The sequence below is a fragment of the Sphingomonas colocasiae genome (assembly GCF_019880585.1).
Taxonomy (GTDB): domain Bacteria; phylum Pseudomonadota; class Alphaproteobacteria; order Sphingomonadales; family Sphingomonadaceae; genus Sphingobium_A; species Sphingobium_A colocasiae.
The window spans coordinates 678,126-733,365 of sequence record NZ_JAINVV010000004.1; the positions used below are offsets into that span (position 1 = coordinate 678,126).

Sequence of the window (55,240 nt, forward strand, 5' to 3'; positions counted from 1 at the left end):
GGCGAGGGCCGAAATAACGGATCTCCTGCCATATCTCGTAACGCGTCGCGCCCGATCGTTTGTCGATCACCGCGCGAAGATAGGCGTCGTTGCCGATCAGGCCCTTCATCGCCTTTTCGCGGCGATGGCCGCGTTCGGTGGAGATAATGGTCTCGAATTCGAGCGGATCGTCGATCGTGGAGGCGGCAACACGGAAACGCTCGGGCGTCATGGCCGCCAGACGCTTGTCGGCACCGGCATGCGCAACGCCAGGGAGTATCGCCATGATTGCGGCGATGGCAGCAAGCCGCTGGAGCGATAGGGACGAATTCGGCATATAAGGTGGAGCCAGCTCCGCGAGGGTTCGGATCGATGCCGACCTAGGGCTGCGAAATTTCATTTCTGTGCCGCAGTCGTAAAAAAATATTGCCACGTGCCTTCATCGTTTCCTTATGATGACAAAATGTTGCTGGCCGGGAAGGAGATCGATTGGCCGGGGCCGGGCGGTTGACCTTGCCCAGACCGCTATCTACTTCGCGCACCGATGAGTTTTTCCTGGTATCAGTGTCTCCAGCCATGACCGCACCATCGATCGTCATCGTCGAGGATGATCCTCCCCTGCGCATGCTGACCGCGCGCGCGCTGCAGGAACATGGCTATATCGTGCGCCCCGCATCGTCGGCGGCGGAAATGTGGGTCGCATTCGAGGGTGGCCCCGTCGATCTGGTCCTGCTCGATATCATGCTGCCCGGAACCGACGGCATCGATCTCTGTCGCCAGATCCGTCGCAAGAGCGAAGTGCCCATCATCTTCATCAGTGCGCGCGGCAGCGAGGCCGATCGGGTGATCGGTCTGGAACTGGGCGCCGACGATTATCTCGCCAAGCCGTTCGGCACGCGCGAACTGATCGCCCGCATCCGCGCGGTGCTTCGCCGCGTCGGCAGCGAGCGTCAGCCCGGCGACTTCCGCGAGAGCGAAGCGCATTTCGACGGCTGGTCGGTCAATTTCCCGCGGCGTGAGCTGCGGTCGCCCAGCGGTGCGGTGGTCGAACTGACCGGCGCCGAATTCGATCTGCTCGGCAGCTTTCTCAGCCATCCGCAGCGCGTGATCGCGCGCGAGCGACTGATCGAACTGTCGCGTACCCGGCTTGGAGATTCTTCCGATCGCAGCGTCGATGTGCTGGTCAGCCGATTGCGCCGCAAGCTCTCGACCGGCACCAGGCCGGCGCCGATCACCACCGTGCGCGGCATCGGCTATATGTTCAATGCCGAGGTCAGTCGCGCCTGATGCGCCATTTCCAGGGTTCGCTCGGCCTGGTTGGGCGGATCTTCGCGATCCTGCTGATGGCACTGACCATCGAGTTCGCCGTCGGAACCTTCCTGTATGAGCGCGCCAGTCACCTGTCGCTGCAGGAGGATGAAGCGCGGCGCCTGGCCGAACATCTGATCATCTCCCGCAAGCTTGTCGTCGAACGCCCCTGGCATGAACGGGAGGCGATGGCGGAACAGCTCACCACCGATCGTTACGACGTCCAGTGGAGTCCGGCGCCGCCACCGCCGCAACGCCTGTCGCCGGAGCTCGAGCGGATGCGCAACCAGATCGTTGCCTGGGAGCCGTCGCTCGAAAAGACCAATCTGCACATCCGGCTGGTTTCGCTGGGGCGTCAATCGACCGTGACCGGCGGCCTGAAGATGCCCGATGGCAGCTGGCTCTATTTCAGCATGAAGGATGCCCCGGTCGGATGGGCGCTGACCGCCGGACGGATGGGATTGGCGCTGATCCCGGCGATCGCGTTGCTGATCGTCAGCGGCTTGCTGATCCGCCGCACGCTGACGCCGTTGCGGCGGCTCGCCAAGGTCACCGAGCGGGTCGGGCTGGGCGAGAGGATCGAACTCGAAGAAGCCGGCACCGTCGAGGTCCGCAACCTGATCCGCGCGTTCAACGAAATGCAGCGGCGGATCCATCGCCTGATCGATGATCGCACCGAAACGCTCGCGGCGGTCGGCCATGATCTGCGCACGCCGATCGCGCGGCTGCAACTGCGGCTTGATGCGATCGACGACGACGATCTGCGCGAGTCGATTTCCGGCGATGTGGCGGAAATGGGAGCGATGGTCACCTCGCTGCTCGCCTATCTGGGTGGCGAGAAGGATCCCGAAAGCGTCGTGCCCATCGATATCGCGGTGATGGCGGCGACGATCGTCGACGAGATGGTCGATCAGGGGTTCGATGCACGGTATGCGGGGCCGGGGCACCTGGAATGGACGCTGCGGCCGGTGGCGATGCGGCGCGCGATTTCGAACCTCGTCGAGAATGCGCTGCATTATGGCAAGAGTGCGACGCTCTTCATGGAGCATCAGCAAGGCACGTTGCTGATCCGCGTCGATGATGAGGGGCCGGGCATTCCCGAGGATCGGGTTCAGGATGTCCTGAAGCCATTTGTTCGGCTCGACGCGGCGCGCCGTCGCAACACGCGCGGGTTGGGACTGGGGCTTGCAATCGTCGCGCGCGCGGTGGAACGGGAGCAGGGTGCGTTGGCGCTCATCAATCGTCCGAGTGGCGGGTTGCGCGTCGAGATCCGCTTGCCCGGCGCACCCCTGGCCGGCTGAACTCGGATTCGCTGGCCGGCGCCGCTGCGCCGCCAGGCGGTTCGCCCCTGCCCCGAAATCGCTCCAGCCGCATTTCCTTACAAAACAGACAATGGCTGCAAATAATCGGTGCTTAGCGTGCAGGGCTCCGGCGCGACACCATTCCGCGCCCGCCCGCCGAGAGATGGTGCGCGCCGGACGCAGGAAGGCTTGACCATCCTGACCCTGATCGCTTCCGTCTCGCCGCGTCCTACCCCTGTGGCGACACTCCCCGAAGCGGTCAGGGTCGAAGGTTGCTCATATCGGGCTGCAAGGATGCTGGCGTATTCGCACCGTGGAATGCGCAAGCTCTGCTCGTATCAGTAATAATCCTCGAGCGTGATGGAATGATCGCCGCCTTCGGCCGTCAGCAGCTTGACGACGGTGCCGGCGGGCCTGCGGCCGATGGGAATGGCGCCGGGCGGATAGGCCTTGGGCACGCCCACCCCGTTGATCGCCACGATGCGGTCGTTGGCGCGCATGCCCGCGCGCTCGGCCGGGCTGCCGCGCGCGACGTGCAGCACGCGCAGATGCCGGTCCTCGCGGGAGGTGCTGAGCCCGGAACGATCGCGGGCAAAGGGCTCGCGATGGGTGTCGCCATCGGGAGTCAGCCGGATATGCCCCGCCGCCGCATCGATCTGCACCCGGAACCGGGCGAGGACGGGCAGGCCGATCACGCCGCTGGTCTGCTGGCTCCAGCGTTCGGGAATCGCGACCGGCACGTTTCTGAACTCGACGCCGGCCAGGTTGAAGCTGCGCAACGTCGACAGGAGGCTGAGGTCGAGTCCTTCCATGCCGGCGGTCATGCCGGTGGAGACTTTCTTGCCCTCCAGAAGCTTTGTTTCCAGCGCGTAACTGGGTGAAAGATAGACCGACACGGTGCTGCCGAGATCGAGCAGGAAATCGACATCGCCCCTGCCTTCGACTGCCGCGGTCACGCTGTACATGCCGTCCTTGTTGCGGAGCGGCAGGACGATCGCGCGGCCATCGCCTGGGCGGCAATCGCGGTTGAGGAAGCGGATCCGCTCTTTCCGGAAATCGATATCGACAATGCCCTGTTCGAAGATCTCACGGCCGAGCACGACATCGATCGGGCGTGACGAAGCCGTTGAAAGCGCGCCGAGATCGAGCACGCCCATCGACAGGGAGAGGGCGATATCGCCGATCCGCACGGTCGCGGCTTCCCCGATCGCGCCTTCGACATCGTCGGTCAGGCCCCGCGCGGTATAACCGGCCTGGGCGGTCAGGCCCAGCCGGTCGGCGATCCTGCGGTCGATCACGCTGCGCGTGGCGCCGCTGTCGAGCACGGCGGAGAAGGGGATGCCCGCGATCGTCACGGGCACGCGAATATGACGGTCGCGATCGACATCGAAATCATGCCAGTCGGCGGGCGCGCAACCCGTCTTTCCGGCAATGGCCTGCGATGGCGGGAACAGGCCGGCGATCAATCCAGCCGCGATGATGGCGCTCAGGCAACGAGAGGCGTTTCGTCTGGGGGATGAGCGCGGCACGGCGATAACCCTGGATCTTGTCCAGCCGGTATCGGCGCGCAGCGTGTCGCGATCCGATCATGCTTGTAATGATTTGTTGCTTGCCGGCCTTTGGTTTGCCGCGATTTCCGCGCCGGCCGATGATTTCATCGAACCGCAGATCGCTCTGGATGTCGTGATCGCCTCGGTCTTGCGGAAACCCGGTTCTACCCGTGCTTTCGCAAGGGCATGCTTTTCGGCAAGACGCTCTAGCGACGCAGGCCGATGAGCGGCCTGAGCCAGGCGATGCGACCAGCGATACCGTAGAAGAGGACGCAACTGAGCGCCGTGCCCGCGATGATGATCGCGGCTTCGGCCAGGGGCGGCAGCGCCAGCGGCAGCAGCCACCAGGCGATCATCACGATCGCGGTCTGGTGGATGATATAGAAGGGGAAGACCGCTTCGCTCAGCCGCGCACGCCACGGATGGTCGCGGTTGAGCAGCACGGTCGCGGCATGGATCATCACCAGCGCCATGCTCCACATCATGCAGGCGAGCGCGGCGCGATTGAGCGCCATCGTGCCGTGCGGCGGCGTCATCGTGCCGGGATAGGCGCTTTCGACCGCGACGAGAATGACGAAGCTCGCCAGCGCCAGCACAAGCGCCGGCCGCCACACGCGCGCGAAGGCGGGCCATACCGCGCGCGAGCCGGCCAGTCCAAAGCCGAACAGGAAGGCGGGGAAATGGATGACATCGGTCAGCCAGTCGTCGAACAGCCCGTGCGATTCGCCGGTGGTGAAGGTGACGGCGACACGCACCGGCACGAAATAGACGAGCGGCAGCCACAGCAGCCGCGATCCGGTGCCGAGCGTTTCGAACATGCCGGCCAGCTTCGCCTTTGTTTCCTCGCCGATCAGCAACAGGCCCGCCGCCAGCAGCATGGTGAACAGCCAGAGATAGAAGACGAACCAGAGATGCTCCCAGCCCGGCAGGGTCACATGGTCATATTGCCCGAACATCAGCCAGTCATGCGCCATGAAATGGCCGAAATCCTGGGTGTAGCCGTGATTGAAGCGCAGATTCACCCAGCTTTGCGGCGGTATGATCACCGCCATCGCGAACAGCAGCGGGATGATCAGCCGGGTCGTGCGCTCGCGCGCGAAGCGTTTCGTGCCCCGGAGCTTCACGAGCAGCGCGCGCGACGCATAGCCGGAGACGATGAACAGCACGGTCAGCCGCCATGGCGTGATGAACAGCATCGGATAGGAGAGCCACTGGATCGGGTGCGCGGTCTTCACGATCCAGTTGCCGGTCACGAAGACCATGCCGGCATGGTAGAGCATCAGCAGCAGGAAGGCGCCGATGCGCAACCAGTCCAGTCCATAATGCCGGGGCACGGTAACGCTTGGCTGCACAGGAACTTCACTACCGATCGTCATTCAAGCGCGCTATAGGGCATTGCTTGCTAACAGAAGAGTAAAACATGTCGGTCCGCCCCTGGCGCGATATCGCGCGCCGCCAATCCCGCCAGATCATGGTGGGCAATGTTCCCGTCGGCGGCGATGCGCCCGTCACCGTGCAGACGATGACGAACACGCTGACCAGCGATGCGAAGGCGACGATCGACCAGATCCGCCGCTGCGAGGAGGCGGGCGCCGATATCATCCGCGTTTCGTGCCCCGATGTGGAATCGACCGCGGCGCTCAAGCAGATCGTGCGCGCCGCGCGCGTGCCGATCGTCGCGGACATCCATTTCCATTACAAGCGCGCGCTGGAGGCCGCGGATGCGGGCGCCGCGTGCCTGCGCATCAATCCGGGCAATATCGGCAGCGCGGACCGCGTGAACGAAGTCGTCAATGCCGCGCGCGCCAATGGCTGCGCGATCCGCATCGGCGTGAATGCCGGCAGCCTGGAGCGCGACCTGCTCGAAAAATATGGCGAGCCCTGTCCGGAGGCGCTCGTCGAAAGCGCGCTCGATCATATCAAGCTGCTCCAGGATCGCGACTTTCACGAATTCAAGGTTGCGGTGAAGGCGTCGGACGTATTCCTGGCGGTTTCCGCCTATATGGGGCTTGCCGAAGCGGTGGATTGCCCGCTGCACCTGGGCATCACCGAGGCCGGCGGGTTGATCGGCGGCACCGTCAAATCGGCGATCGGCATCGGCAATCTGCTCTGGGCCGGCATCGGCGACACGATTCGGGTTTCGCTCTCCGCCGAACCCGAAGAGGAAGTGCGCGTCGGTTACGAGATCCTGAAATCGCTCGGCATTCGCACGCGCGGGGTGCGGGTCGTTTCGTGCCCGAGCTGCGCGCGGCAGGGCTTCGATGTGATCCGCACCGTCCAGGCGCTCGAGGACCGGCTGAAGCATATCAACACGCCGCTGTCGCTGTCGGTGCTCGGTTGCGTGGTCAATGGGCCGGGCGAAGCGCGCGAAACCGATATCGGCATCACCGGTGGCGGCAATGGCAAGCACATGGTCTATCTGTCGGGCGTCACCGACCATCACGTCCAGGATGCCGAGATGATCGACCATATCGTCAAGCTGGTCGAGGCGAAGGCCGCCGAGATCGAGGCAGCGAGCATCGACACGCCGGTGGCCGCGGAATGACGCTCGCGATACGCACCGCCCGCCCGGGCGACGAGGCCGAGATCCTGCGATTGGTCCACGCGCTCGCGGTGTACGAGCGCGAGCCCGGCGCGGTGAAGGCGACGGAGGCGTCGCTCGGCGCCACATTGTTCGGCGATGTCCCGCGCGTCTGGGCGCATCTGGCGGAAATCGACGGCAAGGTCGTCGGGCTGGCCCTGTGGTTCCTCACCTATTCGACCTGGACGGGCAAGCCGACGCTCTATCTCGAGGATCTGTTCGTCGACGAGGTCGCGCGCGGTTCGGGCGCGGGCATCGCGCTGTTTCGCGCGCTCGCGGCGGAGGCCAAGGCGCGCGATTGCGGGCGGATGGACTGGGCGGTGCTCGACTGGAACGAGAACGCCAGGCGCTTCTACACCCATATCGGCGGCCATCGCACCAGCGGCTGGGAGATCTGGCGGGTCGAGGGCGAAGCGCTCGAACGGCTCGCCCAGGAATGAAGCCCGCAGGCGGTGCCGCCGCCTTCGCCGTCGCAGCACTCGGAATCGCCGTCTTCTCCGCGATGGATGCGCTGATGAAGGGGCTGTCGATCGAAATGGGCGCCTATAGCGCGATGCTGTGGCGCTCGATCTTCGGGTTGATCATCGGTGGAGTCCTGTTCGTTGCCGGGCGCAGGCGCTGGCCGGGCAGGCCGGTGCTGGTCCTGCATTTCTGGCGCGGGCTGACCGCGGGTCTGTCGGTGCTGCTTTTCTTCTGGGGGCTGGCCCGCATGCCGATCGCGCAGGGTGTGGCGCTCAGCTTCATCGCGCCGCTGATCGCGTTGTATCTGGCGGCGGTGATGCTCAAGGAACGCGTGGACCGCACCGCGATCGCCGCCTCGGCGCTCGCCTTTCTGGGCGTGCTCGTCATCCTCATCGGGCAGGCGCGGGCGGATATGGGGCCGGAGGCGTTTCGCGGCGCGATCGCCGTCCTGATCGGCGCGGTGCTTTACGCCTTCAGCCTGATCGTCGCGCGGCGCCAGTCGCAGGTCGCCGATCCGTTCGAAGTCGCTTTGTTCTTCAACATCGTCGCGCTCGGAATCTATATGCCGGCGGCCCCCTGGTGGGCGGTGGCGCCGGATGCGACGCAGGTGCCGCGCCTGATGGTCTGCGCCATCTTCGCCTTCGTCTCGATCATGCTTCTGTCCTGGGCCTATGCGCGGGCGGAGGCGAGTTATCTCCTGCCCGTGGAATATACCGCCTTCATCTGGGCGTCGCTGCTCGGCTGGTGGGTGTTCGGCGAGAGCGTGTCGATGATGACCATCGCCGGGGCGCTGCTGATCGTGGCCGGCTGCCTGTGGGCTGCACGGCGCAAGCCGGGCGTTCCGCCCGCGACCGAGGCGGCGCTGTAGGAGTCTGTTTGGAAAATGCGCCTTTGGCGCATTGCCGTACCTCCCTCCACAGGCATTCCAACGATGCTTCGCATCGCCGGAACCTTGGCCTGTTCCGCCCGCTCCCCCACCCGGCCTCCCAACGGCAGTATCTTATGGGAGGCCGGGTGGGGGAGCGGGCTGGTGCGGCTCTGGAAATGTGCTCTTCCGCACATTTCCAAACAGACTCTAAGATCAATCGGCATTCGGCGTGGCGAGGGGCGTTCCCCGATCCGGTGACGCGCGCTATGACATGCCGGAAGCTATCCGTTTTCCCGTGGAGTATCCGATGTTCCGAAGGCTCGATGACGCGATCGCCGTGTCGCCCCAGATTTCCGTCGACCAGGTCGCGGCCGCCGCCGCGCAGGGTGTGACGATGATCATCAACAATCGTCCCGAGGGCGAGGAGGAAGGGCAGCCGACCGGCGACGAGATCGCGGCGGCGTGCGCGGCGGCGGGGCTGGCCTATCGTGCGATTCCCGTCACCCATGCCGGCTTTTCGGCCAACCAGCTCGATGAGATGAACGCCGCGCTCGACGCGGCGGGCGGACCGGTGCTGGCCTATTGCCGATCGGGCACGCGTTCCACCTATCTCTGGGCGCTTGCCTCGGCGCAGCGCGGCGGTTCGCCCGATGCGCTCAGCGAAACCGCGGCGGGTGCGGGTTATGATCTCGGGGCGATCCGCCCGATGCTGGACGCGCTTTCGGCGCGCGCATGAACTGGCTGCTGCTCGGCGGCTCGCTGGTCGGGGTGCTCGGCCTGGGGCTCGCCGCGCAGCTTCTCGGATTGGGCGCGGACGTCCGCATCGCCGATGCGGCGCACGCACGGATGCTGGCCGACGAGGCGCATTGCGGCTTCGATCCCGTCGATGTCGTGGTGGACCGCGCGGGCCATGCCGCATTGCTCAAGGATGCCGAAGGGCGGCACATGCTGATCCGCGTGCACGGCAATCATTTCGCATCACGGCTTCTGGAACCCCCCTTTTTCGGGCGGCTCGATCGCCGGATGCTCACCATCGCGACGACGGACCGGATGTTCGGGCAGGTGACGCTCGATCTGGGTGATCAGGCCGCGCGCTGGGCAAGCGGCCTCAGGCATACGCACCATGGTTGAGCTGCCCGATCCCGTCAATATCGCGGTTCCCGGCTTCATCGCGCTGGTGCTGGTCGAGATGCTCGTCGCGCGCCGATGCGACCGGACCCGCTATAATGTGCGCGACACGATGACCTCGCTGGGATTGGGACTGGGCAGCACGATCGCAGCCATACTGTGCGCGGGAGCGGTGGGCGCATCGGCGGTCTGGCTCTGGAATCACCGCCTGCTCGACATCGGCTATGGCTGGTGGGCCTGGCCGCTCTGCTTCGTCCTCGACGATCTTGCCTATTATGTGTTCCACCGCAGCGCGCACCGGGTCCGCTGGTTCTGGGCGAGCCATGTCATTCACCACAGCAGCCAGCATTATAATCTCTCGACCGCGCTCAGGCAGACCTGGACCGGCTTCATCAGCCTGTCCTTCGTCTTTCGCCTGCCGCTGTTCCTGATCGGTTTCCCGCCGGCGATGGTGTTCTTCTGCGCCGGGCTCAACCTGATCTACCAGTTCTGGATCCACACCGAGATGATCGGCCGGATGCCGCGCTGGTTCGAGGCGGTGATGAATACGCCGTCGCACCACCGCGTCCACCACGCCACCAATCCGCGCTATCTCGATCGCAACTATGCCGGCGTGTTCATCATATGGGATCGGATGTTCGGCACTTATGCTCCCGAGCTCGACGAGGAGCGCCCGCGCTATGGGATCGTGAAGCAGCTGGGCAGCTTCAACCTGCTCTGGGCAGCCTTCCACGAATGGATCGGCATGGCGCGGGACGTGTGGCGCGCGCCGGGCATCCGCAACAAGATCGGCTATCTTGTCGCTCCGCCGGGCTGGAGCCATGACGGATCGCGCGACTCGAGCGAGACGATCAGGGCGCGCTGGCAGGCGAGGCAGGAGCGGGGGCAGGACGCGGTGATCACGGACCATGGCTGAGGTGATCCGCCTCGACGGACGCGGCTGGGCCGATGTGGAGAGCTTCTACGATGCATTCCTGGCGGCGATCGACGCGCCGTCATGGCATGGCCATTCGATCGACGCGCTGGCCGATTCCCTGATCGGCGGCGGCATCAACGGCGTGGAGCCGCCCTTCGCGGTAGAGATATTGTGCCCGGCGCGGCCTGTGCCTGCGCTGACCGCCTTGTTCGATGCGCTCGTCGGGATCGCCGACGACGCCCGCGCGCTCAACCGACCGATCACGCTCAGCTTCGTCCATATTTGATCGCTTGCCCGTATCTGAAATGACGTTAACGTAAACGCGAGATCACTTTCAGGTGACCGAGCGGGAGCGGGTGGATGGACGAGGTCGACATCGTCGTGGTGGGCGGCGGATCGGGCGGTGCCGCAGTGGCGGGCCGGCTTGCGGCGGACAAGGGACTCCGCGTCGCGCTGATCGAGGCCGGGGGCGCCAATACCGACTGGCGCATCCGTGCCCCAGGCATGATGCCCTTCATTCCCGATGCGTCGAACTGGCGGTTCGAGACGGTGCCGCAGGCCGGTCTCAACGGGCGACGCGGCTATCAGCCGCGCGGGCGTGGACTTGGCGGATCAAGCGCGATCAATGCGATGCTCTACATCCGTGGCAGCGCCTGGGATTACGACAATTGGGCGGCGATGGGCTGCCATGGCTGGTCCTATGCCGATGTGCTGCCGGTGTTTCGCCGCGCGGAGGACAATGCGCGCGGAGAGGATCGTTTCCACGGTGTCGGCGGCCCGCTGGCGGTGTCCGACCAGCACAGTGCCAATCCGGGCAGCCTCGCCTTTGTCGAGGCGGCGGCGTCGCTGCAATTGGCGCGAAATCCCGATTTCAACGGCGCCCAGCTCGACGGCGTCGGCGTCTATCAGGTGACGCAGAAGGGCGGGGAACGCTGGAGCGCCGCGCGCGCCTATGTCGAGCCGCGTCGCGATCGCATCGACATCCGCACGGGCGCGCTGGTCGAGCGCATCCTGATCGAGGACGGACGTGCCGCCGGCGTCCAGTTCGCCCAGGGCGGCGCCCGGCGCACCATCCGCGCACGCGGTGCGGTGATCGTCGCGGGCGGGGCGTTCGGATCGCCGCAGACGCTGATGCTTTCGGGCATCGGTCCGGCGGGGCATCTGCGCGACCATGGCATCGCGGTGGTACGCGATCGGCAGGCGGTCGGCGGCGCGTTGCAGGATCATATCGACTATGTCGCCGGCTATGAGACGGCGGGCGCGCCCTTTATCGGCCAGACCTTGCGCGGCACGCTCAGCACGCTGGGCGCCATGTTCCAATGGTTCCGGTCGCGCAGCGGCCCGTTCACGACGCCTTATGCGGAAAGCGGCGGTTTCGCGCGAACGCGCCCCGATCTGCCCGCGCCCGATGTCCAGTTTCATTTCGTGCCGGCGCTGCTGGAGGATCATGGCCGTACCAAGGTGAAGGGACACGGCTTTTCCTGCCATGTCTGCGTGTTGCGGCCGCACAGCCGCGGCACGGTGCGTCTCGCGTCGTCCGACGCCGCCGCCGCGCCGCTGATCGATCCGGCTTTCCTGTCCGACGCGCGCGACGTCGAAACGCTGTTGGCGGGCGTGAAGCTGATGCGCCGCATCCTGGAGGCGCGGCCGCTCGCCGATTATGGCGGGCGTGACCGGCATATGGCTGGGGTGCACGACGATGCCGCGATGGTCGAGATCATCCGGGACCGCGCGGATACCGTCTATCACCCGGTCGGCACCTGCCGGATGGGGGCCGATCCGGATTCGGTGGTCGATCCACGGCTGAGGGTACGCGAGGTCGAGGGGCTGTATGTCGCGGACGCCTCGATCATGCCCGCGCTTGTTTCCGGCAACACCAACGCACCGACGATCATGATCGGCGAGCGCTGTGCGGACTTCGTAAAGGCTGATCTGGCGCAACGTTAAAGGAAAATCCCCTCCCGTTCACGGGAGGGGATTGGGGTGGGTGCGAGAGACTTATGTCTCGAGCTGCGATCCCGGACCACATGCCGATCCCCACGAATGATCGAGAGACCCTGGCGTTCGCCGGGGCTGCGCATGTCGCGCCAACGGCGCGCCCACATAAAAAACGGGCCGGCATGTTGCCATGCCGACCCAGGTCGTTCGCAGGAGGAACCCCTTGGGGAAGGCGGCTTCTGCCGGCCGCCTTCCGATCCTGTCAGTAGTTGTAGGCGCGCTCGCCATGCTCGCCGAGGTCGAGACCCTCGCGCTCCACTTCGGGAGAGACGCGCAGGCCGGTGACCGCCTTGGCGATGTAGAAGGCGATGGCCGAACCGATGGCGGCCCAGATGATCGCGACACCGACGGCCATGATCTGGGTCACCAGCTGGCTGCCCAGGTCATAGTCCGGCTTCGCGGGGCCGCCGAGCGAGGGCAGCATGGTGAAGGCGGTACCGATCGAGCCGATAATGCCGCCCACACCGTGGATGCCGAACGCGTCCAGCGAGTCGTCGAAACCCAGCTTGGCCTTGATCTTCATCACGAAGATGCAGCAGACGACCGCCGCGATCGCGCCGAGCAGGATCGCGCCGAACGGACCCGAATTGCCGGCGGCCGGGGTGACGGCGACCAGGCCGGCGATCGCGCCGGAACAGGCGCCGAGCAGCGAACCGTTATGGCCGAGCGCCTTTTCGGTGAGCATCCAGAAGAGCACGCCGGCGGCGGTGGCGGTGAAGGTGTTGATGAGCGCGAGGCCGGCCGAACCATTGGCTTCGAGCGCGGAGCCGGCGTTGAAGCCGAACCAGCCAACCCAGAGCAGGCCGGTGCCGACCAATGTCAGCGTCAGCGAGTGCGGTGCGATGATTTCCTTCTGATAGCCGATGCGCTTGCCCAGGATGATCGCGCCGACCAGCGCGGAAACGCCCGCGTTGATGTGCACCACGGTGCCGCCCGCGAAGTCCAGCGCCCCCCAGCCGAAGATCAGGCCCGTCGCGTCGTCCGAACCGCCCAGATACCAGACCATGTGCGCGATCGGATAATAGACGATGGTGAGCCAGACGAGCGCGAAGACCATCAGCGCCGAGAACTTCATGCGCTCGACAAGGCCGCCGACGACCAGCGCGACCGTGATCGCGGAGAAGGTCATCTGGAAGGCGATGAAGACGAATTCGGGGATGTTCACGCCCGCGGTGAAGGTCGCGACCGTGGAATCGGCGTTCACGCCCGCAAGGAACCATTTGCCGGCGGAAACGAACTGGTTGGAGTCGCCGCCGAAGGCGAGGCCATAGCCGAACATGACCCACATGATCATGGCGAGGCTGGCGACCGCGATGATCTGCGTCAGCACGGACAGCATGTTCTTCGAACGGACAAGGCCGCCATAGAACAGCGCCAGGCCCGGCACGATCATCGTCATGACGAGGATGGTTGCGACCATCATCCAGGCGGTGTCGCCCTTGTCGACGGTGGCCTCGACCGCGGCGGGCGCCGCTTCGGTCACCGCAGCTGCGGCGGTGTTGGCGGCTTCCGCGACATTGGCGGCCGCGACATTGGCCCAGGCGGGCATGGCGGCGAACAGCGAAGCGCCGATCGCTCCCGCACCCGCCGCGATTTTCTTGGAAATCGTCATTGTTCCCCCTTTCCCTTTGGAGCGATTTGGAGTTCGACGGAACGTCGAACGGCTCGAAAATCGCGTCAAAACAAAATCTTAGGGCAGATGATCCGGTGGAAGTGGATCACCTGCCCTAGAGCGCGGTTTCGTCGGTTTCGCCGGTGCGGATGCGCACGGCCTGGCCGACATCCAGCACGAAGATCTTGCCGTCGCCGATCGCGCCGGTGTTGGCCGATGCCTGGATCGCCTCGACCACCCGGTCCGCCAGCGCGGAGGCGCAGGCGACCTCGATCTTGATCTTGGGGACCATGTTCGTGCTGTATTCTGCGCCGCGGTAGATTTCGGTCTGGCCCTTCTGGCGCCCGAACCCCTTGACCTCGGTCACCGTCATCCCGGCGACACCAAGCTCCGAAAGTGCTTCGCGCACCTCATCGAGCTTGAAGGGTTTGATGATTGCTATGACGAGTTTCATTCGGCCCCCATCTGCTTTTTGTGCGGAGCAGAAGACAGCAAGGGGTGTGCCAGATTCGAAAATGACGCAGATTTGGCCGCGCGCGCATCATCCTGTGCGCATGCCGGCGATCAGGGACGCTAAATTATTGTGCAGGTGCGAAGTGGTGCCCGTTTTTTAGGCAGATTCGATCAGGTCGCGTGCGCGGTCCGCGTCATCCTCATGCACCATCAGGCGGACGGGTGTCATGAAACCCAGGCCGAGGTCCGCCATGCCGCCATCGAACAACACGGCTTCTATGCCGTTCGCGGCCAGCCCGATGCGCGCGACATCGGCCGCGATCCGGTCCGGATATTCGGCGATCGGAACCAGCGTCACAGGATCGTGCGCCTGAGCCTGGTGGTCGGCGCTACCAGTTGGCGCCTTCCTTCGCGGCTGCTTCCTCGCCGGGGCGCATGGCGCGGCCGAGTACGGCGTTGCGATGCGGAAACCGGCCGAAGCGCGCGATCACGTCATGATGTTTGTGCGCGTAATCGAGCGAATTCTGGTTGCCGAGCGCGGTGAACAGCAGCAGCGCGCGATCCTGATCGTCCAGATCCTCGCTGTGCATGAACGGCATGTACAGGAAGGAGCGCTCGTCCTGGCTGAGCGCATCGTCCAGTCTCCGGTCGACGGCGCCCCGGGCGATGGCGAGCGCGAGCGGGTCGGTCGAGAAGGCGTCGGCGCTGCCGCGGAAGATGTTGCGGGGGAATTGATCGAACAGGATCACGCCGGCCAGCGCGTCGCGCGCCGAACCCAGAAAGCTCTCCGCCGTGCGGGATCGCCATGCCTGCCAGAGCGGCTCGAACCGGTCCCTGATCGTTTCGTCGGTCTGGTCGGACCGCGTCCACCAGCGATCGGGGCCGAGCTCGTCGAACCAATAGGCTAGGATATCGTCGATCTCCGCACTCATGCCGCGGTTCCGCCGACGGTGAGCCCCTCGATCAGCAAGGTCGGCTGGCCGACGCCCGCCGGAACCGACTGGCCCGCCTTGCCGCACATGCCGACGCCTTCGTCGAGCGCGAAATCATTACCGATGCCGAGCACCTTGGTCAGCACGGTCGGGCCATCGCCGATCAGCGTCGCGCCCTTGATCGGCGCGCCCAGCCTGCCATTTTCGACGCGATAGGCCTCGGTGCACGAAAAGACGAACTTGCCGGAGACGATATCGACCTGACCGCCGCCGAAGCTCTTGGCGAAGATCCCCGATTTCATTCGTGACAACAGTTCGGCCGGATCGTCGTTGCCGCCCTTCATGAAGGTGTTGGTCATGCGCGGCATGGGCGCATGGGCATAGGATTGGCGGCGGCCATTGCCCGTCGGTTCCACGCCCATCAGCCGGGCGTTGAGCCGATCGTGGATATAGCCCTTCAATATGCCGTCCTCGATCAGGATATTCTCCTGGGTCGGCGTGCCTTCGTCGTCGATCGAGAGCGATCCACGGCGTTCGCCGATCGATCCGTCGTCGATCACGGTCACGCCCGGCGCGCCGACGCGCTCGCCGATCCGTCCGGAAAAGGCGCTGGTGCCCTTGCGGTTGAAATCGCCTTCCAGGCCGTGCCCGATCGCTTCGTGGAGCAGTACGCCGGGCCAGCCGGGGCCCAGCAGCACCTGCATTTCGCCGGCTGGCGCGGGCACCGAGTCGAGATTGACCAGCGCCTGTTTGAGCGCTTCGTCGATCGCGCGATCGATCAGCGCGGGATCGAGCAGCCGATCGTAGAGATAGCGGCCGCCGACGCCGAAGCTGCCGGTTTCGCGGCGGCCATTCAATTCGGTCACGATACTGACGTTCAGCCTGACCAGCGGGCGCACGTCCATTGCGGTGAAGCCGTCGGGGCGGACGATGTCGACCACCGACCAGGAGCCTGACAGCGAAACCGAGACCTGCGCGACGCGCGGATCGCGCGCGCGCGCCATCGCGTCGATCGATTCGCACAGCGCCACCTTGTCGGCGAACGAGACCAGGCCGAGCGGATTGTCCGCCGTATAGAGATGCCGATTGTTGCCGCGCGGGGGCGGGGCGGGGGCGCCCTTCGCCGGATCGAGCAACGTCATCGTCTCCGCCGCGCGCCGGATCGCCGCTTCGCTCAGCTCGTTGGCATGCGCGAAGGCGGTCGTCTCTCCGCTGACGCCGCGCAGGCCGAAACCCGATTCGGTCGAATAATCGGCGGTCTTCAACCGCCCGTCGTCGAAACCGAAGCTTTCGGTCGCGCTATATTGCAGGAACAGCTCGCCATCGTCGCAGCGTTGCAGCGCTTCGGCGGTCAGGCGCTTGGCCGAATCTGGATCGAGCCCGTCGGGGCGGTAGAGATAGGAGCGGGGATCGGTGGTCATGCCACCGATATAGGCCTGTCCCGAGCGCAGTCGAGGGGCAAGCCCCCGAGCAAACTCGGAAAAGACCGTCAGGCCGCCTGGGTAGCCTCTTCGCCGCCTTGATCGGCGGGGCCGCCGATCAGCACGAACCGACGGTCGCAATAACCGCATTCGACGAAGCCGGTTTCGTCGATCTCCAGCCACACGCGCGGATGGCCGAGCGCGGCGCCGGCAGGAATGTCGCTGGCGCCGTCGCAAGCGACGCGGCTGGTCTTCACGCGGAGGGTTTCGGGTGCGGAGCTCATGGACGTGCGCTTAGCAAGGCGCGGGGCGGCTTGCCAGTGGGATTTGGGATCGGAGCTGCTTCGAAAAAGCCGGTGCCTGCCCGTTCCCCCGCCCAACCTTCCGACAGGATGATACTGGATCGGGAGGTTGGGCGGGGGCGCGGGCTGGTGCCGTCCTTTGAAAGCGCTCTTCCGCGCTTTCTCAGAAAAGCGCCGGCGCGCCGACCAAGGCGAGCAGCATCGCCGATCGCAGCGCCAAGCCGGCCAGGTCCTCGATCCAATGGGGCTTCAGCATCGTCATCGGCACATCATCGCGCGCGCGGGTTAAGGAAGGCTTGCGTGCCGCGCTGCTTGGCGTATGCGCGGTTCGCATGGTTCAGGCAGCGATCGAGATCGAAGGGCTCGAAAAAGTCTATGCGGGCGGCAAGCGCGCGCTGGACGGAGTCAGCTTCGAAGTACCGCGTGGGCAGATCTTCGGTCTGCTCGGTCCCAATGGCGCCGGCAAGTCGACGCTGATCAACATCCTGGCGGGCCTGGTCAACAAGACCGGTGGGCGCGCCGCGATCTGGGGCTTCGATATCGACCGGAATCCGCGCAACGCGAAATTCTCGATCGGTATCGTCAATCAGGAGATATTGTTCGATCCCTTCTTCACGCCGCGCGAGGCGCTGGAGATCCAGGCCGGGCTGTACGGCGTGCCCAAGGCCGAGCGCCGGACGATGGAGCTGCTGCGCGCCGTCCGCCTCGACGACAAGGCGGAGGCCTATGCCCGCACGCTTTCGGGCGGCATGAAGCGCCGGCTGATGGTCGCCAAGGCGCTGGTCCATGCACCGCCGGTGCTGGTGCTCGACGAGCCGACGGCAGGCGTCGATATCGAGCTGCGTCAGCAGCTCTGGGCCTATGTCCGCGAATTGAACGCCCAGGGTGTGACGGTGGTGCTCACCACGCACTATCTGGAAGAAGCCGAGGAGCTTTGCGACCGGATCGCGATCATCAACCATGGCCGGCTGATCGCCAACGAGCCGACGCGCACCTTGGTTGGCATGGCGCAGGAAAAGCTGGTTGAGGTGACTGTCGATCGCGACGTCGCGGCGGTGCCTGACAATGCCTGCTTCCAGAAGATCGAGCTCAAAGGCGAACGCGTGCTCGCCATCACCTATGCCAAGGACAAGGTGAACGCTGGCGAAGTCCTCGCGGCGGTGCAGAAGGATGGATACGGCATCGTCGACGTGGTGACGCGCGAAGCCGACCTGGAGGATGTGTTCCTGAACCTGACGAGGGCGAGCAATACTTAAGTTAAGCCCATCCCCTTGAGGGGAGGGGTTGGGGTGGGGAAGGATGCCAAGGCTAGACCCGAAGCTTGCCGAACATGCGCGGAGAATGCGCTGCGAACCCACCGAACCCGACAAGCGTCTTTGGCGCCGCTTATCCAACTCTCAACTTGGTGGCTGGAAATTTCGTCGCCAGGCAGTGATTGGTAGGCGGATCGTCGATTTCTTCTACCCGGCCATCGGCCCGGTGATTGAAGTTTATGGCGACACGCACGACTTTGCGCGGGATCGGGAGAAGGATCGGGCTTTCGAGGTCCATGGTTTGTGCGTACTTCGTTTTACGAATGCGGACGTTACACATAATATGGAGGGTGTTCTGGAAGCCATTTTGCTGAAGGCACGGTCTTTACCGTCAAGATCATCCTGGCGACTGCCCCACCCCAACCCCTCCCCTGAAGGGGAGGGGCGTTAAGATGCACAATTACGACGTCCTGGTCATCGGCTCCGGCGCGGCAGGGCTCACCGCTGCACTCAATCTCGCGCAGCGCTTCAAGGTCGCGGTGATCGCGAAGGGTGCGCTGTCAGACGGATCGACGGCATGGGCGCAGGGCGGCATCGCCGCCGTGCTCGAACCCGGCGACACCTTTGAAAGCCATATCGAGGATACGATGGTCGCGGGCGCGGGGCTCAACAACCGCGCCACCGTCGAATTCGTCGTCGAGAATGCACCGGCGGCGATCGAGCGGCTCGCGGCGATCGGCGTTCCCTTCAATACCGAGGCAGGCGCGCTGCATCTGACGCGGGAGGGCGGGCACAGCCATCGCCGCATCGTCCATGTCGACGACGCGACCGGCTGGGCGGTGCAGCAGGCGCTCGAAAAGGCGGCCGGCGACAATCCCAATATCACGCTGATCCCGGACATGGTGGCGATCGACCTCGTCACCGGGCGGCATGGCGAGCGCTATTCGGGCGACGGCCATGTCTGGGGGCTTTACGCGGTCAATCGGCGGACCGGCCATGTCGAACTGTTCACCGCCCGCGCGACGGTGCTGGCGAGCGGCGGGGCGGGGCGGACCTATCTCTATTCGACCGCGCCGCGCGGCGCGACCGGCGACGGCATCGCGATGGCGTGGCGCGCGGGATGCCGTGTCTCCAACATGGAATTCATGCAGTTCCACCCGACCTGCCTCTACAATCTGGAGGTCAAGAATTTCCTGATCACCGAGGCGGTGCGCGGCGAGGGCGGCGTGCTCAAGCTGCCGCCGGGCGTGCAGGGTGGCGGCGAACGCTTCATGCCGCGCTTCGATCCGCGCGAGGAACTGGCGCCGCGCGATGTGGTCGCCCGCGCGATCGATCATGAGATCAAGCGGCTCGGCCTCGACTATGTCCATCTCGATATCAGCCACAAACCGGCCGATTTCGTGAAGGGGCATTTCCCCAACATCTACAACCGCCTGATCGAACTGGGCATCGACATCACCCGCGATCCCATCCCGGTGGTGCCGGCGCAGCATTATACGTGTGGCGGCGTGATGATCGATCTCGACGGGCGCACCGATCTGCCAGGGCTCTATGCGGCCGGCGAAGTGACGCAATCGGGCCTGCACGGCGCCAATCGTCTCGCGTCCAACTCGCTGCTCGAATGCTTCGTCTTCGGCGAGGCCGCGGCCCGGCATATCGCCGCGCATTGGGATGAATTCCCAGCCCCACCGCCGATACGGCCATGGGACGAAAGCCGCGTCACCGATTCGGACGAGGAAGTGATCGTCCAGCATAACTGGCGCGAGATCCGCCGCTTCATGTGGGATTATGTCGGCATCGTCCGCACCACCAAGCGCCTCGAACGCGCCGCCCACCGCGTCGCGCTGCTGCGCAAGGAAGTGGAGGATTATTACGGCCATTTCCGCGTGACGCCCGATCTGATCGAGCTGCGCAACCTGGTCGAGGTGGCGGACCTCATCGTTCGTTCGGCGCTTCACCGCAAGGAAAGCCGGGGGTTGCACTACACCACCGACTATCCGGAGATGCTGCCCGCCGCGGTCGATACGATCCTTGCGCCCTGATCGGCGGGGACAGGGATCAACGCCGCACGCAGGGGCAGGGTCTCGGGCGTGCGGACATTCCATGCCAGCCCGGCCCGCTCGAGCAGGCGGATGAAGACGAAGCCCCAGTCGCTTTGACCCGGATAGAGGCCGATGCGCGCCGAGCCCGGAAAGGCGTGGTGATTATTGTGCCAGGCCTCGCCCATGGTGGGAATGGCGGCCCAGGGCACGTCGTGCGCCTGCACGCCGGCGCCCTCGACCAGCCAGCTTTGCGGGCCGCGACGATGGGCGAGATGGCCGATGAACCAATGCCCAGTCACTGATGCGCTGATGCGTGCGCAGACGCCCCAGATCACCCAGCCCCACCCGCCGATCAGGAAGAGCAGCGCGGCGATGGGAAGCTGCTGTGCCATCCAGGTCCGCTCCAGGAACCGGTAGAAGCGGTCACGGCCGATCCGGCCCAGATCGAAGGCCGGTGGCCTGTCGAGCACCAGCCGGCAATGGATCTGCCACCAGGCATCGACGATCATCGGCTGCCGATGCGCGAGATAGTCGTGGCAATCGGGGTGGCGCTGTGCCCAGTCGCGCAGGTCGTGGGTGCGGATCATCCAGAACGGGCCGCTCATCCCGACAATGGTTCCGAACCAGACAAGCACATGTTCCAGCCATAAAGGCGCACGAAAGCTGCCATGGATCACCAGGCGGTGAAAGCCGACGCTGTGGCCGAGCAAGAGACCTGCCCCGGTCATGATGAGGAACAGCAGGAAAGCACCCCAACTGAACAGCAACGGCCCCAGGGAGAGCGTGAGAAGGAGCATCGTACCGTTCCAGAGCGAATGAACCGGATCCCATCGCACCGCACCTTCGACCGGGCTGCAGCCCGGCGTCTCGACCAGGGAATGCACCGCATAGGGATCGGGAGACTCGCTCATGATAAGCTCCTAGGTATTTAATTTATTTCTTAAATACTGAGGCGCTTGTCAAGCAGTTAGCTTAATCCTTAAATAGGGGGCCTATGCAGCGTGTCTTCGAAGCCCTTGCCTCCGCCCCTCGCCGGAAAATCCTGGCCTATCTGGCGCATGCCGAACTCAATGCCGGGGAGATCGCCGCGCGTTTCGAGATATCGAAACCCGCAGTATCGCAGCACCTGTCCGTCCTCGAAAATGCCGGGCTGATCGTCAGCGAGAAGCGTGGGCAATATGTCTATTATCGGCTCGTGCCGGAGAGTCTGGCCAACACGCTCAACAGCTATGTCCAGGAAGTCTGCCCGGTTTCGCGCCCGCTCAAGGCCGAAAGCGCGGCGATCGCGCAGCGCAAGGTAGATACCGGGTCTCGATGAGTCTGGCTCGTCGAGACCCGGCATCAGCCCGCGCTGCGCTCGAGCGAACCGATCGAGGATGCGTCAGCATCTTCGAGGCCGCATATGAGGGCGGCCAGGTTCGATAGAAGCCGGCGTCACTCCCGTGGCGTCGGAGGCCGGACATCGCCATTGGCGGTTTCGCCGAAATCGATGACGCACATCCAGCGATAGTTGCGATGCGGGCCGCAGGCTGCGCCCGCATGGCGCCAGCGCGTGTCGAACAGCATCTTGCGGTGACCGCGCATCGGCACGCCGTCGTCGATGATCAACTGGCGCACCGCGTCCTCGGCATTGTCCGGGCCATAGGTGATCGATTCGCCGACATAGATCTTCCCGCCGCGCCGCTGCACGCGCATGCCGGGCGTCGATCGGCCCGATCCGACATGGCCGGTGGCGCCGCGATCGCCTTGGTCGCGGACATGATCGGCGGCGGCGCCCGCGAAGATCTCGCTGGGCAGCAGCGGCGGCAAGGGGGGCTGGCGTTCAAGGAAGCGGATCGCCTCATCCACCGCCGCGACGCCCTCCTGCGTCATCAACCGGTCGTCACGGTCAGGCAAGGTCACGATCCTGCCTTCATAGCCGTCGCGATAGTCGCGGAGCGATCTGGCATAGCCGCGCGGGTCGCCGCGCACGCGATTCATCTCCTCGACGATCGCGTCTCCATCGTCATCGCGCGGCTGTGCCGCCGCCGGCGAAACGGCGAGCGCGGCCAGCAAAGGCGCGATGAGCAGGTCAGCGCGCGGCAAGGAAGGTCCGAACCGCCGCGTTGAAACGGGCTGGCTGGTCGAGCATGATCATATGGCCGCTGTCCGCGATCGGCGTGAGCAGCGCCTGTTTCGCGCCGCGATAGGCGGATGCATAGGTCTGGCGGATCTCGGCGGGGGTGATCGCCGTGCCGGGGCGGGGTGTCGCGAAGGCCACCGTCATCGGTGCGACGATGTTCGGCAGCTCGGGCGTGAGATCGATCGCCGCCAGTTCGCGCAGGCTGCGCGCGGTCACGTCGGGGTCGCTGGTGGCGCCGCTGCCGCCGAACATCCGCATCAGCGATTCGAAACCGCGCCGGCCCTGTGGCGTCGCGGTGAAGAGTTCGGCGAGCCGGTCGGCGAACGGCCCCCAGCCTTCGGCATTGCCGCCGAGCAGACCGGCGGGCGCGGGCAGCATGTCCACCACCATCAATTTGCCGATCCGGGCGGGCCAGCGCGATGCCACCATCATCGCGATCGTGCCGCCCATCGAATGGCCGATGAGCGCGGGGCGGATCAGCCGGGTATCGGCGATGTAGCGCGCGACCTCCGCCGCGAGCGATGCGACGATCGGTCCCTTGGCATTGCCGCCCGCCGGCGCGCCCGAGAATCCGGCGATCTGGACAAGATGGATACGGTGGCCGGCAAGCGCGGGCAGGGTGGTGTTCCACACCGCGCGCGAGGAATCGACGCCGTGGATCAGGATCACGTCGGGGCCTTGCCCCTGCACGGTGACCGAGAGGCGCGACGACGCGAACGGCGCGGCCGAGGCCGCATGCGGCATCAGCGCCAGGACAAATGCACCACCCAGCCAGGTGCGGCGATCGATTGGCTGCGACGTCTTCATATCAAAGCCTCAATCGCCATCGGTGTTTAACGCACGCTGAAGGCAGGCGGCTTTTCTCGATCGAAAGAGCGGGCTAGAAGCCGCGACCGCAAGGAGTTTCATACGTGACGGCCGCATCCCCCGGGCGACGCAACGCCGCGATCGCCTTCATCCTGGTGACGGCCGCACTCGACGTGATGTCGATGGGGCTCGTCATCCCCGTCCTGCCTTCGCTGATCGAGGATTTCGCGGGATCGAACGCCAGCGCCGGCGTGTGGAACGGCGTGTTCATCGCGCTGTGGGCAGGCATGCAGTTCATCTGTTCGCCGATCATCGGATCGCTGTCCGATCGGTATGGCCGCCGCCCCGTCATCCTGATCTCCACCGCCGGCCTCGCCGCGGACTGGATGTTGATGGCGCTGGCCCCCAATCTCTGGTGGCTCGCGGTCGGCCGGATCATCGGCGGGATCACATCGTCCAGCTTCACCACCGTTTTCGCCTATATGGCGGACATCACCGAGCCGGAGAAACGCGCCAAGGCCTATGGCCTGATCGGCGCGGCGTTCAGCGGCGGGTTCGTGCTGGGGCCGCTCGTCGGCGGCGTGCTTGGTGAAATCTCGCCGCGCGCCCCGTTCTGGGCGGCGGCGGCGCTGTCGGGCGTCGCATTTCTCTATGGCCTGTTCGTCCTGCCCGAATCGCTGAAGCCCGAAAGCCGGATGCCCTTCTCCTGGAAGCGCGCCAACCCGTTCGGTGCGCTCAAATTGCTGCGTTCGCATCCCGAATTGTCGGGGCTCGCGATCGTCAATTTCCTGCTCTACTTCGCGCATCACGTCTTTTCGGCGGTGTTCGTCCTTTACGCCGAATATCGCTATGGCTGGAGCGCGCTGGAGGTGGGCGTGCTGCTCGCCATGGTCGGCGTGCTCGACATGGGCGTGCAGGGCGGACTGGTCGGCCCAGTCACCAAAAGGCTGGGCGATCGCGGCACCATGGTGTTCGGTCTGTTCGCCGGCTCCATCGGCATCACGTGCATGGGGCTGGCGCCCACCGGCTGGCTGTTCGTCGCGGCGATGTTGCCCAATGCGCTTTGGGGGCTGGCGATGCCGACGCTTCAGTCGCTGATGACGCGCCATGTCTCCGAAAGCGAGCAGGGGCAGCTTCAGGGCGCGAACAACAGCGTGGCGAGCGTCGCCGGAGTCGCGTCTCCGCTGTTCTTCGGCGTCGTCTATTCGATGTCCGTCAGCAGCGATCCGGTGCTGCCGCATCCGGGTTCGCCATTCTTCATCGCCGCACTGATCCTGCTCGGTGGCGCGGTGATCGGCCGCGCGGTGACACGGCGCGGCGCGCCGGCGGACGCTTCAGTCCCCTGAAAGGAAAGCCTTCATCGCTGCGTGAAAGGCATCGGGATTGTCGTACATGATGAAATGCGCGCTGTTCGGCACGCGGACCAGTTTCACGCCCTTCAACCCGGCATAGGATGCCTGATAGACCGTATCGATCTGCGCATCGGTGAACGGGGTGCCGGCCGGGGTCACGTACAGCACCTCCGCCGGAACCGCGATGCGCGGCAGTTCGGGCCGGAGATCGGTGACGACCAGTTCGTGGAATGTGTTTTCGGTCACGGCGCGGTCGCTGTCGAGCGCGCTCCTGACCACCGCCGGCCGTTCGGCGTCGGTCTTCACCATGCCGCCGGTCATCGCGCCGATCGACTTTTCGCGTGCTTCGGTGCTGTTGCTGCGCATCTGTGCGAGTATCGCGTCGGCGGTCGGGCGGATGGTTTCGCCGGTGCTGCCCGGCGGGCCGAACATCATGCCCATGAAGGGCACCTGATCGACGACCATCAGGCGAGAGATCGCGGCGGGATGGCGCGCGCCGATCATCAGTGCGATCGTGCCGCCCATCGAATGGCCGATCACCGCCGGGCGCTTGAGCTTCGCTTCGGCGATATAGCGCGCGATCTCCGTCGTCACGCCCGCGAGCAGATCTCCCCCGGCGTTGCCGTCGGCCGCCGTGCCCGCGAACCCCTTCACCTGCACCAGATGATAGCGATAGCCCGGCACCGCCGGCACCGCATATTTCCAGGCGGCGGGGCTGGAGGTGAGGCCGGGGATCAGGATCACGTCGGGGCCCTTGCCTTCGACCGTCACGGTGATTCGGTCCGACGCGAAGCCCTTCGCCTGCGCCGTGATGGGCGCGAACAGTCCAAGCAGCGCGAACAGCGCAAGCAGCATCCGGCGTGTCATGATTTTTCCCTTCGATCGAAGGTCACATTAATCCGGGGGGAGTGGCGGCGCCAGTCGCGTTCGGCTATCCCCGCGCGCATGGCCAGCAACCATCTCTATCTCGTCGACGGCTCCGGCTACATCTTCCGCGCCTATCACCGGCTGCCGCCGCTCACCAACAAGCATGGCGAGCCGGTCGGCGCCGTCTACGGCTATACCGCGATGCTGTGGAAGCTCGCCGACGAAGTGCACAAGGCCGACGGGCCGACGCATATGGCGGTGGTGCTCGACAAGTCGTCGCACACCTTCCGCAACGAACTTTACGACAAGTACAAGGCGCAGCGTCCGCCGCCGCCCGAAGACCTGATTCCCCAGTTCCCGATGATCCGCGATGCGACGCGCGCTTTCTCGCTGCCGTGCATCGAGGAGGAAGGCTGGGAAGCCGACGACCTGATCGCAAGCTATGCGAAGGCGGCGCTGGCGCAGGGCTGGCAGGTGACGATCGTCAGTTCCGACAAGGATCTGATGCAGCTGATCGAACCCGGCCTCGACATGTACGACACGATGAACAACCGGCGGCTGGGCGCCGAAGCGGTCGTCGAGAAATTCGGCGTGATGCCGCACCAGCTCGGCGACGTGCTCGCGCTGATGGGCGACAGTGTCGACAATGTGCCCGGCGTGCCCGGCGTCGGCCCCAAGACCGCGTCGAAGCTGATCCTCGAACATGGCGATGTCGAGGCGGTGTTGGCTGCCGCGCCGACGATGAAGGCCGGCAAGCTGCGCGACAATCTGATCGAGCATGCCGAAATGGCGCGCTTATCGCGCAAGCTGGTCGAGCTCGCCAGCAATGTGCCCTTGCCCGATCCGCTGGAGGATCTGGCGCTCAAGGGCATCCCCGAGGCGCCGCTACGGGCGTTCCTCGATCATCATGGTTTCAAGTCGCTGTTGATGCGGCTGGGCGGCGGCGGCGGTGGCGTCGATGCGCCGCAGCCCGCGCCCGCATCGACGATCGAACTGCCCGCCGATCCGCCCTGCGATCATGACGCTTATGAAAGCGTGACCGATCTCGCGGCGCTCGACCGCTGGGTGGAGGAAGCGACCGCGCGGGGCTTCGTCGCGTTCGACACCGAAACCGACGGGCTCGGCGCGATGGCGCGGCTGGTCGGCATCAGCCTGGCGACCGCGCCCAACAGGGCGTGCTACATACCGCTCGGCCATGGCGGCAACGATCTGCTTTCCGAAACGCCGGAACAGATCCCGACCGATCAGGCGCTTGCCCGGCTGAAGCCGCTGTTCGAGGATCCGGCGGTGCTCAAGATCGGGCACAACGCCAAATACGACATCAGCATCCTTGGTCGCCAGGGTGTCTCGGTAACGCCGGTCGACGACACGATGGTGATGAGCTTCAACCTCGACGCCGGTCTGCACGGCCACGGCATGGACGAATTGGCGGCGACGCATCTCGACCATAGCTGCATCGCGTTCAAGGATGTGGTGGGCACCGGCAAGTCGCAAAAGGGTTTCCACGAAGTGCCGTTGCGCGAGGCGACGCGCTACGCCGCCGAGGATGCGGACGTCACGCTCCGGCTGTGGCGGCGCCTGAAGCCACGGCTTTCGCCCGAGCATGTCACCCGCGTCTATGAAATGGTCGATCGGCCGCTGGTGCCAGTGCTTTCAGGCATGGAGCGCGAGGGCATCAAGGTAGACCGTGAGGAACTGGCACGGCTCTCGGCTGAATTCTCCGGGCAGATCGTCGAGCTGGAGAAGGAGATCCACGCGATCGCCGGCGTGCCCTTCACTATCGGCAGCCCCAAGCAGCTTGGCGACATATTGTTCGATCGGATGGGGCTGAAGGGCGGCCGCAAGGGCAAGTCCGGCGTCTATTCGACCGACGTCAACGAACTGGAGCGCATCGCCGCCGACAAGGATGGCGGGCCCGGCGTCGAGATGGTGCGCAAGGTGCTCGACTGGCGCCAGCTCTCCAAGCTCAAGTCGACCTATACCGATTCGCTCCAGGCCGAGATCAAGGCGGAGACCGGACGCGTCCATACCAGCTATTCGCTGACCGGCGCGCAGACGGGGCGGCTTTCCTCCAACGATCCCAATCTGCAGAACATCCCGATCCGCACCGAAGCGGGGCGGCGCATCCGCGACGCGTTCGTCGCCGAGCCCGGCAATGTCCTGCTTTCCGCCGACTATAGCCAGATCGAGCTGCGGCTCGCCGCGCATATGGCGGATGTGCCGCAGCTTCGCGAGGCCTTCCTGCGCGGCGACGACATTCACAACATGACCGCGCAGGAATTGTTCGGGGAGGTCAATCGCGACACCCGCGCGCGCGCCAAGACGATCAATTTCGCGATTCTCTACGGTATTTCGCGCTGGGGCCTGGCCGGGCGGCTGGAGATCGCGCCGGACGAGGCGCAGGCGATGATCGATCGCTATTTCGACCGTTTCCCCGGCATTCGCAACTATATCGCGGAAACGCTGTCGAGCGTGCGTGAGTGCGGTTTCACCACCACATTGTTCGGGCGCAAGACGCATTTCTCGCGGATCAAGTCGAGCGTCCAGCACGAGCGCCAAGGCGCCGAACGCGCCGCGATCAACGCGCCGATCCAGGGCACCAGCGCCGACATCATCAAGCGGGCGATGGCGCGCATGGGGCCGGCGCTGCGCGATGCCGGCCTGCCTGATGTGAAGATGCTGTTGCAGGTGCACGACGAACTGGTGTTCGAATTGCCCGAAGGCGATGTCGAGCGCGCGAAGCCGGTGATCGAACGCGTCATGGCGACCGCGGCCGAGCCGGCGGTGACGCTGTCGGTGCCGCTGGGCGTCGAGATCGGCACCGGCCTTAGCTGGGGCGCTGCGCATTGATCCGGGTTTCGACGACCCGTCCTTGTCATTCCCGCGGAAGCGGGAATCCAGATCGGAGCGTCCGACGCATTGCCGCAACAGGCACTGCACTGGATTCCCGCTTTCGCGGGAATGACAGGGTGTGGCGTTGACCGCGCCCGCCGAAACCACCGAGGATATCCAGGCGCTCGCCAAGGGCGGCCGGACCAATTTCTTCGGCTTCCTGCTGCGCCTGGCCGCGCGGCTGCCCTTCCTGTTCATCGCGGGGCGCTGGTATGGTGAGGAGGCGCTCGGGCGTTTCGCCTATGCCGTGCTCGTCGTCGAGTTCGCGGCGCAGATCGCCACGTTCGGCCTGAAGCGCGGGCTGGCGGAGCAATTGTCGAAGACCGATCGGCCGCACGTCCATGTCGTATGGGATGCGCTGCTGGTGGGCGGGCTGGCGTCGGTCGTCGTGGCCGGGATCCTGATGATCTTCCCCCAGGCGATGTTTCCGAACAGCCAGATCAACGGGCTGGAACTGCTGCTGCCGCTCACCATCTTCGCGCTGGTCGGTTCGGATCTGACGCTCGCGGCGCTCGCCTATCGCTTCGATATCGCGGCGACGGTGCGGGCGCGTTCGGTGATCGAACCCTGGACGATCAGCATCGCCGCCTTCGGCCTGGCCTTTTACTCGACGCGCGACGGGCTGATCATCGCCTATGCGGTGTCGATGGTCGCGGCGCTGCTCGCGTCGCTCTGGCCCTTTTTCCGCAGCTATGGCGTGCCGCACGGCTGGCGGCCGCGCCCGGCACCGATCGTTCGGCTGATGCGCCAGAACATGCCGCTGGCGGCCGCCGACGCGGTCGAATGGGGGTCGCGCCGGCTCGACCTGGCCATTCTCGGCCTGTTCGTCTCGCCCGCGATCGTCGGCATCTATTATGTCGCGCAGCAGGTCGCCTCGCTGCCGCAGAAGCTCAAGACCAGCTTCGATCCGATTCTGGGGCCGGTGATCACGCGCAATCTGGAGGCGGGCGATCGCGCGGCGGTCGCGCGTCAGGTCAGCCAGGTCGGTTTCTGGATCATCGCCGCGCAGGCCGGGATCGCGCTGGCGCTCGGCATTCCGGGTGAGGGCGTGATGGGTCTGGTCGGCCCCGGCTTCGTCGGCGGCGTCGGCGCGCTCGCTTTCCTGCTTGGCGCCGAGGTTGTCGCCGCGACCGCCGTGGTCAGCGAATCGGCGCTGATCTATGTCGCACGCCATCGCAACATGATGATCTCGCTGGTGATGATCGTCATCCAGGCGCTGCTGAGCGTCGTCTTCATCCTCGCCATTCAGGAAATGGGCTGGCCCGCGCTCTGGGTGGCGGCCGGTCCGCCGGCTGCGCTGTGCTGCGCGCTCGGCCTGGCGTCGATCGTCAAGGCGCGGCTGCTTTCGCGGTTGCTCGATTCGCCCGTCAACGGCTGGCGCTGGGCGCTGATCTGGGCGGCGGCCGTGGCGATCATCGTCGGTTATGTGGTGACCCAGCTTCCCGAATGGCTCGAACTCGGGCTCGGCATTCCGCTGATCCTGGGCGCCTATGGCTATGTCATCTGGACGCGCGGTTTCGGGCCCGACGATCGCGCGCTGTTCCGGATGAAGGAAAAGCGGGCCTGACGCCGACAAAGCGCGTCACCCCAGCGAAAGCTGGGGTCTGCTGGAGGCCCTAGCGCTGAATTGCCCGCAAGATGCCAGCCTTCGCTGGCATGACGCTTTGGGGGATGAAGCTGGATGCTCAGAAGGCTTGGGAAGCAAGCCCTCTGGCTTCCTCAATGCCGGAAGTGGCGCATGCCGGTGAAGACCATCGCCAGGCCGGCTTCGTCGGCGGCGGCGATCACTTCGTCGTCGCGGATCGAGCCGCCCGGCTGGATGACGGCGGTGGCACCGGCTTCGACCGCGGCGAGCAATCCGTCAGAGAAGGGGAAGAACGCATCGGAGGCCACGGCCGAACCGATCGTGCGCGGCGCTTCCCAGCCATAGGTTTCGGCGGCTTCCTTCGCCTTCGCGGCGGCGATGCGCGCCGAATCGCGGCGGTTCATCTGCCCGGCGCCGATGCCGGCGGTCGCGCCGTCCTTGGCATAGACGATCGCGTTCGACTTGACGTGCTTGGCGACGGTCCAGGCGAACAGGCAGTCGGTCAGTTCCTGTTCGGTCGGCTGGCGCTTGGTCATCACCTTCAGCGCATCGCGCGTGATCCGGCCATTGTCGCGCGACTGGACGAGCGCGCCGCCCGCGATCGTCTTCAGCGTCATGCCGCCGCGCGCCGGATCGCCGAGCGGCCCGGTGAGCAGCAGGCGGAGATTCTTCTTCTTCGCGAACACCGCCAGCGCATCGGCGTCGGCATCGGGAGCGGCGACGACTTCGGTGAAGATGCCCGAGATCGCTTCCGCCGTCGCGCCATCGAGCGGTCGGTTGACCGCGATGATGCCGCCGAAGGCGGAGACGCTGTCGCATTCGAGCGCGGCCTTGTACGCCTCGATCAGCGTATCGCCGCTCGCCACGCCGCACGGATTGGCGTGCTTGACGATCACCACGGTCGGTGGCCCGTCGCGGAATTCCGAAACCAGTTCGAGCGCGGCATCGGCATCGTTGAGATTGTTGTACGACAGTTCCTTGCCCTGCACCTGGCGATGATCGGCGAGCGATCCGCCCGGCGCGAAGGCAGGCAGGTAGAGCGCCGCGGACTGGTGCGGATTCTCGCCATAGCGCAGCGACTGGCCGATGCGGAACGGCACGGTCAGTTTGGCCGGGAACATCTCGCCCTGGTCGACGAAGGCGAACCATGATGCGATCATCGAATCATATTCGGCGGTGGCGGCGAAGGCCTTGGCGGCCAGGCGCCGGCGGAAGGCGAGGCCGGTCTCCCCGCCATTGTCGTCGAGCGCCGCGATCAGCTCGGCATAGTCGGCGGGATCCGTGACGATCGCGACATGCGCGTGGTTTTTCGCGGCCGAACGGACCATCGAAGGTCCGCCGATATCGATATTCTCGATGATCTCGTCGCGCTCGGCGCCCTTGGCCACCGTCTGCGCGAAGGGGTAGAGATTGACGACGACCAGATCGATCGGGCCGATGCCATGTTCTTCCATCGAGGCGACATGTGCGGCATCGTCGCGCACCGCGAGCAGGCCGCCATGCACCTTGGGGTGCAGCGTCTTGACGCGTCCGTCCATCATCTCGGGAAAACCGGTCAGATCGGAGATGTCCTTGACCGCAAGACCGGCGTCGCGCAGCGCCTTGGCCGTGCCCCCGGTCGAAACCAGCTCGACGCCATGGCGCGCCAGCACGGCGCCCAGTTTCGCAAGGCCGCTCTTGTCGGACACCGAAAGGAGCGCGCGGGTGATCTTCACGTCGGTCATCTTGAATCCCTGAATTGCCCCGAATCCGTTCGGGCTGAGCATTTCGAATGCCCTCTACTTCTTTTCCCCGCGAAGAAAAGGGAGCGGGCTGGTGCGGCCTTGGAAATGTGCTCTTCCGCACATTTGCCAAACAAGCCCTAACCGGCGCGCTTGAGCACCCAGCCGATCGCTCCGCCTTCCGCCGTCACCTCTGCCGCGACGGCAAGCTGGACCGTGTTGTGCGGGCGGCCATCGGCATCCACCCAGATACTGTCTTCGATGGTGAGCGCGCCGCCGCGACAGCGGAACTGCCACAGCGCGCCCTGGCCGATGCGGAGCAGCGCGCCCATGCCGTCGGCGGTAGGGGATGCCTCCACCTTCGGCGCCAGGTGGAAACGCACCGAAAATGCCGTCGTATCGGCGCGCTTGCGATGCGGCGCGGGCAACAGCGTATCCTCGCCACGCAATTCCTTGCCGTCGGAGGTCAGCGCGAGCAGGCGGCGATGGATGAAGCCGAAGCGCCGGGCATAGCCGTCATGGCTGGCCTCGATCCGGCTGCCGGTATCGAGTTCGCGACGGTCGAGCTCGATCTCGGCGACGCCGCGCCCCATCGAGCCATCGGCATGGATCGCGGTGCTGTTGCTGTCCGCGACGATCAACGTCGAATGCGCGGCGCTCGATCGCAGTCCCGCAGTCAACCGGCTGGGAACATAGGCGCTCGACTCGCGCGATCCGCCGCAGTTGACGATCAGCCGGTGCGGCCCATCGGACATTTCGATGGCGAGCGTCGATGCGCAGCCGCCGGCGCTGAGCCGGCTGACCGGCGGTGGCCCGGCATCGACGATCAGCACGGTCGCGCCGCCCGAGAGCCGGTGATAGCCCCATTCGCGCGGCTGGCGCTGCGGCCGGGTACGGATGCCCGACGCTTCGATCACGGCGGACACTTTTTCGGGGGGCAGGGGGGCGCTGCCCTGGAAGCTCGCCAGTCCACCATCGCCATGGGTGACGCCGAGCAGGGCGGGCACCGTCCGTCCGATCGCCGCTTCGAGAATATCGGGCGGAGTCTGGCGGCGGACATCGTAGACGGCGAGCAGCATCGACAGCAGCATCACCGCTTCGATCTGGCCCGACGGAGAACGGCAGACGACGCCGCCATCGGAGAAGAGCCCGGTCTGCAACGCGCGCGCCAGGCCGGCTTCGGCGGAGGCGAGGCGCGTGCCCGATCCCGGAATCAGCAGTCCCGCCGCCGTCAGCCCCGCCCAGGCGGCGATGCGCGGCACGCCGGGTTCGGCCTTGTCGGCGCCGCGATCGAGATGCCGGGCACCGCGCGCGAGCGCGTTAAGCACGGCCGAACGATAGATCAGGTCGTGGCTCGACAGGATCAGCGGTGCATGCGCGGTCCAGAACAGGATGCGCTTGCCCCACAGATCGGGCCGCCAGGCGAGGTCGCTCACCTGCTCGGCATGGCGCGCCGTCCATTTGCGCATCACGGCTTCGGCGATCGGCGCGCCTTGCTCGCGCGTGGCCACCGTCGAGAGATCGCGCAGCCAGGCGAAACTGTGGATATGCTCGGCGAGGCCGGGCGAGGCGTCGAGCCGGGCGAAGTCGAGATCGGCCAGTTCCAGCCGCTCGCCACGAAACAGGAACGTGCCCGCCAGCAGCGATCGGCCGCCGCGCGCATCGCCCATGATCGGATCGTCGGGCACCGCCATCAGCTTGAGTGGATGGCGGCCCTTCAAGCGAAGCGCGTGAAGCGGCGTCCGCCAGCTCAGCCGGTGAAGGCGCGCGGTCAGCCGCTCGGCCAGGGAAAGCCCCTTGTCGCCGAGCCGCACGAGCCGTTTGCCCTGCTCGATGCCGTCGGCGCCCCTTCCGATGGGCGGATCGGCGCTCACCCGCCCCTCAGCGCCTCGATATTGGCGGCATAGCGCTCGGGGCCGCCGCGGAAGGTCGCGGTGCCGGCGACGAGGGTGTCGGCGCCCGCCGCGATGGCGCGCGGCGCGGTGTTCAGGTCGATGCCGCCATCGACTTCCAGCCTGATGTCCTTGCCGGTCTTGTCGATCATCTTGCGGATCGCCTCGATCTTGCGAAGCTGGCTTTCGATGAAGCTCTGGCCGCCGAAGCCGGGATTGACGCTCATCACCAGCACCAGATCGACATCCTCGATCAGATAGTCGAGCATCTTGGCCGGGGTCGCGGGATTGAGCACCACGCCCGCCATCTTGCCCAGCGCCTTGATCGCCTGGACGGTGCGGTGCGTGTGCGGGCCGGCCTCGGGATGGACGGTCAGGATGTCGGCGCCCGCTTCGGCAAAGGCTTCAAGATAGGCATCGACCGGCGAGATCATCAGATGAACGTCGAACGGCTTGGCCGTGTGTGGGCGAAGCGCCTTCACCACCGCCGGGCCGATGGTGATGTTGGGCACGAAATGGCCGTCCATCACGTCGACATGGATCCAGTCGGCTCCGGCCGCGTCGATGGCGCGGATTTCCTCACCCAGGCGGGCGAAGTCGGCGGAGAGGATGGATGGCGCGATGCGGATAGGATGGGTCATGGAACCCCGGGCCTTAGCCAAGGGGCCGCGCGCGGGCAAGCACGGGATATCCGCCAAATGCTATCGCCGGATCAGCCGCGCCATGAAGAAGCCGTCGAGCCCGCCCTGTTCGGCCAGCATGCCCGGCAGGGTACGGACCCAGCCGCGCGCGTGCGGCGATATGCCGGCGGGCAATTCGTCGGGGCTGACAGGGTCGATCGCGATATCGGCGCGCGCGGCGAGCAACGCCTCGATCCCGTTTTCGCCTTCCTCGGGTTCGAGCGAGCAGGTCGCATAAACCAGCCGTCCGCCTGGCGCGAGCCAGTCGACTGCGCGCGCCAGCATCCGGCCCTGCAAGGCCGCCATCTCGGCGATCTCCTTCTCGCCGATCCGGTAAAGCACGTCGGGATGGCGCCGGAAAATTCCCGTTGCCGTGCAGGGCGCATCCAGCAGGATGGCGCGTACCGGGCCATCCGGCGCCCATTCGAGCGCATCGGCGGTGACGATATCGAGCGGCAGCCCGATCCGCGCGGCATTTTCCGCAACGCGCTCCAGCCGTCGCGCGCTGCGGTCGAGCGCCTTCACGCGCCAGCCCGAGGCGGCGAGCTGGAGCGCCTTGCCGCCGGGCGCCGCGCACAGATCGAGCGCGACGTCGTCGCCCGATCCCAGCAACCGCGCGGGCAGCGATGCAGCGAGATCCTGCACCCACCAGGCGCCGGCGTCGAAGCCGGGCAGCCCTTTCACCGGACCATTATCGGCCACGCGGACATGGCCGGGCGCCAGGCTGGTTCCCGCGAGTTCATCGGTCCAGCGCGCGGTTTCCGCCGGATCCTTCAGGGTCAGATCGAGCGGCGGGGGCGCCGCCAGCGCCGGACTGACCGCGGCGACCATCGCGTCGCCCCAATGGGCGGACCAGCGATCGCGCACGTGGGGCGGCAATGCCGGATGTTCGGGCAAGGTGGCGCCGCCGCGCATCAGGCTGCCGAACACGCCATGCACCAGCCGCTTCGGGCCGCCATCGACCAAAGGCAACACCGTCGAGATCGCGGCATGGGGCGGGGTGCCCAGCGCCAGCGCCTGGACCAGCGCGATACGCAGCACGCTCCGCGCCTTGGCATCCTCCGGCAGGATCTTCGCGGTCGCGCCGTCGATCAGCGCGTCGAGATCGGGCAGGCGACGCAGCGCTTCGGCGGCGATGGCATGGGCGAGCGCCCGGTCTTCCGGCTTGTCGATGCCCTGCGTCGCGGCATGGAGCGCTGTTTCGAGCGGCTGTCCGCGGCGGAGCACGGCATCGAGCAGCTTCAGCGCGGCGCGGCGCGCGGCCAGGCCTGGAGTCGGGGCGGGATAGCGGGGCTTCATCGCTCTCCCCTCCGACCGGGGACGCGCGATGTCAAATCCCGGCCGTCATTTCCGCCGCAGCGGATCGAGCGCGCTACCGCGTCTGGCGCGTGTCGATGAAGGAACCGCGCTTTGCCGGCGGGCCGGCTGGTCGAACAGCGGCGGCGGGCTGTGCAGGCCCATCTCACCCGCGATCCGCTCCAGCGCGTCGATCCGGTTCTGCGTGTCGGGATGGGTGGAGAACAGGCTGTCGCCGCCACGGCCGCTCAGCGCCGGCACGATGTAGAGCTGGGCGGCTGCCGGATTGCGATCGATGAACTGATTGGGCACGCGGGCGGCGCCCTGCGCCAGCTTGGCGAGCGCGGAGGCGAGCGCGCGGGGATTGCCCGAGATTTCGGCGCCGCCGCGATCCGCGCCATATTCGCGTGTACGGCTGATCGCGAGCTGGACGATCATCGCGGCAAAGGGCGCGACGAACACCGCCAAAAGCGTCGCCAGCATATTGCCGCGATTGTCTCCCGAACGGAAGAGCAGCCCGAAATTGGCGAGCATCGAGATCGCGCCGGCTATGGTCGCGACCATCGTCATCACCAGCGTGTCGCGGTTGCGGACATGCGCCAGTTCATGCGCCATCACGCCGGCAATCTCGTCGCGGTTGAGCATGTTCAACAGGCCGCTGGTCGCCGCGACCGCCGCATTCTCGGGGTTGCGGCCGGTGGCGAACGCATTGGGGTGCGGATCGTCGATGATGTAGACGCGCGGCATCGGCAGCCCGGCGCGCGTGGCGAGCTGGCTGACCATGCCGACGAACTCGGGCGCGCTCGCGGCATCGACCTCGCGTGCATTGTGCATGCGCAGAACGATCTTGTCGGCATTCCAATAGGTGAACAGGTTCATGCCGGCGGCGACCAGCAGCGCGATCAGCGCGCCGCCGCTGCCGCCCAGCGTATAGCCCAGCCCCATGAAAAGCGCGGTCAAGGCCGCCAGCAGCATCGTCGTCTTGAAACCGTTCACTTGGCATTCGCTCCTTCGATCCCCAATGTGGGGGGCGAGCGCTTCCGCTGCAATATCGAGGATGATGAGATGACCGGCCGCCGCCCAGACCATGTGAAGCCACCGGCCCATCTGTCGAAAAGCCCGCCGGTGCCCGAACCGGAAGAGCTGAAACGACCGGAAGAAGATCCGCTGGGGCGCGATCCGGTGCGTTATGGCGATTGGGAGTTGAAGGGGATCGCCGTCGATTTTTGATCTCTTCCCGTTCGGTTCGAGCGCAGTCGAGAACCTCGGTTGCGGTGAGAGTCGGAGGGTGTTCTCGACAGCCGCATCTCGACTTCGCTCGATGCTGCTCGAACCGAACGGATGATGCGTTCAAAGTGTCAGTCCACCGGTTTCAGATCCCCCAGCACGGTCGGGATCAGCTCCGATACCGTTGGATGGATGGGCACTGCCCATTGCAGCACGCCATAATCGACATCGGCGTTCATCATGTCGAGAATCCCGTGGATCGCCTCGTCCCCACCGGTGCCGAGGATCGCGGTGCCCAGGATCTTCCTGGTCTCGGCGTCCGCCAGGATCTTCATGAAGCCTTTGGTCTCGCTCTTCTCGATCGCGCGGCCGACGCGCGTCATCGGCCGTTTGGAGATGAGTAGCGGCCGGCCGCTCCGGCGCGCTTCGCCCTCGCTCAGCCCCACGCGGCCGAGCGGCGGATCGATGTAGAGCGCATAGCCGAGGATACGGTCGCTCAGCTTCCGGTCGGCGCCATCGAGCAGATTGGCGGCGATGATCTCGTAATCATTATAGGCGGTGTGGGTGAACGCACCGCGGCCGTTGCAATCGCCCATCGCCCAGATGCCGGGCACATTGGTCTCCAGGGTATCGTTCACGCCGATATAGCCGCGCGCATCCACCGCGACGCCGGCGGCATCGAGCCCCAGATCGTCGGTGTTGGGCCTCCGCCCCACCGCGAGCAGCGCGTGCGATCCGATTTCGGTGGGGCTGCCCGAATTGCAGTCGACGCCGACCTCGATACCGTCCGCGTGCGGAGCGAAGCTGATGCATTCGGCGCCGGTGCGGACGGTGATGCCCTCGGCTTCCATGATCTCGCGGATCGCTTCGGACACGTCCTCGTCCTCGCGCGAGACGAGGCGCGGGCCTTTTTCGACGATCGTGACCTTCGCCCCGAACCGCCGGTACATCTGGGCGAACTCGAGCCCGATATAGCTGCCGCCGACGACGACCAGATGCTCGGGCAGCGTATCGAGCTGCAGGATCGAGACGTTGGTCAGATAGTCGACATCATTCACGCCCGGGAAATCGGGCACATTGGCGCGGCCGCCGACATTGAGGAAGATGCTCGGTGCGGAGATCTCCTCGCCATTCACCTCCATCCTGTCGGGGCCGGTGAAACGGGCGTGCCCCATGATGAGCGTCAGCCGCTCCATGCCGCGCAGCCATTTTTCATTGTTGGTGCGGGCATTGGCGGAAACGGTGTCGGCGCGTTCCCGGATCCGTTTCATGTCGATCGCGACCGGGCCGGTCTCGACACCGAAATCGCGCCCGCGCCGCGCGAGATGCGCGGCGTAGGCGCTGGCGACCAGCGCCTTGGTGGGCATGCAGCCGGTGTTGACGCAGGTGCCGCCGATCAGCTTGCGCTCGATCAGCGCCACGCTCATGCCGGCAGCGGTCAGCCGGCCCGCCAGCGACGGGCCGGCCTGGCCCGCGCCGACGATGATCGCGTCGAACCGGCGGCTCATGCCGAAGCCACCGCCGAGAGGATGAGCCAGGCGCCGCCGATCGCGACGACATCTTCGATGATCGCGGCCGGCCGGTCCGATCCGAACAGCGCCGCCAGCTTGCCGCGCGCTGCCGCACCGCCATAGGTGCCGATCACCGCGCCGATCGCGCCGGCGGCGAGGCCCGCCCAGAGCGATCCGCCCGAGGCGCCGATGGCGCCGCCGGTGACGGCCGCCATCAGGATGCGCGTGCCGAACTGGACGGGCACCTTGCGGCTGGGGGTGGAGGGGAGCTGGTCGGTCACCAGTTCGCCGAGCGCGAGCAGGGTGAGGATCCAGGGGGTGAAGCGATAGCCCAGAAAGGCGAGCCAGCTTCCATCGAGGTTCAGCCAGCCGGAAGCGGCGGCCCAGCTGACCGCGGCGGGCGCGGTCATTGCGCGAAGTCCGGCGATTACGCCGATCAGGAGGGCAAGGAGCAGGATCATCGGTCGACTCCGTCAGAGGGAGGCAGCGGCGGCATGCTACTATGATCCGCCGCCGTGCCTAGGTATTTCATTTCGATGTGGAAACATCAGCGATAGCGCGGTGCGGCGTGCGCGAGCGACAGGCCGGGGCGCAGCGCGGTGCGGGCGGCCACGAAGGCGTCCCAGCCGGCGATATCGGGCAGGGCGGGGATGGTGACGGCCTCGCCCAGGTCGAGCCCGGCGAGCGCCGCGTCGACCATTTCATCGACCTCCATGATCATCTCGGCCGGGATGTGCTCAAGGCTTTCCTTTTCCCAGATCGCGGTGCGGGTGATGCCCGGCAGCACGGCCTGGACGCGCACGCCCCTGGGGCCCAGTTCGGCGGCGATCGCTTCGCTGAATGCGAGCACGAAGGCCTTGGTCGCCGGATAGACCGAGGTGAACGCTTCGGGCATCAGCGCGGTGACCGAGGTGATGTTGACGATCGTGCCATTGCCCTGGGCTGCGAAACCCGGCGCGACCGCTGCGGTCAGCCGGGTGACGGCGGTGACGTTGAGATTGATCATCGTCGTCAGCAGCGCGGGATCGGCGGTCGCGATCTGGCCTTCGCCGGCGATGCCGGCATTGTTGACGAGCAGCGTGACCGCCGCGTCGTCGCGCAGCCGCTGTTCGACGGTCGCGAGGCCGGCCGCGTCCGACAGGTCGGCGGGCAGGATCTCGACCGCGACGCCGGTCTCGGCGCGGAGCCGCTGCGCGAGCGCTTCGAGCTTGTCGGCGCTGCGCGCGACGAGGATCAGGTCATGGCCGCGCCGGGCGAGGCGATCGGCATAGGTGGCGCCGATGCCGGTGGAGGCGCCGGTGACGAGTGCGGTTCCCTTGGTCATCTTTTGTCTCCTTGAGAGACGGGCGGAGCAGACTCCGCCCGTCCGGAAAATTCAGTTGCGGAAGAAGGCGAGCAGGTCGGCGTTGAAGCGGTCCTGCTGGGTCTGGGGCAGGCCGTGGTCGGCGCCTTCGTAGATCTTGAGGATCGAACCCTGGACCAGCTTGGCGGACATCAGCGCGGAAGCGCCGATGGGCACGATCTGGTCGTCATCGCCATGGACGATCAAGGTGGGACGATCGATCTTCTTGAGATCCTCGGTGAAGTCGCTTTCGGAAAAGGCGCGGATCGAGTCGAGCTGGCCCTTGAGCCCGCCCATCATGCCCTGCCGCCAGAATTCCTCGCGGATGCCTTCGGAGATCGTCGCGCCGTCGCGGTTATAGCCGTAAAAGGGGATCGTCAGATCCTTGAAGAACTGCGAGCGGTTGTCATAGGTGCCCTTGCGGATGCCGTCGAACACATCGATCGGCAGGCCGCCGGGATTGGCCTCGGTCTTCAGCATCAGCGGGGGAACCGCGCCGACCAGCACCACCTTGGCGACGCGGGCGGTGCCATGACGGCCAAGATAGCGGGTCACTTCGCCGCCGCCTGTCGAATGGCCGACCAGGATGACGTTCTCCAGGTCGAGCTGGTCGAGCAGTTCACCGAGATCGTCGGCATATTGATCCATGGTGTTGTCGTTCCACACCTGATCCGATCGGCCATGGCTACGGCGGTCGTGCGCGATGGTGCGGAAGCCCTGATTGGCGAAGAACACCATCTGCCCGTCCCACGCATCGGCGCTGAGCGGCCAGCCATGCGAGAAGACGATAGGCTGGGCGTCCTTGCTGCCCCAGTCCTTGTAGAAGATGCGGGTGCCGTCCCTGGTGGTGATCGTGCTCATCGTTCGATCCTTTCGAAATACTGGGTTTCCGAGACTTTCGGTGCGTTTCCGCCGCCGATGGACAGGAGATAGGCCGCTTCCGGAACGATCAGGATTGGCGTATCCGACATAAGACAGGCCAAAACTGACAAAGGTATGACGATGGCGCGGACCGTGGCGAACCCGTCAAGGGCGGAAGTCGGATTGATGCTCTATCCGGATTGTCAGATGGCGATGATCCACGGCATGACCGATCTGCTCGCGATCGCCGGCAGCTTCTCCGAGAAGCATGGTGGCCAGCGATTGAGGGTCAGCCATTGGCGGCGCGATGACGATGGCGGCTTCATGCGCTGTTTCGACACCGATCCGGGCAGCGATGGAGAGCCGCAGGTGCTGATCGTGCCGGGGCGGCTGTCCGGCCCGGTCACGCCGGAGGAGGCCGCGCCCTACGCGCGTTGGCTGCTCAATCGGCATGCCCAGGGCGCCACGCTCGTCTCCAATTGCGGCGGCGCGTTCCTGCTGGCGTCCACCGGATTGCTTGCCGGACGGCGGGTCACCACCCATTGGGCCTTTGTCGACGCCTTTCGCGAACGCTTTCCCGACGTGATGGTCGATCCTGACAAGATGGTGATCGAGGATGGCGACATCATCACCGCGGGTGGGCTGATGGCGTGGACCGACCTCGGCATGCGCTTGGTCGATCGCTTGCTGGGGCCAACGGTGATGATGGAAACCGGCAAGTTCCTGCTGATCGATCCGGCCGGGCGCGAGCAGCGGCATTACAGCAGCTTCGCGCCGACGCTCACCCATGGCGACGAGGCGATCCTGAAAGTGCAGCACTGGCTGCAGGCCAAGGGTGCGCGCGACGTGGGCGTGCGCGAAATGGCGGCGGAGGCGCATATGGAGGAACGCACATTCCTTCGCCGCTTCCGCGCCGCGACAGGGCTGAAGCCGACCGAATATACGCAGAAGCTGCGGGTGGGAAAAGCGCGCGAACTGCTGGAGTTCACTAACCGCCCGGTCGATCAGATCGCCTGGTCGGTCGGCTATGAGGACCCTGGCGCCTTTCGCAAGGTGTTCAACAAGGTGACCGGATTGCCGCCGGGCGATTATCGCCGGCGCTTCGGGGTGTCGGGGCAGGCGTAGCTTTTTCCGGTTCGGGCTTCGACAAGCTCAGCCCGAACGGGGGAGGGGTTGGTTTGTCTCATCCTCGCATCGCGCATCGCCGTCCGCATCGATCTCGCGTGACATCTCCGCTTCCTCCATCTCGTACGCGGCATGTGCCGGCGCGAAGCGGAGCACCGCGAAGCCGACGATCGCCGACAGCAGCGAGCCGAGCAGCACGCCGATCTTGGCTTCCTCGATCAGCAGCGGGTCGCCGGGAAAGGCGAGGGCGCCGATGAACAGGCTCATCGTGAAACCGATGCCGCACATCAGCGAGACGCCGTAGATCTGCAGCCATGTGGCGCCGCGCAGCTTGCCGGCGATGCCGAATTTCACCGCCAGCCAGATGCTGCCGAAGATGCCGATCTGCTTGCCCAGGAACAGCCCGGCGGCAATGCCGAGCGGCAGCGGCGCGAGCAATTGCGACGGCCCCATGCCGGCCAGGGAGACGCCGGCATTGGCGAAACCGAACAGCGGCACGATGGCATAGGCGACGCTCGGATGGAGCGCGTGTTCAAGCCGGTGCAACGGCGAATCCACGGCATCCGGGGCGCCCGGGGTGCGCTTGATGGGAATGGCGAAGGCCGCGAGCACGCCCGCGATGGTGGCGTGCACACCCGAGAGCAATACCGCATACCAGAGCAATGCCGCGCCGATCATATAGGGGGTGAGCGCCATCACGCCGCGACGGTTGAGCAGCATCATGCCCGCCAGGATCACCGCGGCGGCGGCGAGCGCGATCAGGTTGATCTTGGCGGTATAGGCGATCGCGATGATCGCGACCGCGCCCATGTCGTCGACGATCGCGACGGTGGTCAGGAACAGCTTGAGCGAGGTCGGCGCGCGGCTGCCGAGCAGGGCCAGCACGCCGATGGCGAAGGCGATGTCGGTCGCCGCCGGGATCGCCCAGCCGGCCGCCAGCCCGGGGTCGCGCGCGGCCGCGATCAGGTAGATGATGGCGGGCACCGCCATGCCGGCGGCGGCGGCGAGCACGGGCAGGCGGCGCTGCTGCCAGGTGGCGAGCCGCCCGTCGACGAACTCGCGCTTGATCTCCAGCCCGACGAGCAGGAAGAAGATCGCCATCAGGCCGTCATTGATCCACAGATGCGCGGTCATCGGGCCGAGCTTCTCGGTCAGCACCGGCCCCAGGGGGGCGTGGAGCAGATGGTGATAGGCCTCGGCCAGCGGCCCGTTGGCGACGATCAGCGCCAGTGCCGCTGCCGCCATGAGCACGATTCCGCCGGCGGCCTCGCTTTGCAGGAAATCGCGTAACGCGGAGATCGGGCCGGTGCGTTGAGTCATGTCCCATGTCCTACCCGGTGGAGCCGTCAAGGCAAGACTGGCCTTGCCGTGGATAAAAGCGCGGATCCGAACGTTATCGTCATGAGATCATTCGGGAGGGCCTGTTGCGTATCATCCTCTGGCTTGTCGGCACGCTGCTCCTGATCGGCGCCGTCGTCTTCGCGCTGCCACATATCCTCGTCCGATCGGAACCGACGCCGTCGCCGGGCGCGACGGCGCAGCAACCGCTCGCCGACGACCAGCCGCGTCCGATCATGCAGGCGCAGGTAGTGCTCGATCGTCTGGGGTTCGGCACCGGCGTGATCGACGGCAAGGAAGGCCAATCCTTCGCCGCCGCGCTGCGCGGGTTCCAGGAATCGAAGGGGCTCGCGAAAAGCGGCACGCTCGACGCGCCGACGCGCACCGCGCTGGCCGAATGGACGAACATTCCCGCGACCCGCATCGTCACCATCTCAGCCGATTTCGCCAAGGGACCGTTCACGCCGGTCATCCCGCGCGATCCGGCCGCGCAGGCGAAGCTGCCGATGCTCGGCTATCGCAACCTTGCCGAAAAGCTCGCCGAACGTTTCCATACCGATACCGAAACCCTGATCGCGATCAACGCGCCCGGTACGAAGATCGGCGCCGGCCTGTCGATCCGCGTGCCCAATATCGGCGATGCGGCGATCGATGCGGCCAAGGTCGAGGACGCCGAATGGCGGACGACGCTCGCCACGCTGGGCGTCGGTACGGCACAGCCCGGCGCGGAGCGGGTGGTGGTCGACAAGTCCGAAGCCGTGCTGAAGGTGTTCGATGCGAAGGATCGGCTGGTCGCGCAATTTCCCGCGACCATGGGAAGCGAGCATGATCCGCTGCCGATCGGCAAATGGACGATCAAGGGCGTCTCCTACAATCCGCCCTTCCACTATAATCCGGACCTGTTCTGGGATGCGTCTTCCAAACACGGCAAGGCATTGCTGCCGCCTGGCCCCAACGGCCCGGTCGGTGTGGTCTGGATCGACCTGTCCAAGCCGCATTACGGCATCCATGGCACGCCCGAGCCGCAATCGATCGGCCGAGCCGAAAGCCATGGCTGCATCCGGCTGACCAATTGGGATGCAGCGCGACTGGCGATGATGGTGAAGCCGGGCACCCCGGCGCATTTCGTGCCTTAATTGGCTGGCTTCAGCCGGCAGGCGCCATCCCGTAGCCGCGGGCGATCGTGCGCTGCTCGACCCGCTCGGGCCGGAGCCGATCGACGATCGCGGCGAGCGCCGCGTCCAGATCGTGCCGGGTGCCGCACAGGAAGAAATCGAGCGCGGCGTAACCATGCTCCGGCCAGCTATGGATCGAGATATGCGATTCCGCGAGCAGCGCGACGCCGGTCACACCCTGGCCCGGGCCGAAGCCGTGCAGCCTGATCTCCAGCAAGGTCGCGCCGGCGCCGGCGACGGCCGCGCGCAAGGCTGTTTCGATCAGCGCGATGTCGTCGAGGCCGGTGCAGCCGTGCAGGTCCGCCAGCAAATGGCGGCCATCATAGGCTGGGCTGGGCATCGGCTGGGTCATAGCATCGTCTCATGGGTGTGGCCGGTGAAGCGCATCGCATCTTCCGCCGCCAGCACGCCGCGATAATGCGCTTCCTCGAACAGCGATAGCCCGCTCAGATCCGAATGCGCCAGGAAGAAGGGCGGGCGCGTCACCGCTGCCGCTTGCGGCGCGGCCTGCCAGATGAAGCCGGGGACGGGGCGGATCATCGCATGGCCCCAGCGCCACAGGTCGATACTGCGGATCGCGCCCTCCAGATCGGGATTGGTCGCCAGCAGGTCGTCGGCGACGATCCGGCGCCAGTGCTCGGCCGGACGCTCGACCAGCAGGCGGCGCGCGGCGGCGGGCTCCATGTTCGACAGCGGCAGATACCAGGTCAGCACCGTCTCCTTCCGGCGCGCGCCGATCGTCTGGTGTGTCGCGACGACATAGCCGAGCGCTTCGGACGTGGCGGAAACATTGTCCCAGGCCAGTTTCGCGCCACGCCCGGCGGGATGGCGGTCGACCGTGACATTGGCGATCAACCAGGGCGCATAGCCAAAGGCCCTGGCGGGCGCGGTCACATCGGGCGCGATCCGCGCCGCGACGAAATGCGGCATGGCGAGGATCGCGGCGGCGGCGCGCGTGCGGACGCTGGCGTTCCTGGCGACATCGAAACTGTCGATGACGACGCCGTCCGCGTCGCGCGCCGCGCGGAACACGATCCGGCCCGGCGCGATCCTGGGCGCGAAACGCGCAGCCATGGCGCGCGCCAGCCGGGCATTGCCCTCCGGCCAGGTCAGCACATTTTCTCCCGCGCCATCGGCCGCCCAGCCGCGTCGCCCCGCGAAATAATGGATGCCCGCCCAGGCGGAGACCTGTGCCGGCTCGCAGCCATAATCGTCGCGACAGCTATAGCGGAGATGCGCGCGCAGCACCGGCGATCGCCAGCCCTGCGCATCGAGCCAGTCGGCGAAACCGATCCGATCGAGCGCGAGCAGGTCCGCATCCCGCGAGCTATAGGCGATGGGCAGGGCGAAGGCGGGCTTGCCGTCGCTGCCGATCCGTTTCGAGAATGCGGCCATCGCCGCGCCGAACGCGGCGAGATCGGCCTCGTCGGTTTCGCTGAGCGCGCTGTGCGGCACCAGCCCTTCCTGCCAGCGGCCTTTCCAGAGCAGCCGTTCCTCCAGATCGGCGCAGAGCTGATAGGGGTCGTAGACCGGCGCGCCGTCCTTCTCGCCGGTGATCATGCCGAATTGGGTCAGCATCCGGCGCAGCGCGCCCGCCTCGCGATTGGCGACGGGCAGATAATGTGCGCCGAGCGGATAGGCGGAGACGGCATTGCGGCCGCCGCGCGCATTGCCGCCCACGTCGTCCTCGAGTTCGAGCAGGCGGAAATCGTCATGGCCGGCTTCCGCCAGCGCCCAGCCGGCCGCGAGCCCCGCGACGCCGCCGCCGGCGATGACGATGCCCGTGTGCTCCTCATGCGCGGGTTCGGGAAAACCGCCGTCGCGCAGGCGATGCCCGCGCGCCATGTCCGCGCCGCCCTCGGTGCCCTGGGGCGTGCCATCCCGCGTGACGCCCCAGCCGATCCCCGCCGCCGCGACGCCGGCGCCCGCGCCCGCGATCAGCGTGCGCCTGCTCGGGCGCCAGCTCATCCCTCGTACCGTGCCCATTCGGCCGCGAATTCGCGGACCAGCGCCTGGTTGTCGAGCCGGTTCACCGGCATCGGCCGTCGCGCCATGTCGGGCGGGAAATCGAACAGCCGTTCGGCGGTCTCGGCGGAGAGGAAGCGCGCGCCGGGCAGGATGCGCGCCTGTTGCGGCACCGCGCCATGCGCGGCGAGGATGAAGCCCCATTCGCCGAAGCTTGGCACATAGGCATGATAGGGTTTGGTCGAGAGGCCCGCCGCCTCGATCGTTGCCGCCACCGTCCAGAAGGCGCCGGGCGCGACGAGTGGTGAGGTGCTTTGCACCACCGCGACGCCGCCGGGTGCGAGCACGCGGGACAATTCGCGATAGAAGCTTTCGGTATAGAGCTTGCCGACCGAGAAGTCTGTCGGATCGGGGAAGTCGACGATGATCGCGTCGTAACGGCCGCGCGCCTCGCGCAGCCAGCGGAAGCCGTCAGCGTTGATCACGCGCAGTCGCGAATCGCTGAGCGAGCCGCGATTGAGCGCGACGAGCATGTCGCTTTGCGAGAACAGCTTGGTCATCTCCGGATCGAGATCGACCAGCGTGATGTGGCGCACATCGGGGTGCTTCAGCACCTCGCGCGCGGCGAGCCCGTCGCCGCCGCCCAGGATCAGCACGTCGCGCGGATGCGCCACGCGGCCGATCGCCGGATGCACCAGGGCTTCGTGATAGCGATATTCGTCGCGCGACGAGAATTGCAGATTGCCGTTGAGGAACAGGCGCAAATCGTCGCCGCTGCGCGTGAGCACGATCCGCTGGAAGGGGGTGGACAGCGCATAGATGACGGGTTCGCCATAGCCGGCGACTTCGGCCCAGCGCTGCAGCCGTTCGGCGACGACGAAGCCGCCCAGCAGCAGCATCGCGGCGACGATGCCCGCGATCTTCTCGGCCAGCATCGCCCGCTTCGCCGGCAGCATGAAGAGCACGGCCAGCGCCACCGCGACGTTGAGCAGGCCGAACAGGAAGCCGGTGCGGATCATGCCCAGCCAGGGCATCAGCACCAGCGGGAACAGCAGCGATGCCGCCAGCGCGCCGACATAATCGAAGGTCAGAACATTGGAGACCGTTTCGCTGAAGTCGAAACGGCCGCGCAGGATGCGCATCAGCAGCGGGATTTCCAGCCCGACGAAAAAGCCGATCGCGAGCACCAGCGCATAGAGCGCGACGCGGAAATGATCGAGCACCGGGAACAGCGTGAACAATGCCGCGGCGGACCAGCCGCCGAGCAGCGCGATCAGGATCTCGACGCGGACGAACAGGCGCAGTTCGTCGCGCTTCACATAGCGCGAGCACCAGCTGCCGATCCCCATCGCGAACAGATAGGTGCCGATGACGGTGGAGAATTGCGTGACGCTGTCGCCCAGCAGGTAGCTGGCGATCGTGCTGGCGAGCAGTTCATAGATCAGCCCGCAGGTGGCGACGACGAAGACGGAGACGAGCAGCGCCCCCGCGAAAGCCGATCCTTTGGGATATCGCTCGCCGGAGTCTGTTTCGGAAAGCGCGGTAGAGCGCTTTTCGGAGGCGGTACCGTTTTCCCCAACGGGGCTCTCAGCCATGGATGGCGGCGGCCACGATGATCGCGAGCCCGATCGCGACCGCGCCCGCGAACTGGGCGACGGCGCGGTTCTGCTTCTCGTTGATTTCCTGCCACAATTTGCCAGGCGTCAGCAGGTCGAGAATGACGAAGCCGACAACGAACACGGCGATGCCGATGCCCGCGTAAAGCAGGGTGTTGAGCAGGGCGGGGACCGTGGTGACCATCGCATTCCTCCTATTTGTGGTTGGGGCCGCCGGCATAGAAGCCGGCGCGGGTCGCGCGGCCGCCATCGGCAAAGGGCGAATATCCGGAAAAGGCGCTCATCAGGAACAGCGCGACGACACCGCAGCACCACAGGCCGTACAGGAAGCTGCCCTTGCTCATTCGTCGTCCTCGTCATCGTCGCTGTCGCTGGCGGCGAAGTCGCTTTCGTTCCGTCGCGCCGTTTCGAAGCTGGCATGGCGCCAGAGCAGGAAACCGATCGGCACGATCACGACGATCAGCGCGAGCCAGAAGTTCGACAGGAAGAAGCCGCCGGGCGCGATCCTGATATCGAGCGACACCGAGGGTTCGGATCCGCTCCAGCCGTCCGTCGCATAGGAGGATGACGATCCCGATCCGCTCCAGCGGCTCGCCGACGCGTCGACGACCAGATCATAGGTTCCTGCGGGCACGACCGCGAGCTTGGTGGTCTTGTCGCGGCTGCCTTCGCTCCAGGCGCCGTCCGAATCCCGGCCTGAATAATGTTCGACCAGGCCATAGGCCTCGTAACTCGCCTGGGTCTTGCGATCGACCAGCGCATAATCGATGTCGACCCACAGATTGTCGATGCCCGGCGCTTCGGCGCTGATCGTCACGGCCTGGCGCGGTCGCGGCAGCATGATCGGGCCGAAACTCTGGCTGATCGCCTCGCGACCCGGCGTCAGCGCCATGGTGAAGGCTTGCGGCTCGCCCTTGCGCCCGAACAGGATGATGATGAAAATCAGCGCCGCGAAGGTGATCAGCCCCAGCTTCAGGAAGCTCTTCAGGTTCGCGCCATAAGGGGAGGGCTGATGCGGCAGCGGCGGCCGTCCGCTGCCCGGCCAGGGCCGGGGCGGATCGACGCCGAAGGCGCGGATCTCCTTGGGCGAGAGCAGTTCGTTCAGCGTCCAGTTGCGTTCCGATTCATTGCCTTCGAACGACAGCATCGTGCCGGGGCGCACATAGTCCGCCGTCTGGACCTGTTCGCCCGCCGCGACCCGCCAGTAGAATTCGCCGAGCACATAATCGACCTGCGCGTCGCCGCGGAAGAAGGCGTCATAGGTCTCGCCGTTCACCGACAGCACGCCGTGCGAGACATAATCGGGCGTCGCCGTCAGCATCGTGCCGAAGCTCCAGCCGCGACCGTCGGTCGTCAGCCAGCGATAGCCATGATAGGGGTTGAACAGCAGATATTCTTCCCAGGGATAATATCCGCCCTCCGACCGGCCGAGATAGCCGATCGCTTCCCATTCGACGTCGCGCAGCGTGCCGCGTGTGCCCAGCGGGATGGCGAGCGCGCGGGCGGCCTCCTGATAGCGCTCGATGATGCGGACGTCGGGATTGGCGACGTCGAGCACGCTGCTGCAATATTGGCAGACGATGGTGACGCTGTAGCCGGCCGCGCGCATCTCGACGGTGCCGCCGCATGCGGGGCAGGTGATCGCGTTGATCGCGGGATCGCTCATGCGGCGAAGCTCGGGATCGTCCAGCCGTCGAGCGCGCGCAGGTCTTGCGGATGCAGTTCGGCGAGCGTCACATAGCGGCCGGTGTAGAGCGATGCTTCGGTGCCGTCATGCTGGAAGCTGGCGCAGGCGCCGGTGTTCGAACGGAAATCGACGCTCTTCACCTTCCAGCCGGCGGGCGCGGTGAACGGCAGTTCCCCTTCGCACGCGATGCAGACCGCGTCCTTGATGTCGGCGACCTGATAGTCGATCCCGTCGATCATGGCCTTGTCGCCGATCGTCGCGTCGCCGCCCTTGGCCAGGCGGGAGACGACGCGGGCGAGCGATCCCTCCAGCGGCTTTTCGAACAGCAGCATGAACTGCCCCATCGCCTCGCCAAGCCAGGCGTCGCGCCCATCGGCGAACAGCAGCAGCCATTCGTTCCACGCCCCGTCGCTCCAGCCCCAGCGGACGCGGCCGATCACGTCGAAACCCTGCCCGTCGAAACGGCCGCGCGTGCCGATCCGGATCGGGCTGACGTCGAACGGCAGCACCGCCATTTCGCCGGCGGCGCGCACGCCATCGTCGATGCGGGTGACGGCGGTGCGGCAATAGTCGCACACCTTCACCGGCAGCGCCGGCGAACGGAACACGACCTCCGCGCCGCAATTCGGGCAGTTGACGCTCAGCATCGCCGCGTCAGCGGATCCGGCCCAGCAACTCCGCCTTTTTCGCGTCGAACTCCGCCTGGGTGATCGCGCCGATGGTCAGCAGCTTGTGCAGCTTTTCGACCAGCGCGAACGGATCCTCGGCGGGAGCCGCCGGTGCTGCTGGCTGTGCAGTGGCGCCGAGTGCGCCCGCCATGGTCTGGCCGAGCGCGAGGCCGGCCGCGGCGCCTGCGCCGATACCGGCCAGGCCGCCGGATTGCGCTGCCGCGGTTTCCAGCGCTTCGGCCGCCTGGAATTTGGCATAGCGATCGAGATCGCCGAGCACGCGCATCGAACTGCCCTTGTCGAGATGTTTCTGCACCTCTTCGGGCAAGGACAGGCTTTCGACGAAGAAGCTGCCGACTTTCAGGCCCCATTGTTCAAATGCGGGCGTCACTGCCGTCTTGAGCGCGTCGGAAAATGCGGCCTGGTTGGCGGCGAGGTCGAGGAATGGCTTGCCGCTGCCGCCCAGGCCGGTCGCGATCGCCGTGGCGATGGCCGCGCGCAGCTGCGGCTCGACATCGGCGGTGGTCAGGCGCTCGAGTGTCCCGACCAGCTTGTGCAAAAAGGCCGGCACCGCATCGACGCTGAAGGAATAGTTGCCGAAAGCGCGGATGCGCAACGGGCCAAGTTCGGGGTCGCGCAAGGTCACCGGCTGGGCGGTGCCCCATTTCAGATTGATCTGTTCCCTGAGCGAGAAGAAGTAAACATCGGACTTGAATGGTGAATCGAATGCCTTGTCCCAATTGGCGAGCGAAGTCAGGACCGGGAGTGTCGCGGTGGTCAGCTTGTACAGGCCAGGGCCGAACGTGTCCGCGATCTTGCCTTCATTGTAGAAGACGGCGACCTGGCCCTCGCGCACCGTCAGTTGCGCGCCGTTCTGGATCTCGCGGTCCTGCATCGGATAGCGCCAGGCAAGCAGGCCCGGTTCATCCATCCAGTCGATGACGTCGACGAACTGTTTCGACAGAAAATCAAGCACGCCCATGCCACTGTTCCCCTCTAGGTCCGCCATGGATCATAGAGCCGCGCGGCGCGCAGAAAAGGGGAAACCGTCGTATCTCTCAAGGCGTCGTCGCTATGCGCCTGATCACCTGCTCCAGGCCGGAGGTCACGCGGGCGAGCCGCTGATAATCGAGCTTGTCGGGCGTATCGGCGGTGGTGTGATAATAGGGATAGCGGAACGGCGCGGTGTCGGTGACCATCAGCGCCGGCGCGCCGATCTGCGCGAAGGACCAATGGTCCGACCAGTCGATCCCCTGGACGATGCCGGGGGCGGTGCCGCCTTCGCTCGGGAACTGCGCTGTTTCACGAAACAGGCGGACCGTTTCCCGCACGAAGCCGCGCGACGACACAAGCCCGACAAAGGCGACGAAATCCCCCCTGGCCGGATATAGCAGGTCGAGCGGTGGCGGATAATGCTGGCTGCGATCTCGATCGCTGTAGAAGCCCAGCGTTTCGAGCGAGATCATGCCCCGGATCCGTTCACCCGAGCTTTGCAGGCGCCGGGCATAGACAAGGCTGCCCATATGATTGCCCTTGAAATAGGGCGGTTCCTCATTGACGAACAGCACCAGCCGGATGCGAAGCGCCGCCTTCCCCTGAAGGTCGGACAGGTTTCGCGCGAGCTCGATCACGGCTGCGCTGCCCGATCCATTGTCGTTGGCGCCGGGCGCGTCGCGATGGCTGTCGTAATGCGCGCCGATCACGAGCGTTTCGGCATCGGGCCTGGCGGGCGCGATCACCACTTCGATGTTGCGGGCTGTGCGCCCGCGAACGGCGAAGGGCTGGCGGTGCACGGCATGGCCCTGCGCGGCGAGCGTCGCCTCGATATGGCGGGCGACGCGCTCGAGCTCGGCGGGGTGGGCAAGATTGTGCGGCCGTGCGCCGATCGCCTGCACATGCCCGCGAAGCCGTTCGGCGAGAGCCTCTTGCGCGGATGTCAGCGGCGGCAAGGGCGCGCGATATGATTGGCCGGGGACCGCGGTTGCCCGGAATATGCCGGCGACGGGCAGGGTGAAGACCAGCAGGATCGCAACCAGGATCGCGCCCTTGATCCAGCGATCGTCGATCCTCTCCATTGCTCCCCCATCGCCGCTTCCGGACACTTCTATCGCTTTCGATCGGTCGAGGCCATTGTCGAGGCGGACCGGGCACGCTAAGGGCGCAGTCGCCGAGAGCTCAGCGGAGCCCGATTTGCGGCATTGGTGACGACGCGGGCCATAGCATTACCGCGCGAGCATGAGAGACCATGAGCTTCGACACTCTTCCAGCACTCCTTTCGGAGGCGCTTACCGCCCGTGGCTATGCCGCGCCCACGCCCGTCCAGGCCGCCGTGCTCGAACCCGAGGCGGACGGGCGCGACCTGATCGTCTCCGCGCAGACCGGATCGGGCAAGACCGTCGCATTCGGCCTCGCCATGGCGCCGCAGATGCTGACCGAGGAGGGCAGGGCGCCGCCGGCCGGCGCGCCGCGCGCGCTGATCATCGCGCCGACGCGCGAACTGGCGCTGCAGGTCAGCCGGGAGCTGATCTGGCTCTATGGCAAGGCCGGCGCATGGATCGCCACCTGTGTCGGCGGCATGGACGCGTCGAAGGAACGCCGCAACCTGGCGCAGGGCGCGCATATCGTGGTCGGCACGCCGGGCCGCCTGCGCGACCATCTGGAACGTGGTGCGCTCGACCTGTCCGCGATCTCGGTCGCCGTGCTCGACGAGGCGGACGAGATGCTCGACATGGGGTTCCGCGAGGATCTGGAGGAACTTCTCGACGCGACACCGGAAACGCGCCGGACCCTGCTGTTCTCTGCCACCATGCCCAAGCCGATCGTGGCGCTGGCGCGGCGCTACCAGCGCGACGCGCTGCGCATCTCCACCGTCGGCACCGATCGCGGCCATGGCGATATCAGCTATCAGGCGATGGCGGTCGCGCCGTCGGACATCGAGAATGTCGTCGTCAACCTGCTGCGCTATCACGAGGCGGAAACGGCGATGCTGTTCTGCGCGACGCGCGACAATGTCCGCCATCTCCACGCCAGCCTGATCGAACGCGGTTTCGCCGCCGTCGCATTGTCCGGCGAGCATAGCCAGAGCGAGCGCAATCATGCGCTGCAGGCGTTGCGCGATCGCCGCGCGCGCGTTTGCGTCGCGACCGACGTGGCCGCGCGCGGCATCGACCTGCCGACGCTGTCTCTCGTCATCCATGTCGAGATTCCGCGTGACGCCGAAACGCTGCAGCACCGCTCGGGCCGGACCGGGCGTGCGGGCAAGAAGGGCACCGCGATCCTGATCGTGCCCTATCCGCGCCGCCGCCGCGTCGATTCGATGCTGCGCGGCGCGCGGATCGAGGCGGAATGGACGAACCCGCCGACCGCCGCGGACATCCGCACGGCGGATCGCCAGCGGCTGCTCGATCTGCTGCTCCAGCCCGTCGAAGCCGATGACGAGGATCGCGAAGTGGCGTTGAAGCTGCTCGCCGAGCGTTCGCCCGAGGAGATCGCCACCGCGCTGGTGCGCGTCCATCGCGCGCGCATGCCCCAGCCCGAGGAACTGGTGGAGGCGAGCGCGGGGCCGCCCAAATCGGAAGGGCCGCGTCCGGGTTTCGAGGATACGGTGTGGTTCCGCATGGATGTCGGCCGCCGCCAGAATGCCGATGCGCGCTGGCTGCTGCCTTTGCTGTGCCGGCGTGGGCACATCACGCGCAGCGAGGTGGGCGCGATCCGCATCGCCGCCAACGAGACGATGGTCGAGGTGCAGCGCGCCGTCGCCGCGCGGTTCGCCGATGCGGTCAAGCGGACCGCCGGCAGTGACGAAGACGGCGCCAGCGTGCGCATCGAGCCCATGCATGGCAGCCCGCGCGAAGCCGCCAAGCGCAACCGGGCCGGCCCCGCGCCGGTGCGCCACGCGCCCAAGCCGTTCCGCAAGGGGCCGGGCCACAAGCCGAAAGGTCATCGGCCGGGGCGTTGAGGCGAACGCCTCTCCCGTCGCTCCAGCGAAAGCCGGGGCGACGGCAAGAATGCACCCGTTATCTCGGCTTGCGGAACCGGTAGAGGAACCGGTCGGTCTTGCCGCGCACGGCCGGATCGAACACCAGCTTGCCATGATCGTCGGCGGGATTGGCGAGCAGTGGGCTTTCCGCTTCGAGCACGAAGCCGGCCGCCTTGAAATCGGCCTTCACCGTCGCCGGATCGATGCGGTGGAGCTTGTCGACGACCGCGCGGGTATCGCCCGCTGGGCCGACATGATCGATGATGCCCACCACCCCGCCCGGCTTGGTCGCGGCATAGAGCGTCTTGAGGAACGCCGCCGGATCGGTGCGCGGAATCTTGTATTTCTCCGATTCCCAATAGAGATCGTGATAGCTGAGATTGATGATCACGAAATCGAAGCTGCCGGGCTTCGAGGCGAACGACTCGAACGGATAGCGGACGAAATTCACATCGGGCCGGCGGGCGACCAGCGCGTCCCATTTCTTGATCTCGTCCGGCGCGGTGTAGAATTGATTGGGTTCAAAGGCGGTCACCTTGCCTTTCGGGCCGACCGCATTGGCGATGATCTCCGCCCAATAGCCCGATCCCGTCATGATGTCGGCGGCGGACATGCCTTGCTTCAAGCCGAGAAAGGCGAGCGTTTCGGCGGGTTTTCGGCTCGTGTCGAGTGCGATCGCCTCCGCCGGCCGGCCGGCCCTGGCGACGGCGGCTGCCAGGTCGGGCTTGGCGGGGGCGGCGGATACCGGAACGGAAAGCCAGGCGGCCGCGCCGACGAGCGCGGTCAGGATGAAGCGACGCATGTCAGATCCCCTTGATTGCGTATTCCACCGTTTGCTGTCGTATCGTTCTTGCGGATAACCGGTTTCCGCTTTCCCGCACGATGCTTCGGGATCATGCGCCCGCGCAGGCGGCGGCTCAATCCGCGCGGCCGACGGTGGTCGAACCGCGCGCGAGGTTCATCGAATCAGTCCGCCGCCGCGCGCAGGAATTCGACATGGAAGGCGACGGCGCCGATCGGCTCGACATGGTGGCGGATCGAGGGTTCGACGATCCCGGGCGCGCGATCGGGGGTCAGGATGATATCGGCTGGCATCCGCCGCGGATCGGTGATCGTATAACGCAGCTTGCCGCTGGCCACGTGGATCAGTCCCCAGGTGCCGGGCTTGGTGTCGTGATCGGCCAGCAGCGCCGGCGGCACGCTGGTTTCGGAGAAATCGGGCGTGCGGCGATAGGGTAGAAGGCCGTCCGGAAGCGCGTCCGGATTGGTGGCTCGCGCGGGCGATCCGGCGGATGTCGCGCGCGTCACCTGCTCGTCATGGCCGCTCTTGTCGCTGAAGAAGGCGGCGGCGAACAGGCCGCATCCCAGCAGCACGGACACGAAGACGCCGCCGATCGTCGCCACGACCATGTGGACGGTCAGCGGG

General features: G+C 66.2%; 56 protein-coding genes (2 of these 56 only partly in view). 22 read left to right on the forward strand and 34 right to left on the reverse strand.

Annotated elements, in window-relative coordinates:
• Positions 1 to 265: the start of a hypothetical protein gene (locus K7G82_RS09525; protein WP_222989606.1), read on the reverse strand. It extends 350 nt beyond the left edge of the window; 265 of the gene's 615 nt are visible here — the first part of the coding sequence; it begins with the start codon at positions 263 to 265; the stop codon falls past the left edge of the window.
• 290 nt (positions 266 to 555) lie between these two features.
• Between K7G82_RS09525 and K7G82_RS09530 the strand changes: the two genes are divergently transcribed.
• On the forward strand, positions 556 to 1,266 hold the full coding sequence (locus K7G82_RS09530; RefSeq protein WP_222989607.1) for a response regulator transcription factor: 711 nt from the start codon (positions 556 to 558) through the stop codon (positions 1,264 to 1,266).
• Complete coding sequence (locus K7G82_RS09535) at positions 1,266 to 2,588, forward strand: ATP-binding protein (RefSeq protein WP_222989608.1); 1,323 nt, start codon at positions 1,266 to 1,268, stop codon at positions 2,586 to 2,588. Before K7G82_RS09530 ends, K7G82_RS09535 begins: the two co-directional genes overlap by 1 nt.
• 338 nt (positions 2,589 to 2,926) lie before the next feature.
• On the opposite strand, the gene K7G82_RS09540 is transcribed toward K7G82_RS09535, so the two are convergent.
• Positions 2,927 to 4,054 (reverse strand): aspartyl protease family protein, encoded by a 1,128-nt coding sequence (locus tag K7G82_RS09540; RefSeq protein WP_222989609.1) that lies wholly within the window; start codon positions 4,052 to 4,054, stop codon positions 2,927 to 2,929.
• A gap of 10 nt (positions 4,055 to 4,064) precedes the next feature.
• On the opposite strand from K7G82_RS09540, the gene K7G82_RS09545 reads away from it, so the two are divergent.
• Positions 4,065 to 4,364: a hypothetical protein gene (locus tag K7G82_RS09545; protein ID WP_222989610.1), complete on the forward strand. Its 300-nt coding sequence runs from the start codon at positions 4,065 to 4,067 to the stop codon at positions 4,362 to 4,364.
• Here K7G82_RS09545 and K7G82_RS09550 read toward each other — a convergent pair.
• Positions 4,345 to 5,514 carry an acyltransferase family protein gene (locus K7G82_RS09550; RefSeq protein WP_246623393.1) on the reverse strand — a complete coding sequence of 390 codons (1,170 nt, stop codon included), beginning with the start codon at positions 5,512 to 5,514 and terminating at the stop codon, positions 4,345 to 4,347. The genes K7G82_RS09545 and K7G82_RS09550 overlap by 20 nt on opposite strands.
• 44 nt (positions 5,515 to 5,558) lie before the next feature.
• On the opposite strand from K7G82_RS09550, the gene ispG reads away from it, so the two are divergent.
• The 8 genes from ispG to K7G82_RS09590 all read left to right on the forward strand — a co-directional run bounded on the left by ispG (position 5,559) and on the right by K7G82_RS09590 (position 12,040).
• On the forward strand, positions 5,559 to 6,683 hold the full coding sequence (ispG, locus tag K7G82_RS09555) for a flavodoxin-dependent (E)-4-hydroxy-3-methylbut-2-enyl-diphosphate synthase (RefSeq protein ID WP_222989611.1): 1,125 nt from the start codon (positions 5,559 to 5,561) through the stop codon (positions 6,681 to 6,683).
• Positions 6,680 to 7,159, forward strand: coding sequence for a GNAT family N-acetyltransferase (locus K7G82_RS09560; protein ID WP_222989612.1), 480 nt, complete (start codon positions 6,680 to 6,682; stop codon positions 7,157 to 7,159). The genes ispG and K7G82_RS09560 overlap by 4 nt, the downstream gene beginning before the upstream one ends.
• Positions 7,156 to 8,049: a DMT family transporter gene (locus K7G82_RS09565; RefSeq protein ID WP_222989613.1), complete on the forward strand. Its 894-nt coding sequence runs from the start codon at positions 7,156 to 7,158 to the stop codon at positions 8,047 to 8,049. Before K7G82_RS09560 ends, K7G82_RS09565 begins: the two co-directional genes overlap by 4 nt.
• 307 nt (positions 8,050 to 8,356) lie before the next feature.
• Positions 8,357 to 8,785, forward strand: a complete 429-nt coding sequence (locus K7G82_RS09570; protein WP_222989614.1) for a protein tyrosine phosphatase family protein — start codon at positions 8,357 to 8,359, stop codon at positions 8,783 to 8,785.
• Positions 8,782 to 9,180 (forward strand): hypothetical protein, encoded by a 399-nt coding sequence (locus K7G82_RS09575; protein WP_222989615.1) that lies wholly within the window; start codon positions 8,782 to 8,784, stop codon positions 9,178 to 9,180. Before K7G82_RS09570 ends, K7G82_RS09575 begins: the two co-directional genes overlap by 4 nt.
• Positions 9,173 to 10,093 carry a sterol desaturase family protein gene (locus tag K7G82_RS09580; RefSeq protein ID WP_222989616.1) on the forward strand — a complete coding sequence of 307 codons (921 nt, stop codon included), beginning with the start codon at positions 9,173 to 9,175 and terminating at the stop codon, positions 10,091 to 10,093. Before K7G82_RS09575 ends, K7G82_RS09580 begins: the two co-directional genes overlap by 8 nt.
• Positions 10,086 to 10,379, forward strand: coding sequence for a barstar family protein (locus tag K7G82_RS09585; RefSeq protein ID WP_222989617.1), 294 nt, complete (start codon positions 10,086 to 10,088; stop codon positions 10,377 to 10,379). The genes K7G82_RS09580 and K7G82_RS09585 overlap by 8 nt, the downstream gene beginning before the upstream one ends.
• 74 nt (positions 10,380 to 10,453) lie before the next feature.
• Entirely contained in the window at positions 10,454 to 12,040 is a 1,587-nt protein-coding gene (locus K7G82_RS09590) for a GMC family oxidoreductase (protein ID WP_222989618.1), read from the forward strand.
• A 253-nt stretch (positions 12,041 to 12,293) separates the two neighbouring features.
• On the opposite strand, the gene K7G82_RS09595 is transcribed toward K7G82_RS09590, so the two are convergent.
• From K7G82_RS09595 to K7G82_RS09620, 6 genes are all read right to left on the reverse strand, one after another.
• Positions 12,294 to 13,703, reverse strand: a complete 1,410-nt coding sequence (locus K7G82_RS09595) for an ammonium transporter (protein WP_222989619.1) — start codon at positions 13,701 to 13,703, stop codon at positions 12,294 to 12,296.
• Positions 13,704 to 13,818: 115 nt separating this feature from the next.
• Complete coding sequence (locus K7G82_RS09600; protein WP_222989620.1) at positions 13,819 to 14,157, reverse strand: P-II family nitrogen regulator; 339 nt, start codon at positions 14,155 to 14,157, stop codon at positions 13,819 to 13,821.
• A gap of 156 nt (positions 14,158 to 14,313) precedes the next feature.
• Positions 14,314 to 14,514, reverse strand: coding sequence for a putative signal transducing protein (locus tag K7G82_RS09605; RefSeq protein ID WP_222989621.1), 201 nt, complete (start codon positions 14,512 to 14,514; stop codon positions 14,314 to 14,316).
• A gap of 31 nt (positions 14,515 to 14,545) precedes the next feature.
• Complete coding sequence (locus tag K7G82_RS09610; protein ID WP_222989622.1) at positions 14,546 to 15,088, reverse strand: DUF924 family protein; 543 nt, start codon at positions 15,086 to 15,088, stop codon at positions 14,546 to 14,548.
• Positions 15,085 to 16,509, reverse strand: coding sequence for a metalloprotease TldD (gene tldD, locus K7G82_RS09615; RefSeq protein ID WP_222989623.1), 1,425 nt, complete (start codon positions 16,507 to 16,509; stop codon positions 15,085 to 15,087). The genes K7G82_RS09610 and tldD overlap by 4 nt, the downstream gene beginning before the upstream one ends.
• Positions 16,510 to 16,577: 68 nt before the next feature.
• The gene (locus K7G82_RS09620) at positions 16,578 to 16,793 is read right to left on the reverse strand and encodes a zinc-finger domain-containing protein (protein WP_222989624.1); all 216 of its coding nucleotides are present in this window, start codon (positions 16,791 to 16,793) and stop codon (positions 16,578 to 16,580) included.
• A 350-nt stretch (positions 16,794 to 17,143) separates the two neighbouring features.
• Here K7G82_RS09620 and K7G82_RS09625 point away from each other — a divergent pair, with 350 nt between their 5' ends.
• The 3 genes from K7G82_RS09625 to nadB all read left to right on the forward strand — a co-directional run bounded on the left by K7G82_RS09625 (position 17,144) and on the right by nadB (position 20,106).
• Positions 17,144 to 18,067: an ABC transporter ATP-binding protein gene (locus K7G82_RS09625; RefSeq protein ID WP_222989625.1), complete on the forward strand. Its 924-nt coding sequence runs from the start codon at positions 17,144 to 17,146 to the stop codon at positions 18,065 to 18,067.
• A gap of 85 nt (positions 18,068 to 18,152) precedes the next feature.
• Positions 18,153 to 18,515 carry an endonuclease domain-containing protein gene (locus tag K7G82_RS09630; protein WP_246623394.1) on the forward strand — a complete coding sequence of 121 codons (363 nt, stop codon included), beginning with the start codon at positions 18,153 to 18,155 and terminating at the stop codon, positions 18,513 to 18,515.
• Between the two features lies 1 nt (position 18,516).
• Entirely contained in the window at positions 18,517 to 20,106 is a 1,590-nt protein-coding gene (nadB, locus tag K7G82_RS09635) for an L-aspartate oxidase (protein WP_222989627.1), read from the forward strand.
• Here the strand turns inward: nadB and K7G82_RS09640 are convergent.
• On the reverse strand, positions 20,058 to 21,017 hold the full coding sequence (locus K7G82_RS09640; RefSeq protein WP_222989628.1) for an acyl-CoA desaturase: 960 nt from the start codon (positions 21,015 to 21,017) through the stop codon (positions 20,058 to 20,060). The genes nadB and K7G82_RS09640 overlap by 49 nt on opposite strands.
• An 83-nt stretch (positions 21,018 to 21,100) precedes the next feature.
• Between K7G82_RS09640 and K7G82_RS09645 the strand changes: the two genes are divergently transcribed.
• Entirely contained in the window at positions 21,101 to 21,424 is a 324-nt protein-coding gene (locus K7G82_RS09645; protein WP_222989629.1) for a metalloregulator ArsR/SmtB family transcription factor, read from the forward strand.
• Between the two features lie 116 nt (positions 21,425 to 21,540).
• Here K7G82_RS09645 and K7G82_RS09650 read toward each other — a convergent pair whose 3' ends face one another.
• Together K7G82_RS09650 and K7G82_RS09655 are read right to left on the reverse strand one after the other, a co-directional pair.
• Positions 21,541 to 22,191, reverse strand: coding sequence for a CAP domain-containing protein (locus K7G82_RS09650; RefSeq protein ID WP_222989630.1), 651 nt, complete (start codon positions 22,189 to 22,191; stop codon positions 21,541 to 21,543).
• Positions 22,178 to 23,035 (reverse strand): alpha/beta fold hydrolase, encoded by an 858-nt coding sequence (locus K7G82_RS09655; protein ID WP_222989631.1) that lies wholly within the window; start codon positions 23,033 to 23,035, stop codon positions 22,178 to 22,180. Before K7G82_RS09655 ends, K7G82_RS09650 begins: the two co-directional genes overlap by 14 nt.
• 104 nt (positions 23,036 to 23,139) lie before the next feature.
• Between K7G82_RS09655 and K7G82_RS09660 the strand changes: the two genes are divergently transcribed.
• Positions 23,140 to 24,381: a TCR/Tet family MFS transporter gene (locus K7G82_RS09660; protein ID WP_222989632.1), complete on the forward strand. Its 1,242-nt coding sequence runs from the start codon at positions 23,140 to 23,142 to the stop codon at positions 24,379 to 24,381.
• Here K7G82_RS09660 and K7G82_RS09665 read toward each other — a convergent pair.
• Positions 24,370 to 25,254 (reverse strand): alpha/beta fold hydrolase, encoded by an 885-nt coding sequence (locus tag K7G82_RS09665; protein ID WP_222989633.1) that lies wholly within the window; start codon positions 25,252 to 25,254, stop codon positions 24,370 to 24,372. The two genes, K7G82_RS09660 and K7G82_RS09665, sit on opposite strands and share 12 nt — an antisense overlap.
• Positions 25,255 to 25,332: 78 nt before the next feature.
• Here K7G82_RS09665 and polA point away from each other — a divergent pair, with 78 nt between their 5' ends.
• On the forward strand, positions 25,333 to 28,104 hold the full coding sequence (gene polA, locus K7G82_RS09670; protein ID WP_222989634.1) for a DNA polymerase I: 2,772 nt from the start codon (positions 25,333 to 25,335) through the stop codon (positions 28,102 to 28,104).
• A gap of 121 nt (positions 28,105 to 28,225) precedes the next feature.
• Positions 28,226 to 29,713, forward strand: coding sequence for a lipopolysaccharide biosynthesis protein (locus K7G82_RS09675; RefSeq protein ID WP_222989635.1), 1,488 nt, complete (start codon positions 28,226 to 28,228; stop codon positions 29,711 to 29,713).
• Positions 29,714 to 29,865: 152 nt separating this feature from the next.
• On the opposite strand, the gene purH is transcribed toward K7G82_RS09675, so the two are convergent.
• From purH to htpX, 5 genes are all read right to left on the reverse strand, one after another.
• The gene (gene purH / locus K7G82_RS09680; RefSeq protein ID WP_222989636.1) at positions 29,866 to 31,455 is read right to left on the reverse strand and encodes a bifunctional phosphoribosylaminoimidazolecarboxamide formyltransferase/IMP cyclohydrolase; all 1,590 of its coding nucleotides are present in this window, start codon (positions 31,453 to 31,455) and stop codon (positions 29,866 to 29,868) included.
• Between the two features lie 137 nt (positions 31,456 to 31,592).
• Positions 31,593 to 33,326, reverse strand: coding sequence for a heparinase II/III family protein (locus K7G82_RS09685; protein ID WP_222989637.1), 1,734 nt, complete (start codon positions 33,324 to 33,326; stop codon positions 31,593 to 31,595).
• A complete protein-coding gene (rpe, locus tag K7G82_RS09690) occupies positions 33,323 to 33,985 on the reverse strand; it encodes a ribulose-phosphate 3-epimerase (protein WP_222989638.1) in 663 nt (220 codons plus the stop codon). Before rpe ends, K7G82_RS09685 begins: the two co-directional genes overlap by 4 nt.
• Positions 33,986 to 34,045: 60 nt before the next feature.
• On the reverse strand, positions 34,046 to 35,323 hold the full coding sequence (locus tag K7G82_RS09695; RefSeq protein ID WP_222989639.1) for an RsmB/NOP family class I SAM-dependent RNA methyltransferase: 1,278 nt from the start codon (positions 35,321 to 35,323) through the stop codon (positions 34,046 to 34,048).
• A gap of 45 nt (positions 35,324 to 35,368) precedes the next feature.
• Positions 35,369 to 36,316 (reverse strand): zinc metalloprotease HtpX, encoded by a 948-nt coding sequence (htpX, locus tag K7G82_RS09700; protein ID WP_222989640.1) that lies wholly within the window; start codon positions 36,314 to 36,316, stop codon positions 35,369 to 35,371.
• A gap of 69 nt (positions 36,317 to 36,385) precedes the next feature.
• Between htpX and K7G82_RS09705 the strand changes: the two genes are divergently transcribed.
• A complete protein-coding gene (locus K7G82_RS09705; RefSeq protein ID WP_222989641.1) occupies positions 36,386 to 36,550 on the forward strand; it encodes a DUF1674 domain-containing protein in 165 nt (54 codons plus the stop codon).
• Positions 36,551 to 36,678: 128 nt separating this feature from the next.
• Here the strand turns inward: K7G82_RS09705 and K7G82_RS09710 are convergent, their stop codons facing one another.
• From K7G82_RS09710 to K7G82_RS09725, 4 genes are all read right to left on the reverse strand, one after another.
• Positions 36,679 to 38,055 (reverse strand): FAD-containing oxidoreductase, encoded by a 1,377-nt coding sequence (locus K7G82_RS09710; protein ID WP_222989642.1) that lies wholly within the window; start codon positions 38,053 to 38,055, stop codon positions 36,679 to 36,681.
• Entirely contained in the window at positions 38,052 to 38,519 is a 468-nt protein-coding gene (locus tag K7G82_RS09715; RefSeq protein WP_222989643.1) for a DUF4126 domain-containing protein, read from the reverse strand. Before K7G82_RS09715 ends, K7G82_RS09710 begins: the two co-directional genes overlap by 4 nt.
• Before the next feature lie 86 nt (positions 38,520 to 38,605).
• Positions 38,606 to 39,382 (reverse strand): SDR family NAD(P)-dependent oxidoreductase, encoded by a 777-nt coding sequence (locus tag K7G82_RS09720; RefSeq protein ID WP_222989644.1) that lies wholly within the window; start codon positions 39,380 to 39,382, stop codon positions 38,606 to 38,608.
• Positions 39,383 to 39,433: 51 nt separating this feature from the next.
• Entirely contained in the window at positions 39,434 to 40,261 is an 828-nt protein-coding gene (locus K7G82_RS09725) for an alpha/beta fold hydrolase (protein ID WP_222989645.1), read from the reverse strand.
• Between the two features lie 207 nt (positions 40,262 to 40,468).
• Here K7G82_RS09725 and K7G82_RS09730 point away from each other — a divergent pair, with 207 nt between their 5' ends.
• Complete coding sequence (locus K7G82_RS09730; protein ID WP_246623396.1) at positions 40,469 to 41,386, forward strand: GlxA family transcriptional regulator; 918 nt, start codon at positions 40,469 to 40,471, stop codon at positions 41,384 to 41,386.
• 27 nt (positions 41,387 to 41,413) lie between these two features.
• Here the strand turns inward: K7G82_RS09730 and nhaA are convergent, their stop codons facing one another.
• Positions 41,414 to 42,706 (reverse strand): Na+/H+ antiporter NhaA, encoded by a 1,293-nt coding sequence (gene nhaA, locus K7G82_RS09735; protein ID WP_222989647.1) that lies wholly within the window; start codon positions 42,704 to 42,706, stop codon positions 41,414 to 41,416.
• A 140-nt stretch (positions 42,707 to 42,846) separates the two neighbouring features.
• Here nhaA and K7G82_RS09740 point away from each other — a divergent pair, with 140 nt between their 5' ends.
• Positions 42,847 to 43,860, forward strand: coding sequence for a L,D-transpeptidase family protein (locus tag K7G82_RS09740; protein ID WP_425517263.1), 1,014 nt, complete (start codon positions 42,847 to 42,849; stop codon positions 43,858 to 43,860).
• A 10-nt stretch (positions 43,861 to 43,870) separates the two neighbouring features.
• Here the strand turns inward: K7G82_RS09740 and speD are convergent, their stop codons facing one another.
• The 9 genes from speD to K7G82_RS09785 all read right to left on the reverse strand — a co-directional run bounded on the left by speD (position 43,871) and on the right by K7G82_RS09785 (position 51,910).
• Positions 43,871 to 44,251 carry an adenosylmethionine decarboxylase gene (gene speD, locus K7G82_RS09745; protein ID WP_222989648.1) on the reverse strand — a complete coding sequence of 127 codons (381 nt, stop codon included), beginning with the start codon at positions 44,249 to 44,251 and terminating at the stop codon, positions 43,871 to 43,873.
• The gene (locus tag K7G82_RS09750) at positions 44,248 to 45,867 is read right to left on the reverse strand and encodes an NAD(P)-binding protein (protein WP_222989649.1); all 1,620 of its coding nucleotides are present in this window, start codon (positions 45,865 to 45,867) and stop codon (positions 44,248 to 44,250) included. The genes speD and K7G82_RS09750 overlap by 4 nt, the downstream gene beginning before the upstream one ends.
• Positions 45,864 to 47,459, reverse strand: a complete 1,596-nt coding sequence (locus K7G82_RS09755) for a polyamine aminopropyltransferase (protein WP_222989650.1) — start codon at positions 47,457 to 47,459, stop codon at positions 45,864 to 45,866. The genes K7G82_RS09750 and K7G82_RS09755 overlap by 4 nt, the downstream gene beginning before the upstream one ends.
• The gene (locus K7G82_RS09760) at positions 47,452 to 47,664 is read right to left on the reverse strand and encodes a DUF350 domain-containing protein (RefSeq protein ID WP_222989651.1); all 213 of its coding nucleotides are present in this window, start codon (positions 47,662 to 47,664) and stop codon (positions 47,452 to 47,454) included. The genes K7G82_RS09755 and K7G82_RS09760 overlap by 8 nt, the downstream gene beginning before the upstream one ends.
• Before the next feature lie 10 nt (positions 47,665 to 47,674).
• Positions 47,675 to 47,824 carry a hypothetical protein gene (locus tag K7G82_RS09765; RefSeq protein WP_222989652.1) on the reverse strand — a complete coding sequence of 50 codons (150 nt, stop codon included), beginning with the start codon at positions 47,822 to 47,824 and terminating at the stop codon, positions 47,675 to 47,677.
• Positions 47,821 to 49,146, reverse strand: coding sequence for a DUF4178 domain-containing protein (locus K7G82_RS09770; RefSeq protein ID WP_222989653.1), 1,326 nt, complete (start codon positions 49,144 to 49,146; stop codon positions 47,821 to 47,823). The genes K7G82_RS09765 and K7G82_RS09770 overlap by 4 nt, the downstream gene beginning before the upstream one ends.
• Complete coding sequence (locus K7G82_RS09775; RefSeq protein WP_222989654.1) at positions 49,143 to 49,814, reverse strand: DUF4178 domain-containing protein; 672 nt, start codon at positions 49,812 to 49,814, stop codon at positions 49,143 to 49,145. Before K7G82_RS09775 ends, K7G82_RS09770 begins: the two co-directional genes overlap by 4 nt.
• 7 nt (positions 49,815 to 49,821) lie before the next feature.
• Positions 49,822 to 50,817, reverse strand: a complete 996-nt coding sequence (locus K7G82_RS09780) for an SPFH domain-containing protein (RefSeq protein WP_222989655.1) — start codon at positions 50,815 to 50,817, stop codon at positions 49,822 to 49,824.
• A gap of 76 nt (positions 50,818 to 50,893) precedes the next feature.
• Complete coding sequence (locus tag K7G82_RS09785) at positions 50,894 to 51,910, reverse strand: M28 family peptidase (protein WP_222989656.1); 1,017 nt, start codon at positions 51,908 to 51,910, stop codon at positions 50,894 to 50,896.
• Positions 51,911 to 52,080: 170 nt separating this feature from the next.
• On the opposite strand from K7G82_RS09785, the gene K7G82_RS09790 reads away from it, so the two are divergent.
• Positions 52,081 to 53,793, forward strand: a complete 1,713-nt coding sequence (locus K7G82_RS09790; protein ID WP_222989657.1) for a DEAD/DEAH box helicase — start codon at positions 52,081 to 52,083, stop codon at positions 53,791 to 53,793.
• A gap of 58 nt (positions 53,794 to 53,851) precedes the next feature.
• Here K7G82_RS09790 and K7G82_RS09795 read toward each other — a convergent pair whose 3' ends face one another.
• Positions 53,852 to 54,616, reverse strand: a complete 765-nt coding sequence (locus K7G82_RS09795; RefSeq protein WP_222989658.1) for a class I SAM-dependent methyltransferase — start codon at positions 54,614 to 54,616, stop codon at positions 53,852 to 53,854.
• Between the two features lie 164 nt (positions 54,617 to 54,780).
• A protein-coding gene (locus K7G82_RS30190; RefSeq protein ID WP_343228554.1) for a TehB family protein crosses the window boundary here: on the reverse strand, positions 54,781 to 55,240 show its 3' portion. 122 nt of this gene lie beyond the right edge of the window; 460 of the gene's 582 nt are visible here — the last part of the coding sequence; the start codon falls outside the window, past its right edge; it ends in the stop codon at positions 54,781 to 54,783.

Bases quoted from the DNA above. Each gene is read 5' to 3' on its own strand.
- K7G82_RS09705 (WP_222989641.1), top strand. From the start codon at position 36,386: ATGACCGGCCGCCGCCCAGACCATGTGAAGCCACCGGCCCATCTGTCG.
- K7G82_RS09755 (WP_222989650.1), bottom strand. From the start codon at position 47,459: ATGGCTGAGAGCCCCGTTGGGGAAAACGGTACCGCCTCCGAAAAGCGC.
- K7G82_RS09600 (WP_222989620.1), bottom strand. From the start codon at position 14,157: ATGAAACTCGTCATAGCAATCATCAAACCCTTCAAGCTCGATGAGGTG.
- K7G82_RS09610 (WP_222989622.1), bottom strand. From the start codon at position 15,088: ATGAGTGCGGAGATCGACGATATCCTAGCCTATTGGTTCGACGAGCTC.
- K7G82_RS09640 (WP_222989628.1), bottom strand. From the start codon at position 21,017: ATGAGCGAGTCTCCCGATCCCTATGCGGTGCATTCCCTGGTCGAGACG.
- ispG (WP_222989611.1), top strand. From the start codon at position 5,559: ATGTCGGTCCGCCCCTGGCGCGATATCGCGCGCCGCCAATCCCGCCAG.
- K7G82_RS09710 (WP_222989642.1), bottom strand. From the start codon at position 38,055: ATGAGCCGCCGGTTCGACGCGATCATCGTCGGCGCGGGCCAGGCCGGC.
- K7G82_RS09575 (WP_222989615.1), top strand. From the start codon at position 8,782: ATGAACTGGCTGCTGCTCGGCGGCTCGCTGGTCGGGGTGCTCGGCCTG.
- K7G82_RS09645 (WP_222989629.1), top strand. From the start codon at position 21,101: ATGCAGCGTGTCTTCGAAGCCCTTGCCTCCGCCCCTCGCCGGAAAATC.
- K7G82_RS09565 (WP_222989613.1), top strand. From the start codon at position 7,156: ATGAAGCCCGCAGGCGGTGCCGCCGCCTTCGCCGTCGCAGCACTCGGA.
- K7G82_RS09790 (WP_222989657.1), top strand. From the start codon at position 52,081: ATGAGCTTCGACACTCTTCCAGCACTCCTTTCGGAGGCGCTTACCGCC.
- K7G82_RS09795 (WP_222989658.1), bottom strand. From the start codon at position 54,616: ATGCGTCGCTTCATCCTGACCGCGCTCGTCGGCGCGGCCGCCTGGCTT.
- K7G82_RS09620 (WP_222989624.1), bottom strand. From the start codon at position 16,793: ATGAGCTCCGCACCCGAAACCCTCCGCGTGAAGACCAGCCGCGTCGCT.
- K7G82_RS09625 (WP_222989625.1), top strand. From the start codon at position 17,144: ATGGTTCAGGCAGCGATCGAGATCGAAGGGCTCGAAAAAGTCTATGCG.
- K7G82_RS09695 (WP_222989639.1), bottom strand. From the start codon at position 35,323: ATGAAGCCCCGCTATCCCGCCCCGACTCCAGGCCTGGCCGCGCGCCGC.
- K7G82_RS09780 (WP_222989655.1), bottom strand. From the start codon at position 50,817: ATGGGCGTGCTTGATTTTCTGTCGAAACAGTTCGTCGACGTCATCGAC.
- K7G82_RS09595 (WP_222989619.1), bottom strand. From the start codon at position 13,703: ATGACGATTTCCAAGAAAATCGCGGCGGGTGCGGGAGCGATCGGCGCT.
- tldD (WP_222989623.1), bottom strand. From the start codon at position 16,509: ATGACCACCGATCCCCGCTCCTATCTCTACCGCCCCGACGGGCTCGAT.
- K7G82_RS09580 (WP_222989616.1), top strand. From the start codon at position 9,173: ATGGTTGAGCTGCCCGATCCCGTCAATATCGCGGTTCCCGGCTTCATC.
- K7G82_RS09770 (WP_222989653.1), bottom strand. From the start codon at position 49,146: ATGAGCGATCCCGCGATCAACGCGATCACCTGCCCCGCATGCGGCGGC.
- K7G82_RS09545 (WP_222989610.1), top strand. From the start codon at position 4,065: ATGATGGCGCTCAGGCAACGAGAGGCGTTTCGTCTGGGGGATGAGCGC.
- K7G82_RS09730 (WP_246623396.1), top strand. From the start codon at position 40,469: ATGGCGATGATCCACGGCATGACCGATCTGCTCGCGATCGCCGGCAGC.
- nhaA (WP_222989647.1), bottom strand. From the start codon at position 42,706: ATGACTCAACGCACCGGCCCGATCTCCGCGTTACGCGATTTCCTGCAA.
- K7G82_RS09775 (WP_222989654.1), bottom strand. From the start codon at position 49,814: ATGCTGAGCGTCAACTGCCCGAATTGCGGCGCGGAGGTCGTGTTCCGT.
- purH (WP_222989636.1), bottom strand. From the start codon at position 31,455: ATGACCGACGTGAAGATCACCCGCGCGCTCCTTTCGGTGTCCGACAAG.
- K7G82_RS09785 (WP_222989656.1), bottom strand. From the start codon at position 51,910: ATGGAGAGGATCGACGATCGCTGGATCAAGGGCGCGATCCTGGTTGCG.
- K7G82_RS09715 (WP_222989643.1), bottom strand. From the start codon at position 38,519: ATGATCCTGCTCCTTGCCCTCCTGATCGGCGTAATCGCCGGACTTCGC.
- K7G82_RS09585 (WP_222989617.1), top strand. From the start codon at position 10,086: ATGGCTGAGGTGATCCGCCTCGACGGACGCGGCTGGGCCGATGTGGAG.
- K7G82_RS09760 (WP_222989651.1), bottom strand. From the start codon at position 47,664: ATGGTCACCACGGTCCCCGCCCTGCTCAACACCCTGCTTTACGCGGGC.
- K7G82_RS09665 (WP_222989633.1), bottom strand. From the start codon at position 25,254: ATGACACGCCGGATGCTGCTTGCGCTGTTCGCGCTGCTTGGACTGTTC.
- K7G82_RS09550 (WP_246623393.1), bottom strand. From the start codon at position 5,514: ATGACGATCGGTAGTGAAGTTCCTGTGCAGCCAAGCGTTACCGTGCCC.
- K7G82_RS09725 (WP_222989645.1), bottom strand. From the start codon at position 40,261: ATGAGCACGATCACCACCAGGGACGGCACCCGCATCTTCTACAAGGAC.
- K7G82_RS09630 (WP_246623394.1), top strand. From the start codon at position 18,153: ATGCGCTGCGAACCCACCGAACCCGACAAGCGTCTTTGGCGCCGCTTA.
- K7G82_RS09570 (WP_222989614.1), top strand. From the start codon at position 8,357: ATGTTCCGAAGGCTCGATGACGCGATCGCCGTGTCGCCCCAGATTTCC.
- K7G82_RS09655 (WP_222989631.1), bottom strand. From the start codon at position 23,035: ATGAAGACGTCGCAGCCAATCGATCGCCGCACCTGGCTGGGTGGTGCA.
- rpe (WP_222989638.1), bottom strand. From the start codon at position 33,985: ATGACCCATCCTATCCGCATCGCGCCATCCATCCTCTCCGCCGACTTC.
- K7G82_RS09535 (WP_222989608.1), top strand. From the start codon at position 1,266: ATGCGCCATTTCCAGGGTTCGCTCGGCCTGGTTGGGCGGATCTTCGCG.
- K7G82_RS09560 (WP_222989612.1), top strand. From the start codon at position 6,680: ATGACGCTCGCGATACGCACCGCCCGCCCGGGCGACGAGGCCGAGATC.
- K7G82_RS09765 (WP_222989652.1), bottom strand. From the start codon at position 47,824: ATGAGCAAGGGCAGCTTCCTGTACGGCCTGTGGTGCTGCGGTGTCGTC.
- speD (WP_222989648.1), bottom strand. From the start codon at position 44,251: ATGACCCAGCCGATGCCCAGCCCAGCCTATGATGGCCGCCATTTGCTG.
- K7G82_RS09530 (WP_222989607.1), top strand. From the start codon at position 556: ATGACCGCACCATCGATCGTCATCGTCGAGGATGATCCTCCCCTGCGC.
- K7G82_RS09720 (WP_222989644.1), bottom strand. From the start codon at position 39,382: ATGACCAAGGGAACCGCACTCGTCACCGGCGCCTCCACCGGCATCGGC.
- K7G82_RS09590 (WP_222989618.1), top strand. From the start codon at position 10,454: ATGGACGAGGTCGACATCGTCGTGGTGGGCGGCGGATCGGGCGGTGCC.
- nadB (WP_222989627.1), top strand. From the start codon at position 18,517: ATGCACAATTACGACGTCCTGGTCATCGGCTCCGGCGCGGCAGGGCTC.
- polA (WP_222989634.1), top strand. From the start codon at position 25,333: ATGGCCAGCAACCATCTCTATCTCGTCGACGGCTCCGGCTACATCTTC.
- K7G82_RS09750 (WP_222989649.1), bottom strand. From the start codon at position 45,867: ATGAGCTGGCGCCCGAGCAGGCGCACGCTGATCGCGGGCGCGGGCGCC.